The 44,555-nt window shown below is 34.3% G+C and carries 38 protein-coding genes, 1 tRNA gene and 1 pseudogene; 19 read left to right on the top strand and 21 right to left on the bottom strand.

Annotation, left to right across the window (positions count from 1 at the left end; genetic code table 11):
• Window positions 1-262: 262 nt before the first annotated feature.
• The gene (locus ACFSSE_RS11610) at window positions 263-508 is read left to right on the top strand and encodes a hypothetical protein (protein ID WP_379042549.1); all 246 of its coding nucleotides are present in this window, start codon (window positions 263-265) and stop codon (window positions 506-508) included.
• A gap of 208 nt (window positions 509-716) precedes the next feature.
• Window positions 717-1,640, top strand: a complete 924-nt coding sequence (locus ACFSSE_RS11615; RefSeq protein WP_379042546.1) for a hypothetical protein — start codon at window positions 717-719, stop codon at window positions 1,638-1,640.
• A 92-nt stretch (window positions 1,641-1,732) separates the two neighbouring features.
• Here ACFSSE_RS11615 and ACFSSE_RS11620 read toward each other — a convergent pair whose 3' ends face one another.
• The 11 genes from ACFSSE_RS11620 to ACFSSE_RS11675 all read right to left on the bottom strand — a co-directional run bounded on the left by ACFSSE_RS11620 (window position 1,733) and on the right by ACFSSE_RS11675 (window position 8,280).
• On the bottom strand, window positions 1,733-2,059 hold the full coding sequence (locus ACFSSE_RS11620) for a Rieske (2Fe-2S) protein (RefSeq protein WP_379042543.1): 327 nt from the start codon (window positions 2,057-2,059) through the stop codon (window positions 1,733-1,735).
• 3 nt (window positions 2,060-2,062) lie between these two features.
• On the bottom strand, window positions 2,063-2,572 hold the full coding sequence (locus ACFSSE_RS11625; protein WP_379042540.1) for a YdeI/OmpD-associated family protein: 510 nt from the start codon (window positions 2,570-2,572) through the stop codon (window positions 2,063-2,065).
• Window positions 2,573-2,696: 124 nt separating this feature from the next.
• Complete coding sequence (gene rplT, locus ACFSSE_RS11630; RefSeq protein ID WP_379042537.1) at window positions 2,697-3,041, bottom strand: 50S ribosomal protein L20; 345 nt, start codon at window positions 3,039-3,041, stop codon at window positions 2,697-2,699.
• A gap of 77 nt (window positions 3,042-3,118) precedes the next feature.
• A complete protein-coding gene (rpmI, locus tag ACFSSE_RS11635; RefSeq protein WP_379042534.1) occupies window positions 3,119-3,319 on the bottom strand; it encodes a 50S ribosomal protein L35 in 201 nt (66 codons plus the stop codon).
• A gap of 30 nt (window positions 3,320-3,349) precedes the next feature.
• Entirely contained in the window at window positions 3,350-3,892 is a 543-nt protein-coding gene (infC, locus tag ACFSSE_RS11640; RefSeq protein ID WP_379042555.1) for a translation initiation factor IF-3, read from the bottom strand.
• Between the two features lie 33 nt (window positions 3,893-3,925).
• Window positions 3,926-5,851 carry a threonine--tRNA ligase gene (thrS, locus tag ACFSSE_RS11645; protein ID WP_379042531.1) on the bottom strand — a complete coding sequence of 642 codons (1,926 nt, stop codon included), beginning with the start codon at window positions 5,849-5,851 and terminating at the stop codon, window positions 3,926-3,928.
• A 346-nt stretch (window positions 5,852-6,197) separates the two neighbouring features.
• Window positions 6,198-6,434: a hypothetical protein gene (locus tag ACFSSE_RS11650; protein WP_379042528.1), complete on the bottom strand. Its 237-nt coding sequence runs from the start codon at window positions 6,432-6,434 to the stop codon at window positions 6,198-6,200.
• Window positions 6,418-6,696 carry a hypothetical protein gene (locus ACFSSE_RS11655; RefSeq protein ID WP_379042525.1) on the bottom strand — a complete coding sequence of 93 codons (279 nt, stop codon included), beginning with the start codon at window positions 6,694-6,696 and terminating at the stop codon, window positions 6,418-6,420. Before ACFSSE_RS11655 ends, ACFSSE_RS11650 begins: the two co-directional genes overlap by 17 nt.
• Window positions 6,686-7,165 carry a DUF5675 family protein gene (locus ACFSSE_RS11660; RefSeq protein WP_379042522.1) on the bottom strand — a complete coding sequence of 160 codons (480 nt, stop codon included), beginning with the start codon at window positions 7,163-7,165 and terminating at the stop codon, window positions 6,686-6,688. Before ACFSSE_RS11660 ends, ACFSSE_RS11655 begins: the two co-directional genes overlap by 11 nt.
• 21 nt (window positions 7,166-7,186) lie before the next feature.
• Window positions 7,187-7,759, bottom strand: coding sequence for a hypothetical protein (locus ACFSSE_RS11665; RefSeq protein WP_379042519.1), 573 nt, complete (start codon window positions 7,757-7,759; stop codon window positions 7,187-7,189).
• A 347-nt stretch (window positions 7,760-8,106) separates the two neighbouring features.
• On the bottom strand, window positions 8,107-8,280 hold the full coding sequence (locus ACFSSE_RS11675) for a hypothetical protein (protein ID WP_379100918.1): 174 nt from the start codon (window positions 8,278-8,280) through the stop codon (window positions 8,107-8,109).
• A 143-nt stretch (window positions 8,281-8,423) separates the two neighbouring features.
• On the opposite strand from ACFSSE_RS11675, the gene ACFSSE_RS11680 reads away from it, so the two are divergent.
• Both ACFSSE_RS11680 and ACFSSE_RS11685 read left to right on the top strand, forming a co-directional pair.
• Window positions 8,424-8,723: a helix-turn-helix domain-containing protein gene (locus ACFSSE_RS11680; protein ID WP_379042513.1), complete on the top strand. Its 300-nt coding sequence runs from the start codon at window positions 8,424-8,426 to the stop codon at window positions 8,721-8,723.
• A gap of 471 nt (window positions 8,724-9,194) precedes the next feature.
• Window positions 9,195-10,349, top strand: coding sequence for an App1 family protein (locus ACFSSE_RS11685; protein ID WP_379042510.1), 1,155 nt, complete (start codon window positions 9,195-9,197; stop codon window positions 10,347-10,349).
• A 22-nt stretch (window positions 10,350-10,371) separates the two neighbouring features.
• Here the strand turns inward: ACFSSE_RS11685 and ACFSSE_RS11690 are convergent, their stop codons facing one another.
• Window positions 10,372-11,100 (bottom strand): (Fe-S)-binding protein, encoded by a 729-nt coding sequence (locus ACFSSE_RS11690; protein ID WP_379042507.1) that lies wholly within the window; start codon window positions 11,098-11,100, stop codon window positions 10,372-10,374.
• Between the two features lie 249 nt (window positions 11,101-11,349).
• On the opposite strand from ACFSSE_RS11690, the gene ACFSSE_RS11695 reads away from it, so the two are divergent.
• From ACFSSE_RS11695 to ACFSSE_RS11755, 13 genes are all read left to right on the top strand, one after another.
• Window positions 11,350-11,423: transfer RNA gene (locus ACFSSE_RS11695), tRNA-Pro, on the top strand.
• Window positions 11,424-11,710: 287 nt separating this feature from the next.
• Complete coding sequence (locus tag ACFSSE_RS11700) at window positions 11,711-12,808, top strand: Fic family protein (protein ID WP_379042504.1); 1,098 nt, start codon at window positions 11,711-11,713, stop codon at window positions 12,806-12,808.
• 50 nt (window positions 12,809-12,858) lie between these two features.
• Window positions 12,859-13,308: a helix-turn-helix transcriptional regulator gene (locus tag ACFSSE_RS11705; protein WP_379100921.1), complete on the top strand. Its 450-nt coding sequence runs from the start codon at window positions 12,859-12,861 to the stop codon at window positions 13,306-13,308.
• Between the two features lie 822 nt (window positions 13,309-14,130).
• Entirely contained in the window at window positions 14,131-14,565 is a 435-nt protein-coding gene (locus ACFSSE_RS11710; RefSeq protein WP_379042492.1) for a hypothetical protein, read from the top strand.
• A gap of 30 nt (window positions 14,566-14,595) precedes the next feature.
• Window positions 14,596-16,194, top strand: a complete 1,599-nt coding sequence (locus ACFSSE_RS11715) for a L,D-transpeptidase family protein (protein ID WP_379100924.1) — start codon at window positions 14,596-14,598, stop codon at window positions 16,192-16,194.
• Between the two features lie 33 nt (window positions 16,195-16,227).
• Window positions 16,228-18,720, top strand: a complete 2,493-nt coding sequence (locus ACFSSE_RS11720) for a cation-translocating P-type ATPase (protein WP_379042486.1) — start codon at window positions 16,228-16,230, stop codon at window positions 18,718-18,720.
• 188 nt (window positions 18,721-18,908) lie between these two features.
• Window positions 18,909-19,955, top strand: a complete 1,047-nt coding sequence (locus tag ACFSSE_RS11725) for a glycoside hydrolase family 130 protein (protein WP_379042483.1) — start codon at window positions 18,909-18,911, stop codon at window positions 19,953-19,955.
• Complete coding sequence (locus tag ACFSSE_RS11730) at window positions 19,945-22,260, top strand: glycosyltransferase (RefSeq protein WP_379042480.1); 2,316 nt, start codon at window positions 19,945-19,947, stop codon at window positions 22,258-22,260. The genes ACFSSE_RS11725 and ACFSSE_RS11730 overlap by 11 nt, the downstream gene beginning before the upstream one ends.
• Window positions 22,261-23,114: 854 nt before the next feature.
• Window positions 23,115-23,675: a helix-turn-helix domain-containing protein gene (locus tag ACFSSE_RS11735; protein ID WP_379042477.1), complete on the top strand. Its 561-nt coding sequence runs from the start codon at window positions 23,115-23,117 to the stop codon at window positions 23,673-23,675.
• Between the two features lie 151 nt (window positions 23,676-23,826).
• Window positions 23,827-24,066 (top strand): ABC transporter permease, encoded by a 240-nt coding sequence (locus tag ACFSSE_RS11740; RefSeq protein WP_379042474.1) that lies wholly within the window; start codon window positions 23,827-23,829, stop codon window positions 24,064-24,066.
• 10 nt (window positions 24,067-24,076) lie between these two features.
• Window positions 24,077-24,598 carry an MlaE family ABC transporter permease gene (locus ACFSSE_RS11745; RefSeq protein WP_379042471.1) on the top strand — a complete coding sequence of 174 codons (522 nt, stop codon included), beginning with the start codon at window positions 24,077-24,079 and terminating at the stop codon, window positions 24,596-24,598.
• Window positions 24,599-24,603: 5 nt separating this feature from the next.
• Window positions 24,604-25,377 (top strand): ABC transporter ATP-binding protein, encoded by a 774-nt coding sequence (locus ACFSSE_RS11750; RefSeq protein WP_379042469.1) that lies wholly within the window; start codon window positions 24,604-24,606, stop codon window positions 25,375-25,377.
• A gap of 5 nt (window positions 25,378-25,382) precedes the next feature.
• Window positions 25,383-26,369, top strand: coding sequence for an MlaD family protein (locus ACFSSE_RS11755; protein WP_379042467.1), 987 nt, complete (start codon window positions 25,383-25,385; stop codon window positions 26,367-26,369).
• A 44-nt stretch (window positions 26,370-26,413) separates the two neighbouring features.
• Here the strand turns inward: ACFSSE_RS11755 and ACFSSE_RS11760 are convergent, their stop codons facing one another.
• The 6 genes and pseudogenes from ACFSSE_RS11760 to ACFSSE_RS11785 form a co-directional block, all read right to left on the bottom strand.
• Window positions 26,414-27,109, bottom strand: coding sequence for an ABC transporter ATP-binding protein (locus tag ACFSSE_RS11760; RefSeq protein ID WP_379042464.1), 696 nt, complete (start codon window positions 27,107-27,109; stop codon window positions 26,414-26,416).
• Between the two features lie 2 nt (window positions 27,110-27,111).
• Window positions 27,112-27,630 carry an ABC transporter permease gene (locus ACFSSE_RS11765; protein ID WP_379042552.1) on the bottom strand — a complete coding sequence of 173 codons (519 nt, stop codon included), beginning with the start codon at window positions 27,628-27,630 and terminating at the stop codon, window positions 27,112-27,114.
• Window positions 27,616-28,023: pseudogene (locus tag ACFSSE_RS11770) on the bottom strand (ABC transporter permease); the annotation flags it as partial. The gene ACFSSE_RS11765 and the pseudogene ACFSSE_RS11770, both read right to left, overlap by 15 nt.
• 21 nt (window positions 28,024-28,044) lie before the next feature.
• Complete coding sequence (locus ACFSSE_RS11775; RefSeq protein ID WP_379042461.1) at window positions 28,045-28,371, bottom strand: hypothetical protein; 327 nt, start codon at window positions 28,369-28,371, stop codon at window positions 28,045-28,047.
• Complete coding sequence (locus ACFSSE_RS11780; protein ID WP_379042458.1) at window positions 28,368-29,534, bottom strand: efflux RND transporter periplasmic adaptor subunit; 1,167 nt, start codon at window positions 29,532-29,534, stop codon at window positions 28,368-28,370. Before ACFSSE_RS11780 ends, ACFSSE_RS11775 begins: the two co-directional genes overlap by 4 nt.
• A 711-nt stretch (window positions 29,535-30,245) precedes the next feature.
• Window positions 30,246-32,927: a cation-translocating P-type ATPase gene (locus ACFSSE_RS11785; protein WP_379042455.1), complete on the bottom strand. Its 2,682-nt coding sequence runs from the start codon at window positions 32,925-32,927 to the stop codon at window positions 30,246-30,248.
• A 580-nt stretch (window positions 32,928-33,507) separates the two neighbouring features.
• On the opposite strand from ACFSSE_RS11785, the gene ACFSSE_RS11790 reads away from it, so the two are divergent.
• A complete protein-coding gene (locus ACFSSE_RS11790) occupies window positions 33,508-34,071 on the top strand; it encodes a helix-turn-helix domain-containing protein (RefSeq protein WP_379042452.1) in 564 nt (187 codons plus the stop codon).
• A gap of 153 nt (window positions 34,072-34,224) precedes the next feature.
• Here ACFSSE_RS11790 and ACFSSE_RS11795 read toward each other — a convergent pair whose 3' ends face one another.
• Together ACFSSE_RS11795 and ACFSSE_RS11800 are read right to left on the bottom strand one after the other, a co-directional pair.
• Window positions 34,225-37,407 (bottom strand): chemotaxis protein CheB, encoded by a 3,183-nt coding sequence (locus ACFSSE_RS11795; protein ID WP_379042449.1) that lies wholly within the window; start codon window positions 37,405-37,407, stop codon window positions 34,225-34,227.
• A gap of 115 nt (window positions 37,408-37,522) precedes the next feature.
• Window positions 37,523-38,671, bottom strand: a complete 1,149-nt coding sequence (locus tag ACFSSE_RS11800; RefSeq protein WP_379042446.1) for a GAF domain-containing protein — start codon at window positions 38,669-38,671, stop codon at window positions 37,523-37,525.
• A gap of 727 nt (window positions 38,672-39,398) precedes the next feature.
• Here ACFSSE_RS11800 and purL point away from each other — a divergent pair.
• On the top strand, window positions 39,399-43,088 hold the full coding sequence (gene purL, locus ACFSSE_RS11805) for a phosphoribosylformylglycinamidine synthase (protein ID WP_379042443.1): 3,690 nt from the start codon (window positions 39,399-39,401) through the stop codon (window positions 43,086-43,088).
• Between the two features lie 102 nt (window positions 43,089-43,190).
• Here the strand turns inward: purL and ACFSSE_RS11810 are convergent, their stop codons facing one another.
• Window positions 43,191-44,408, bottom strand: coding sequence for a DEAD/DEAH box helicase (locus ACFSSE_RS11810; RefSeq protein ID WP_379042440.1), 1,218 nt, complete (start codon window positions 44,406-44,408; stop codon window positions 43,191-43,193).
• Window positions 44,409-44,555: the final 147 nt, after the last annotated feature.

The following is a 44,555-nucleotide window of genomic DNA, read 5'->3' on the forward strand; positions in this document are numbered from 1 at the left end:
TTTCGCAACTCAAAATTAGAATTATACAGGCCTTTTTTGTATATTATTTGTTCGGACAGTTATGAATTTATATAGGTTTCAATCTTCAAAAACACAAGCAAAACCTATACAAGCTTCAAAAGACAAATTTCTTCGCAACAGAATTTATCGAAAATTACGACCAAATAATATTGACTCTTGATAAAGGTCTTAAAATTGGTAAATACGATCAATGGTTAATTGGAGATTTGCCAACATTTATTTTCGCAAATGTCGTTGACCCTTGGACTATGTTCAAGATGTTCCTTACGACAATCCTAACCCTTACAACTTTATTGAAATAGATATTGTGAACAATGAAAATGGAGAAGTAACTTGGAAATGGGGTAAGCTTGAACCTAACATGGACGCCAGCTGGAAAGAATTTTCCTATAAATGCAGAGTAAAAAAAGAGAACGACCTATGGAGAATTTCTTATCTACAAGGTTTCGACTTTGAAGAAAGCACCAGAAAAGATGGGAAATTTTAACCTTAAACCATGCTTTTAAAAATGGCACTATAAAAACTAATAGCACAACATAAATTTCTTGAAGCACTAAACAATATTTATCCAAGTATTTTTATCATGAGGTGATATAAACTATTTTTCAGATTTACAATTTGAAAAAAATATGATTAAACAGTCAAACTTTTATAATTGTTATTTGTAGTAATAAAAACACATTAAAATTAGTTCTATGAAACAACTATTAAAAGCATTTTGCTTGCTCATCTCCATCCCACTTCTAGCCTGCCAACAAAATAAAAATAAATCTATCAACCAAACAGCTCCAATAAATCAGAAAGAGGCAGCGGCAACAACAAAACAGTTTAGTGATTATTGGTATAACGGTAAAGCTGAGTTAAATAGTTACGAATTAAAACAATCTCGCTACGGAGAAATGCGTGATGGAGAAGTGGTATTGGTTTTTGTAACAGAACCTTTTTCAATCAGCAAACAAGTTAAATTAGACAACCCTGATGATGCCGGAAAAGACAATATTTCTGTAATGAAATTGAACAACATCAGAAAATTCAATACAGGCATCTATGATTATTCTGTTTTAAGTTCAACTTTTACACCTATAGATTTTTACAATTATCCAAATACATTAAAATCTAATATGAGCATACAAGAGTGGTGCGGACAAACTTATACTCAACTCAATCTAAAAGGAAAAAATTACCAATATCAACAGTTTTCTTATTTTGAATCTGAAGGTGATATTGAAAAAAATATCCCTAAAGCCATGTTAGAAGATGAGTTGATGACACGCATCCGTATTAATAACGGGCAGTTGCCATTGGGGGAAATTGATATTATTTTTTCTACGCTTTATAGTCGTTTGGCCCACAAAGAATTAAAAGTGAACAAAGCTAAAATCAGCAAAACAGAATCAGAAACAGTAATAAATTACACTATTAATTACCCAAGTATAGAAAGAAAAATCACTATTGATGTTGAAAAAGCTTTCCCTTACAAAATACTTTCTTTTACAGAAGATGACGGAAGCGGATTAATTACAGAAGCTAAATTAAAAAAGACTTTAATAGAACCTTATTGGAATCAGAATAGCGTAGTTGATGAAGCTAAAAGGAAAGAGCTACAATTGATGAAATAATCATAATAAAATTATAGCACTATATTCTTTAAATTGCTTATGGTGCTAATTTTTGGTATCTAAACAAAATTATTTAACCTAGAGGATTTAGATCACCAAAACTTAAACCAGCTTTTTTTTATCCCAATTATTAAAAAATCACCCTCATCTTTTACAGGATATACAGGCAAATAATCGCCTTGCCCTTCTGCCCCTCTCCCATTTTCTAAACGGTATTGAAACCTGTGAATGGGGCAAACCAAATACCCCTTTTCGCACCAACCTTTAGATAAATCTGCACCAGCGTGAGGGCATTTTGTTGCGGTAGCATAATAACAATCATCTGTTTTAATCAAACACAGCTTTTTACTAGCAATCTCGATCAATTGAATTTCTACATCCAACAAATCACCTTTAGCAATAGATAACCATTCTAACATCCCCTATTTATTAACTTTATGGTATCTAATCATTTCTCCATAATCCATCTTTTTCGCCATCGCATCCACAGTCTGGGTCAACCTTTTTACTCGGGTAACTTCAGTTTTAGCTTCATTAATCCACCTTATAAAATAATTCTGATGAGATTTTGCCATACTGTAAAATTGGTTAATGGTTCCTTCAACATCATGTAACCAATTTTCTAAGTCATCTGGAATTTCATATTTAAAGTCTTTGTCTTCTTCTATCGTTAAACTTACTATAGCACCTTTTCTTTTACCTATTTTCTGTTGAATTTCCTTTTTTAAGGGCAAAATAAAATCACCCTCACTCATTGGGCATAAAGCTATGCCGCTAAACTCCACAGCGTCAATTTTACCTTTTACCCTAAAGCCAACTTTACAATCTGGTTTCAATTCATGAGCAACATCTGCAACAAGTGCTAAGTAAGTCCAACCCGTTTTTTCTCCCTTCTGGTCAAATTGCTCAATCATTAAATTCAATTGCATCATACTTTAAATATAAATGATAAATTTTTAAATACAGAAATCATCATTAGAAAATCCAAAAACTACTAAACAAAAAAGGAGCCTATAAATAAGCTCCTTTTTAATTCTAAAACGGTGTTTTGTTTACTTACTTAACTGCATCAACAATAGCTGCAAAAGCTTGTGGATCGTTCATTGCTAAATCAGCTAAAACTTTTCTGTTTAAACCAATATTTTTAGCAGCTACTTTTCCAATAAATTGAGAGTAAGACATTCCATGCTCACGCGTTGCAGCGTTAATACGTTGTATCCATAATCCTCTAAATTCTCTTTTCTTTACTTTTCTATCTCTGAAAGCGTATTGTAAACCCTTTTCAACAGTATTTTTCGCAACGGTATAAACCTTGCTTCTTGAACCCCAATAGCCTTTGGCTAGGTTCATGATTTTTTTTCTTCTTCTTCTCGACGCTACTGCGTTAACCGAACGTGGCATAATTTAATTGTTTTTGGTAAGAGGTGAATCCGCTACCTTGCGGAAAACTTAAACCCAATCCCTGGTTAATAATTTAGTTATTTACCGATGCAAAGCATACGTTTAACGTTTCCAGTATCACCATCAGATACATAGCTGGTTTGCGTTAAGTTACGTTTTTGCTTAGTCGATTTTTTTGTTAAGATGTGACTTTTATAAGCACCCTTCTTTTTGATTTTACCTGTTCCAGTAAGCGAAAAACGCTTTTTTGCACTAGAATTGGTTTTCATTTTTGGCATAATAATGCTTTTTAATTTAACCTGTGTATATTAATTTTTTCCCGTTTTAGGCGCTACTGTTAAGAACATACGTTTACCTTCTAATTTAGGTAATAGTTCTACTTTTCCTACGTCTTCTAAAGCTTGGGCAAATTTTAATAATAAAATTTCTCCTTGCTCCTTATAAACGATAGCTCTTCCTTTAAAGTGAACGTAAGCTCTTACTTTCTCTCCGTTCTCTAAAAAAGAAACCGCATGTTTCAATTTGAATTGAAAATCGTGATCATTGGTATTAGGACCAAACCTAATTTCCTTTATTACCGTTTGTTTCGCATTAGCTTTAATTTCTTTAAGCTTTTTCTTTTGCTCGTAAACAAACTTGTTGTAATCAACAATTTTACAAACCGGTGGATTAGCATTTGGTGAAATCTCAACTAAGTCAAGATCCATCTCTTCTGCCATTGCCAACGCTTTTTCTATTGGGTAAACTCCTTGCTCAATATCCTCGCCTACTACCCTAACTTCCCTAGCTCTAATACGTTTATTAATATTATGCGCTGGTTCTGTTATTCTTCTGCTCCTATTTGGATTTATTTTAGGTCTAATGATTGTCCTCCATTTTTAAATTTAAACTAAAATTTGTTTTTGAAGATGACTGCTAAACTCTTCAATACTCATACTCCCTTGGTCACCTTCCCCATGTTTTCTTACAGAAACCGTACCATCTTCCATCTCTTTCTCTCCAATAATCAACATAAAAGGAATCTTTTTAACTTCAGCATCCCTAATTTTACGCCCAATTTTCTCGTCGCGAAAGTCAATCAGACCGCGAATATCGGAATTATTAAGTGATTCTAAAACTTTTTTTCCATATTCTTCATATTTTTCAGAAATAGGCAAAACTATAAACTGTTCTGGGGTTAACCATAAAGGAAAATTACCTGCACAATGTTCTATCAATACCGCTACAAAACGCTCTAAAGAACCAAATGGAGCTCTATGAATCATTACTGGACGGTGTTTTTGATTATCACTTCCTGTATATTCTAATTCAAATCTTTCTGGTAAATTATAATCAACTTGGATGGTTCCTAATTGCCATTTTCTACCTAAAGCATCTTTTACCATAAAGTCTAACTTAGGACCATAAAAAGCAGCTTCTCCAGTTTCAACTACAGTAGTTAAATTTTTCTCGGCAGCAGCTTCAATAATGGCAGATTCTGCCAAATCCCAATTTTCATCAGAACCTATGTATTTTGATTTATTATCTGAATCTCTTAATGAAACTTGAGCAGTATAGTTTTCAAAACCTAAAGCCTTAAAAACATACAATACCAAATCAATTACTTTTTTAAACTCTTCTTTAACTTGGTCTGGCCTACAAAACAAATGCGCATCATCTTGCGTAAATCCTCTTACTCTGGTTAAACCATGCAACTCGCCACTTTGCTCATATCTGTAAACAGTTCCAAACTCGGCTAACCTAATAGGTAAATCTTTGTAAGAACGTGGTTTAAATTTATAAATCTCGCAATGGTGAGGGCAATTCATGGGTTTTAAGAAAAACTCCTCACCTTCATGTGGTGTTTTTATAGGCTGAAAAGAATCTGCTCCATATTTATCATAATGCCCAGAGGTAACATACAAGTCTTTATGTCCAATATGCGGAGTAATCACTTGCTCGTATCCAGCTTTTTGTTGTGCTTTAGCCAAAAAACTAACCAATCTTTCTCTCAAAGCTGTTCCCTTTGGCAACCATAACGGCAAACCCATCCCCACTTTTTCAGAAAAAGTAAAAAGTTCTAACTCCTTACCTAGTTTACGGTGATCACGTTTTTTAGCTTCCTCAATCATGTGAAGGTACTCTGTCAACTCACTTTGTTTTGGAAAAGTTACTCCATAAATACGAGTTAATTGTTTTCTGCTTTCATCACCCCTCCAATAAGCACCAGCAACATTCATCAGCTTAATGGCTTTTATAAAACTGGTGTTTGGTATATGTGGCCCACGACATAAATCAGTAAATTTACCTTGGGTATAAAACGTAATTTTACCATCTTCTAAATCTTTAATTAAATCTAATTTATACTCGTCGCCTTTTTCTTCAAAGTATTTTATAGCATCCGCCTTTGAAATAGCTTCTTTTTTAAATTCTGCTTTTGTACGGGCAAGCTCTAAAAATTTATCTTCAATTTTCTTAAAATCATCAGAAGAAAACTCCCTATCGCCAAAGTCAACATCGTAATAAAAACCAGTTTCTATGGCTGGGCCAATTCCAAATTTTGTACCTGGGTATAAAGCTTCTAAAGCTTCTGCCAGCAAATGGGCAGATGAATGCCAAAAAGTTGATTTGCCATCAACATCATTCCATGTTAATAATTTAACACTAGCATCAGCATCAATAGCCATACAAGAATCTACTACTTTGCCATCCACTACTGCTGCTAAAACATTTCTTGCTAAACCTTCCGAAATTGAAAGTGCAATTTGATGGGCATTAACCCCTTTTTCATATTCCCTAGTTGAACCATTGGGAAGTGTAATTTTAATCATCTACAATATGATTTATAGGTTGTAAAATTTTGTTAATAATACACTCATACAAATGAGTGTTTTTGTGAGGTGCAAAGGTAAAAGAAATTTGATAGAAAATGTTAAAAATTGTTCTATTCAATACAAGCATTAAGAACGGCTAAAAGTTCTATTGATAAAGGTTAAATTATAATAATTAACAAATTCTGGGCATTTTAACACGCTTTCCGCTATATCTTTTTGGCTGTCATCCTGAGCGGAGTCGAAGGAAAGCCAAAAAGGATGCCGCTGCAATCGTTAATGCAAATAATCCCACAAAAAAAGGCTGCTTTTTATCAAAACAGCCTCTACATATAAAATCAATAAATTACTTCACCGCCTTTTCTTCTATCGTAACTGCAGCAACTGCACTGGCAACCAAACCAGCGGTAGCCAAATACCCAGCAATGGAAGTGATTAATGCAGGCAAAACAATAGGGCTCGCCAACAAGGCTGTACCAATACCTCCTAATAATAACCCAGCTATTTTAATGCGTTCAAAAAAATTAGGTGATGGCGAGCTTAAACGCTTTCTAACACTCAGGCTTTTAACTGTTGTTTTCATTTTTTTCTTGTTTAGTCAGACTATTTTTAGGGCTTCCGTATCCTTCCATTCGCCATTCTAAAAAGCTAATTTTTAATTTAATCAACTCATTAGCCGATTTTGATTCTGCTTGTATCAAATGAGCAGTATGACTTAAAGAACTCACCTCTTTCTGCATACACTTAAAATCATGGTGCAGCTGCCTAATAAACCAAGCAATAACAGATAACATGATAGACAACAAACTTCCTATCAAAAGAGTAATATTGACACTAAATTCCATAATACCCTCCTTTTAAATCAGTTTCGTCAATCACCTCTATTTTTGTTCTTCCTTGTTTCAAAAGCAAAGTGCTCAAAGCCAAATAAGCATACTCGTATGCCAAAGTTGATTGGTGTACTTGATACTCTTTTGCAGTTAAAGCCCAATAATGTCCCGTCAATGGGCACCCTTTAGTGTCTTTTATCGTATTGCCAATATGGAAAAATACACTCTTAAAATTAGGAATACCAGAAATCTCAATCATGCCTTGATGTGTTTTTGGAAATCGTGGTCTATACAACGCATTCATCGAAGCGGTAACATTAAATTGAAGTTCATAAACACCAGATGGTATGCAGGTCAATCCTGCCTCCTTAACTTTACTAATTTTATCCTCCAACAAATAGCATATAAAACGGTTTTCAATATATAAATGGCTCAAGGTGCTGTTTAAGCCAGATGACACCCTGATATTCCTAACTTTTTTCATAATCTTAAATTTTAAAATAAATTAGTTTATTACTGTTTCCAAAACGGTTTCGTTACCAGGCAAATCATAAGCTTTGAAAATGATTTTAGTCCCAGTGACTTGGGAATTTGCAATTGAAGTAGTGTAATTCCATTTCACTTGGTCCGCACTTAATATCGCGTTCCCTTCTTCTATTAAATCTCCGTTGTCCGCTTCAATCACTACTTTAACTTCTACAACCCTAAAATCATCTATTACTTTTGCACTCACAACATCCCCTACTACACCTAAATAACCATTTGTGGTTGCTTGCCCTATAAATTCCGGTGCCGCCTGTGCGTCCATAAATGCCCTATTAAATGCAGATTGATTTCCCGTTGCTGATAATTCATAATCAGCTTTCAACACCGGGTCTATAATTGCACCCTTGGCATAAATTATAGCCAATTTAAACTTTTCTTGAATTGCTAATTGTGCTGCTGTAGCAATTCTATTCTTATCCAAACTCGGTCTACTAGAAACAAAGGTTCTATCACCCCTTCTTTTAAAAACCAACATTTTTCCTACTAAGCCCCTTAATCCATAAGTGACTACATTGTCTTTTGATTCTGCCATTTTTTATATTTTTTAAAGATTAAAAATTGAAGCTCCACTGCCGGCAGGCTTGCTTTGTCAATTCAAATGTATGCAGCAAACCAATCAAAAAACAACCTTTAAAACCCTCTGAAACAACTTGAAACACTTTGAACTAAATTAACCCCAATTGAACCAACCAACCAACCAACCAACCAACCAACCAACCAACCAACCAACCAACCAACCAACCAACCAACCAACCAACCAACCAACCAACCAACCAACCACAGCAGAGCCACCCAGCCAGTCCGGCCTCAGAAGGTTTGTTAATTGCACTTATAATAAGATAGCTGGCTTTCACCAGCTATCTATAACCTGGCAAAAAATTAAATATCCCACCATGCTAAACATTCTGGCCCTGTAGCTGCAATAAGCCCTCCTGCAACCGATCCAATTCCACCAAATAATCCACCAAATAATGCTCCCAAAGCAACAGCTTTGCCACATTGGCCTTTTCCAACAAAAATCTTCTCCATTTGTTCGTTTTCTAATTTTTCCATATCCTTACAGTTTAGCTCTTCAACATTAAAGAGGATATAAAGAGAAAAATTATGCATTGAAACTTCTATTCGATAAATGAATAAAAAATTATTTGCTTAGTTAACAAAAAATTAATATTTTGTTAACATTAAACTATCTACTTATGACTGGTGAAAAAATCAGAATTCAACGCGTCATCAAAGGTTACAGTCAAGAATACATGGCGTTTATGCTCAGTATCTCCCAAAGCACTTACTCTAAAATGGAAAGTGAACAGGTAGAAATAACCGTTCAAAGACTTTTTGAAGTCGCAGAAATTTTAAAGGTGGAAATTACCGCCTTACTTCCCGAATCAAAACAAGGAAACATAGTTAACCTCAATATTTTAGCTAAACTTTTTTCCTTAGTTAAAATCAAATTCCGAAAGTATATGGCAAAATCAAAATTTTCAAATGCAGCATAATTGATGAGTATAGGATAAGTATAAGATAAGTATAAGATGAGTATAGGATAATTTTGTCTTCAAATATCCCTTAACTTTATTAATACATCATATTTTATAGTTTAAACCATACTATCCGGCTGTTCGCCATGTTAGCGGAGCGCATGTCGAATTTAAAAATAAAAAGGATTTCTATTCCGCCCGCATTTATTTGTAAAATACTTTTGGAGCGGTAAATCAGCGCTCCTTCTTTTTTGATGTGCCACGCCCTTTGGAAAAGCACCTGTGCAACAAAAAAATGGTTTGGTTCTTTCCATTATGAAAGAACAGAAGAAAACAGATTTTCATTAGATAGAACCTATTTATTATTCCAATTAAGGTAATTAGATATACCAAGGCATTGTTTTTGCATTTCGTAAAATGAACACGGTAAGTAAATACTGATATGAAGTAGCTCTTCATTTTTTTTAGAAAAAGCTTTAAACTTAGCTTATGAATTGGAAAAAATTACTAATAGAAAGCACAATAGGTATAGAAAAATTTGTAGATGATTTAACATTTAAAATCCGCAAAAAATTAAAATGGAACTCTCCTGTAATCATAATGCCTTACAGAAGCTATGGCAGAAAAGATTACCTATACATTATAGGTAGAGTGTTAGAAAACAAATTGATAAAACCAGCCGAAAGCAAAGAAAGCTTAATAACAAATTTAGCCAATATGTATAAACGGTTTCAGAGTGATGAAGTGCCTGGCGTAACCATTCAAATTGATTATCACGGAGAAAAACATCAGGTTATTAGTGATGATGAAGGATACTTTAAACTTGTTTTTAAGCCTAAACATATTCCAACAGAAACAAAGCTTTATCATTTAGTTTCTTTAAAAATCATAGAAGCTCCTATTCCTTTTACGAAAGATAATTTTATTGCAGAAGTAATGGTTCCGCCTGTTGATGCAGAATTTGGCGTAATTAGCGACATTGATGATACGGTGATAAAAACATCAGCGACAAAAATTTTGGCGATGGCAAAAACAGTTTTCCTAAACAATGCGCATTCTCGCCTGCCTTTTGCAGGTGTTGCTGCATTTTACCAAGCTTTAATGTTAGGCAAAAAAGGCAAACAAAACAATCCATTCTTTTACGTTTCAAGCAGTCCATGGAATACTTACGATTTATTAAAAGAATTTTTAGACCTAAATAAAATACCCGAAGGCCCTTTACTACTCCGCGACTTTGGTTTGCAAGACAATAAGTTTTTTAGCAGTGGCCACATGGAGCATAAAACCAAAGAAATTGTTAATATATTAGAAACATACCCCAACCTAAATTTCATTTTAATTGGCGATAGCGGCCAACAAGATATTTATATCTATACAGAAATTGCGCTTAAATTTCCTGAAAGAATTTTAGCCATCTACATAAGAGATCTGGAGTTAAAGAAAACCGAGGAAAAGGTTTTAAATCAAACTGCAAAAGCTGCGGAATTAGGTATTGAAATTATTTTATCTAAAGATGCACAATTGGCATCAATACACGCTGCCAAAAAAGGTTTTATATTTTCCGAAGCAATTGAAGCCGTTAATGAAGATAAAAAACAAGATACCGGAGAATTGCCCGGAAAGGTAGAAGATGAGATGATATGATGTTGAAAATTTATATTAATATTTATACATTCCCCCAACCTGTAGCTAAAACATCTGCTAAGTGCATAGTTTTAACAGGTAATTTTTGTTCATTTATATAACTTTGTAATTGTAATAAGCAAGAAGCATCTGTAGAAATTATATATTCAGCACCAGTATCAATTGCATTCATCACTTTCTGTTCGGCCATCGCTGCAGAAATTCCATCAAACTTAACAGCAAATGTCCCTCCAAATCCACAACAAACTTCATTATCTTTCATCTCTACAAGTTCTAAACCTAAAACTTTAGAAAGCAACAACCTAGGTTCTTCTTTAATTTTACATTCTCTTAAAGCACTGCAAGAGTCATGGTAAACAGCCTTACCTAAAAGTTCAGCACCAAAATAATCCTTCTTTGCAACATGAACTAAAAACTCCGAAAGCTCATAAATATGCCCCTGTATATTTCTACATTTATTATGAATTGCGGTATTAAAAAACAAATCGTTATACGAATTCTTTACCATCCCAGTACAAGAAGCTGAAGGAGAAACGATGTAATTCTGCTCTGAAAAATCGTTCAAAAATTTAGTTCCTACTTCTTTTGCTTCATCCCAAAAACCTGCATTGTAAGCAGGTTGCCCACAACAAGTTTGTTCTGCATTATAAATCACCTTACATCCTGCCTTCTCTAATACTTTTAAGGTGTTTTTTGCTGTTTCCGGATAAAGTTGATCAACAAAACAAGGAATAAACAATTCTACATTCATATAACTATATTGAGCGGATAAAAACCAAAAGTAAAAAAATGTTAGTTTAAAATCTTATAAAAACCGATGCTATTTCATATTAATCCCATTTATTAATTTAAAGTTTGATTTTTAAAAAATAATATAAAATTTAAAAAGCTTTAAATCAGAATTTTAAAACCACTATCAACTTTGAAGGCACTTTTTTGTAAAAATAAATTTGGAGCTATTAATAAAAAGGCTACATTTGCACTCCCAACATCGAATAATCGGGATGTAGCGTAGCCCGGTATCGCGCCTGCTTTGGGAGCAGGAGGCCGCAGGTTCGAATCCTGCCATCCCGACTGAGACTCAGTCTAAATGAATGCAAAACCCTCTAAATGTCATAATTTAGAGGGTTTTTTATTTCTAATCATATCAATCAAATATTGAATCAAGCGGTAATTCAGGTGGATGTAAATTTTGAAGAGTCTGAATAAGAAGAACTCCATATATAATATTTACTGTATTGGTGTTCAAAACCCTATGATGAAGTCTTTTTAAAAAAGATAATTTATGAGCCGATTAATTCTTCTAATCGGCTCAATAAGTTTATTATATTTGAGCCAATTACTAAATTAATCGGCTCAATATGTATAACTGGCAATTCAAAAACTGGCCTCATTTCAGTTACTCGAAAGAGAAGCTACAGGAAATCTCCGTGGCTTTTGCTCAGGAATATGGGGCGGTAAACGGATTGATGACCGGTTTGGATGAAGAACTCAAACAGGAAACCTTATTGGAAATGCTGATTGAAGAGGCCATAAAAACCTCCGAAATCGAAGGCGAATACATGAGCAGAGAAGATGTGATGTCGTCCATTAAAAACAATCTTGGTATCCATAAAAATGCAGCTGTTAAAGATAAGCGGGCATCGGGTGTCGCAAAGTTAATGGTGGAGATAAACCAAAAAACAGCCGTTCCATTGACGTTGGATTTATTATGTCACTGGCACCAGATCCTGATGGAACATAACCAGAAAGTGAATCCCGGTTTGTGGCGACGTGGAGAAGAACCGATGCAGATTGTTTCTGGAGCATACGGAAGAGAGGTGGTGAATTATGAAGCACCTCCATCGGCTATTGTTCCTGCGGAGATGGAGAAGTTTATTGTATGGTATAAAAATCCTGAAATGCCTGTTAAGGACAACGTTTCTAATGCATTATTAAAATCTGCAATTGCGCACTTCCATTTTGAATCTATACATCCATTTGAAGATGGAAACGGACGGATTGGAAGAGCTTTGGCAGAATTCGCACTCAGTCAAACGTTAGGTGCGCCTGTTTTGCTTTCTTTGTCAAAAACGATTGAAAAGGACAGAAAACGCTATTATGAGGAACTGAAAACTGCGCAAAGAAGTTTGGAAATCACAGAATGGGTTAATTATTTCTCCCAAGTCATTTTAGAAGCTCAAAGGGATGCCAAAGAACTCGTCCAGTTTACCTTGAAAAAAGCGAAGTTCTTTGACCGTTACAAGAACCAGCTTAATGAGCGCCAACTAAAAGTAATCAATAGAATGCTAGAAGAAGGTATAGCAGGCTTTTTAGGTGGAATGACGGCGAAAAAATATATAGCAATCACCAAAACCTCCAAGGCAACTGCAACAAGAGATTTACAGCAACTTAATGAACTGGGTGTTTTTACTTTGGAAGGCGCTGGACGTTCTGTAAGGTATCAATTGGCTTTGTAAGTCAAATTTGTAACTCTATTAAATCTAAACAAATTTGTTTATTTTTAGATGTGCAAATCTCAATTGATAAATATAAAGGCATACACCCGGGGTTGGTATTAGAAAGAGAGCTGAAGAAAAGAAAGCTTAAAAAAGCGCCGTTTGCACTCTCTTTAAAAGAATACCCACAGACCTTAAATGAAATCACAAAAGGAAGACGTGGTATTACGCCAGCCTTGTCTCTAAAAATAGATAGAGCGCTGGAACTCGAAGAAGGAACCATGCTTGTTTTGCAGGCTTATTATGAGATAGAGAAAGAAAAATTAAAGCTAGAGAACGAAGCTAGACCAAATCTCTCCCTACTTAGAAGCGCTCTTTTTTGGGATACTGACATCGAGAAAATAAATTGGAGTAAGCAATTTAGAGCCGTTATAAAAAGAGTGTTTGAGCGAGGAAATGAAGACGAAAAAAACGAGATGATTAGATTTTACGGTATAGAAAAAGTGGAAGAGGTAATCTAAATAGATGATCCTGAAATGCTTTTGAAGAACAAAGATCAATCTTTATTGAAAATGCAATTGGAAAATCTAATGCTAATTAAAATTGCATCTTCAAAATACAATCACTAAATTTGAATCAATAGATACTAAACTTAATGTGAGTAAAACAGTGAGTAGTTATCGTAATACTCATTTAACTTATTGATATATAAATATTTGCGGAAGGATTTAAACGTCCTGCCATCCCGACTGAGACTCAGTCTAAATGAATGCAAAACCCTCTAAATGTCATAATTTAGAGGGTTTTCTTTTTTTTAACAGTCTATCTTAGTAAATCATAATCTACGGCTCAAAAGTATATATCTCTAATCAATAGAGCCCAATCCCATTTGTTATCTCCATATCCTAAAACACATTAATTAAAAAAAATATTTACGAGAAAGCGCATAAAAAGCTGTGACCTTCGTCATTCTTTATCTTTTGCATTTCACCTAAATTTATATACGTGGGAAAATCTTATAAATCTTAATATATCCAATTCACCATTCCGTTTAAGGAAAAATTAAACTAAGAAACAAAGCAACAAAACCGGTTAAACCTTCAAATTTATAAGTGATTTAATATGAAGGTGTAAATAAAATCAAAAGAATTGGCTAAGGTGACTGGTATGCCGCTTTAGAATGGGACGATGATAAGCTGTTATTTTTATCAAAAAGAATTTCAAAATTATTGATAAGTAAATCACTCAATCTTAAGGAAATTGAATGCTAATAGAAAAAAAAGAGGGCTTAAAATCTATCAGCTGCCCATTTAAATCACTTAATAAACAATTAAATAAAAATTATGGAAACTACAGAACAAAAACAATTATCTGCTGAATTGCAGGAACTTTACCTTGAAAACAAGGAGTGGTTTTCTGAAATTTTATTTCTGGAAGACGAAATGCGCTTTTTTAGGAAATTGTTTGATAAGGTGATTACTTTGTCTGTCCAAGAAAACAAGATTGGAGAACTTCATCCCGTTAATAAAAGTCTAACCGAACTCAATGAAAAAAGACAAGCACTTAAAACGCTCATTATTAAACATCAACACGATTTAGAATCATTAATTAAAGATGAGTTAAAAACAAATGGGATAGATTTATTGAATGATAATGCGCAAATTATCAAAACTATAAAAGCCTTATTTGCAGAAGAGAAAGTAGTGCGTAAAAACTTATATGTTTTAACCGAAAAAGTATTTGAAGATGAGCATAAAGGCCATTTGCTTAGCAACTAATTTCTGATGAGGAATCCAAGAATATGCTATATGCTTACTCTTTTGTTAAGCAGTTTTACATTAATTGGTTGCGGACAGCCTGTGGTAAAAGAAAAATCAGGATATGATGTGCAGGAAAATTGGGATCAGAGTATAAAAGGGAGTTTTAGCAAACAAACAGAACTTGCATTTGATAGTCTAGAAATTGAACATTTTTTTAACATTTATCCTCAAATTAATGAGGTAAAAAAGGATGTTTATACATTTTATAGCGGTAGAGCGTATAATTATGCATGGTTTGAAAACGGAAAAACAATAGAACAAGCCGGCAACTTATATAATAGAATCATCAATTTAGAAGAGGAAGGGATTTATGAAACTATTCCTTATCGCAAGGATTTAGATTCCTTATTTTATTCGGTAACTGAATATCAGAAGAAGCCAAACATTTTACTGGAGCTGATGCTCACTGCTCAATATTTCGCATTTTCTAAACTTAGTTGGGAAGGAATGGATCAATCTGTGAGCGAATCTTTGAAATGGCATCTCCCACGTAAAAAAGTAAATTATGAGTATTATTTGGATAGTCTCTTAAAATACAAAGACTTAAACACTAAGGAACCGGTTTATAGGCAATACGCTTTATTGAAAGATTATCTGAAAAAATATAAAGCCTTAGATCGCTTATCTAATTGGAATACCATTAAAGTTTCTGCGACACTAAATCAAGGAGATACTTCCAAAACAATTACTGAAATTAAAGGCAGACTTTATTTATTAGAAGATTATAAAGGAGATACTACCAATGCAGTTTTTGATGAAGGGCTTTTTAAAGCTATTAAAGGTTTTCAAAAGAGAAATGGTTTAAGTATTGATGGTAAAATAGGCCCCGAAACTATACATACACTAAACATTCCTTTAAGAAGTAGGATTAGGCAAATTATTGTAAATATGGAAAGAAACAGGTGGTTGCCTGTTGCTGCCTTTAAAGATGTGCTTGCTGTTAATATTCCAGATTTTAAGTTACATGTTTTTCATGCCGATACCCTTTTATGGAGTTGTAATGTGGTGGTTGGGCAAAGCAGCCATCCCACTACGGTGTTTTATGGTGAAGTAAAATATGTGGTTTTTAGACCTTATTGGAATATCCCCGAAAGTATTGTGAGAAATGAAATACTTCAAAATATCAGAAGCAATTCTGATTATATAGCTACCCATGATATGGAAATTACTGGTTATAAAAATGGTTTACCCATTATACGACAAAAACCTGGTGCCAATAATTCTTTAGGGTTGGTGAAATTTCTTTTTCCAAATAGCTATAACACTTACCTACACGATACTCCAGCTAAATCATTGTTTGGAGAAACTTCCAGAGCTTTTAGCCATGGTTGCATCCGAGTGGAAGAACCCATAAAACTCGCTAATTTCCTACTCCGTAATGATGCCGCTTGGACACCTGAAAAAATAAATTCGGCCATGAAAAGCGGAGGTGAAACTTATGTAACTTTAAAGAATAAAGTACCTGTGTTTATTGCTTATTTTACTGCATTTGTTGGGCAAGATGAAAAGTTGAATTTCAGAAAAGATATTTATGATTTGGATGAAAATTTAGCGGATATGCTTTTAGAAGATTCAAAGAAAGACTAAAAATAGCTTTACCCATATTAATTGATAAGCCAAATGGAACTAAACAATTTTGACGTACAAGGACTAAATAACGAAGCCGTAAATGAGTCTAGGTTAAAACATGGCGCCAACAGTTTATCGTTTAAAAAGGAAAACGGATTTATTGATGCCTTAAAAGGATTGGCAAAAGAACCCATGGTGATTTTGTTGCTGGTTACCTCTGGTATTTACTTTATTAGTGGGCAACCTGGCGATGGTATTTTTTTGGCCGCAGCAATTGTATTAGTAGCAGGAATTTCGCTATACCAAGACTCCAGAAGCCGAAATGCGCTCGAAAAACTGAAAGACTATTCGCAACCGAAATGTAAAGTAATTAGAAACGGAAAAATTATAGAAATAAAAAGTGAAGACTTAGTAGTTGGTGATAGCCTAATGGTTGAGGAAGGAACGTCCATCACAGCAGATGGCATCATTGTTCATTCTAACGATTTTTCAGTAAACGAAAGTATTCTTACCGGCGAATCTTTATCGGTTTACAAAGATAAATCCTCAACAGATCATTTAATTTTTCATGGTACAACAGTTGCCAGTGGTTTGGCCATTGCTACCATTACAGCAATTGGCAACCAAACTAGGTTAGGAAAAATCGGCGAAAGCTTGGATAAAATAACCGAAGAGAAAACACCTTTAGAACTACAAATAAACAATTTTGTTAAAAAAATGGTGATTGTTGGCGCCATCGTTTTCTTAGTTGTTTGGGGAATTAATTACTTCAATTCTAAAAATATCTTAGACAGCTTACTCAAAGCATTAACGTTGGCCATGAGCATTCTGCCAGAAGAAATCCCGGTAGCTTTCACCACTTTTATGGCTTTAGGTTCTTGGCGATTAATGAAATTGGGAATTGTGGTTAAGCAGATGAAAACCGTTGAAACGTTGGGTAGCGCTTCGGTAATTTGTACGGATAAAACTGGAACCATCACTCAAAACAAAATGGCTTTGGCTAAGCTTTTTGTGTTGGAGACCAATCAAATTAAAAATACAGATGAATTAGAACAGCCTGATAAAGCATTGATAAGAATGGCGATGTGGGCAAGCGAACCTATTCCATTTGACCCGATGGAGATTGCTTTGCACACAGCTTATTCGCAATCTGCGGAAAATGAAGAAAGGAAGTCATATAAAATGATTCATGAGTATCCCCTATCTGGAAAGCCGCCTATGATGACCCATTTATTTGAAAATGAAAATGGAGAAAGAATTATTGCAACAAAGGGTGCTCCAGAAGCTATCATCGCCGTAAGTACACTAAATGAAGATGAAAAAAAACAAATTAACGATGCCATCAAACAGTTAGCTAAAGAAGGATACAGAGTGCTTGGCGTAGCCGAATCTTTATTTAAAGGTATCGATTTTCCTGCCACCCAACAGGAGTTCAAATTCGCATTTAAAGGTTTAGTTGCTTTTTACGATCCTCCTAAAGAAAACATCAATAAAGTATTACAAGACTTTTATCAAGCCGGCATTGCAGTGAAAATTGTTACCGGAGATAATGAACTAACCACTGCTGCCATCGCTCATCAAATTGGTTTTAAAAATGCAGATAAATGTATTAACGGCGAAGACCTGATGAAAATGGATGAAGCAGCATTGAATAAATGCGTGAAAGAAACCAGCATTTTTACCCGTATGTTTCCCGAAGCCAAATTAAAAATCATCAATGCATTGAAGGCCCAACAAGAAATAGTAGCCATGACAGGCGATGGCGTTAACGACGGCCCTGCACTTAAGGCGGCACATATTGGTGTTGCAATGGGTAAAAAAGGAACGGAATTAGCTAAACAAGCTGCATCTTTAATTTTATTGGAGGATGACTTATCAAAAATGGTTGATGCAGTTGCCATGGGCAGGCGCATTTATACTAATTTGAAAAAAGCCATACAATACATTATTTCCATCCACATCCCTATTGTATTAACCGTATCTATCCCCTTAGCTTTAGGATGGATTTATCCTAATATATTTTCACCAGTACATATCATCTTTTTGGAACTGATTATGGGACCAACCTGTTCTATCATTTATGAAAATGAACCCATGGAAAAAAATACCATGCTGCAAAAACCCCGACCTTTTAGCACCACTTTTTTCAATTGGAAAGAATTAGCAATCAGTATCATCCAAGGTATAGCAATTACAGCAGGAACTTTATTTATTTACCAATATTCTGTTTATCAATTGTTTAATGAAGCACAAACAAGAACCATGGTATTTACTGTTTTAATAGCAGCAAATATTTTTTTAACGCTTGTAAACCGATCTTTTTATTATTCGATATTTACCACCATTCATTATAAAAATAACCTGCTCTTATTTATTATTGCGCTTACTGTGGGCATAACAGCAGCATTACTATTCTTCCCGCCTTTTACAAGGTTCTTTGAATTTCAAACGCTTCATCTCTCACAGTTACTTTACTGTATAGGCGTAGGTTTTATATCTGTTATTTGGTTCGAACTCTTAAAAATTAAACCTTTGAAAAGATAAACCTTTGAAAGAAATAGCGGCTAAATGCAAAGAAATAACCTATTTAATTTAACATTGCTAAGGTGTGAATAATGTAACTTATTCCTAATGTTGTGTAATACTAACCACTTATAATAGCTCAACTTTACTATCTATTGATAAACTGATATAATTGCTATTAAAGTGATGATTATCAAAATCCGAATTCAATGATGATAGAAGTTAAAAAGCATGGCGTCTTGCTTAGTAAAAGAAACATTGGTTTTGAGTGTGATGGCGTATTAAATCCTGCTGTTATAAAACACAATGAGCATATCTATTTATTTTATAGGGCTGTAGGTAAAAACAATTATTCTACCATAGGCTATTGCAAATTAAAAGACCCTTTAAATATTGAAGAGCAATATGACATGCCTATCTTATTTCCTCAGTTCGATTATGAATCGCATGGTATTGAGGATCCTAGGATTGTAAAAATAGATGATTTGTTCTACCTCACTTATACGGCTTATGATGGTAAAAATGCTTTGGGTGCACTTGCCGTTTCTAAAGATTTAAAACATTTTGAGAAACTAGGAATAATAGTTCCACAGATAGCTTATGAGGAGTTTAAGCACCTTACAGAAGCTAAAGGAGTGCTCAACGCAAAATACCTTCGTTACAATAATCAAACATATCATGTGGCAGGAAAAGGGCGAAAAGCATTGATATGGGATAAAAATCTAGTATTTTTTCCGAGAAAGATTAATGGCAAATTATTTTTTCTGCATCGTATTAAACCCGATATTCAATTAGCTTCTTTTACTAGTTTAGATGAACTTACGCCCTCTTTCTGGCAGCATTACTTTCTTCATTTAGAAGAACATATTGTGCTTTCACCAAGTTGCAAGCATGAGATAAGTTATATAGGAGGAGGTTGCCCGCCAATAGAAACAAAACAGGGCTGGCTGCTTATTTACCATGCCGTGTATGACACCGTTAACGGTTATGTATATACTGCAGCAGCAGCATTACTTGATTTAAACAACCCTTTGATAGAAATTGCCCGCTTGCCTTATCCACTTTTTAAACCTGATTTAGAATGGGAAATGAATGGTGAAGTAAACAACGTTTGCTTCCCAACGGGTACGGTAGTAATTGATGATACCATTTATATTTACTACGGTGCTGCTGATGAGCAAATTGCTTGTGCATCAGTAAAAATTTCAGCATTGGTAGAAGAACTAATGCTTAACAAAAAACATTATGACAACTAACACCTTACCAGAAATTTTGGTCTTAACAACATTTCCACCAAGAGAATGTGGTATCGCAACTTATTCGCAAGATTTAGTAAAAGCCTTAAACAATAAGTTTGAGAAATCATTTAGGTTGCAAATTTGTGCGCTAGAATCTGATCATGAAAAACATTCTTATTCTGATGAGGTAAAATATACTTTAAATACAGATAAAGCGGAAGCCTACGGAAAATTAGCTAAAGAAATACAACAAAATGATGCTGTAAAAATAGTTTTAATACAGCATGAATTTGGGCTTTTTGAAAAAACAGAAAGCAATTTTATAGCGTTTTTGGAGGCTGTAAAAAAACCTATTATACTTGTTTTTCATACTGTACTTCCGCAGCCCAATGCAAGTTTTAAGCTAAGAGTAAAACAATTAGCAAGCGCATCCCAAAGCATAGTGGTGATGACTAATACATCAGCATCTATTCTTATTAAAGATTACGGAATTCCTAAAAACAAAATCAACGTTATTGCTCATGGCACACACTTGGTACCGCACTCAAAAAAGCAGTCTTTAAAAGAAAACTATAAGTACAGTGGTAAAATGGTGTTGTCCACTTTCGGGCTATTAAGCTCTGGTAAAAACATTGAAACTACTTTAAAGGCCTTACCACAAATCATCAAGAAATATCCAAATGTTTTATTCTTAATTATTGGTAAAACCCACCCATTGGTAAAAAAAGTAGAAGGTGAAAAATACAGAAATTCTTTAGAGACCATTGTAGATGAACTTAAGCTTAAAAACCATGTAGAATTTATTAATTACTTTTTACCACTACCCATTTTATTGGAGTATTTACAACTTACAGATGTTTATTTATTTACCTCAAAAGACCCTAACCAGGCAGTAAGTGGAACATTTTCTTATGCAATTAGCTGCGGTTGCCCAGTAGTTTCAACACCTATTCCACATGCCATTGAGGTATTAGAAGATGACGCAGGAATCATCATTGAATTTGAAAATGCAGATATGTTAAGTAATGCGGTCATTAGCTTATTAGATGATGAAAACTTAAGGTTAGAAATAGGATCTAAAGGTTTACACCTAATGGCATCTACCGCTTGGGAAAACTCGGCAATTGCGCATGCGCTATTATTTGAGCAAATAGAAAACGGAAAACTGTCACTTCATTACAAGATTCCGGATATTAATTTAGATCATATCCAGAAGTTAACTACTCCTTTCGGTATGATACAGTTTTCTAAAATTAACCAACCAGATATTAAAACGGGCTATACTTTAGATGATAATGCCCGGGCAATGGTTGCTATGTGTCAACATTTTGAGTTGAGCCATGATGAGGCCGATCTAAAGTACATTCGTATCTATTTTAACTTTATAAAATACTGCCAGCAAGCTGAAGGAGATTTCCTTAACTATATAGATGAAGAAACAAAATTTACCTCGCAAAATGAGGAGGTAAATTTAGAAGATTCAAACGGAAGAGCAATTTGGGCATTAGGACACCTCATCTCTATTGGAGATTTGTTACCAGAAGACTTGAGAAAGGATGCCGATATGGTTTTACAAAAATCAATGTCGGGGGTAAATAAAATTCACTCTACCAGAGCTATGGCATTTATTATTAAGGGCTTATATTATGCCTACGGCAAAAACCAATTGGCGCTGCATATTTACGTTATTAAAGAATTTGCCGATAGGTTGGTACAAATGTATAGGCATGAAGATAAAGAAAATTGGCATTGGTACGAAAGATACCTTACCTATGGTAATAGCATTATCCCTGAGGCCATGTTATGTGCTTGGTTAGTGGTGGGCGACCCAGTTTACAAAAATATTGCAAAAAAATCTTTCGACTTTTTGATTTCCAAAACATTTACTAAAAGCAGAATTAAAGTAATTTCTAACCAAGGCTGGTTATATAAAGACAGTAGCCAAATAAACCGCAAAGTAGGTGGCGAACAGCCTATAGATATTGCTTACACAATTATGGCATTAAAAAAGTTTTACCAAGAGTTTAATGATGAGGATTATAGAAAGAAAATTACACTTTCTTTTGATTGGTTTTTAGGCAACAATCATTTAAACCAAATTATATATAACCCTTGTACTGGAGGTTGTTATGATGGTTTGGAAGAACATAATGTAAACCTTAATCAAGGGGCAGAGTCAACTGTGAGTTACTTAATGGCTAGGTTAACTTTAGAGAAGTTAAGGTTAGCAGAAAAAAAGGTGAGGTTATTTGATCATCAAGAATTTGGGTTAAGTGATAAAGATGTTATTGAAACATATAACGAATCCCTTTATAGCATTTAGATATAAGGAAAATCTAAAAAAAAATCGTTGATTTAATCATAATCAACGATTTTATTAATCGGAAACTAAGCCAAAATTAAAAACAATAAATCACGCACATTTCTCTCTCATAAATTCTACGAAATGCTTTTCCAATAATTGTAAGTTATCTTTTATGTCTTCCTCATTTGTTTGGTTTAATGCCCAAAGTTACAGTGTGGTTATTATCTCCAAGAGAGGCTCTACTGCTGCTTCATATTATGCAATATAAAGATGTCGCCATTGCCTTCATAGCTTTCACCATATACTTCATCTTTTGCACTTTCTAGCTTTCAGTTGAGGTTTTCTAAAGTATCTATTGTTATATGTTTGACCCAAAGCCAAAAAGATTTTTTGCATGGCGATGATTTATCTGAGTAACAATTTCACTTTGTAGTGAAGCCTTTCTCTAAATCAAACAAAGCCACCTAATAAATGGCTTTGTTGTTGTTTTTAGTGGGTAATTAAGTTACCGTAATAGTTTTGAAGATTAGCTTTATAGCTTTCGCTCACATCTTTATCCGGATTATAGTCTGGGCTGTTTTTACTTGCGCTTCCGCAGCCTTAACCAATACTGAAGAATCATTCCATGCTACCTCTTTTATCAAATATGGCGCTATCAGCAATTTTTTCCTGAGAACCAATTACCAGTATCTACCAATATATAATCAATTCCCAGTTGTTATCGTTAAACTCTTAAACCTAATTAAAGTATATGTGATTGTTGTCACTATTTTAACTTATGGCTATGTTATTGATTCATTTGATCAAATCACCAGAGAATTTATTTTTTCTAATCATCAACATTAATCCATACAAAAAGCAGTCAACCCATTATGAAGTTATACATCAGAAATATGGTATGCATCCGGTGCAAAATGATTGTGGAACAAGAGCTTAAACGGCTTTTTTTGCATGGCATTATTGTAGAACTTGGCGAAATAGAAATATTAGAGAATGCCACAGCGGTTCAGTTAGATGAATTGAATACTGCTTTACTTAAGTACGGTTTAGAATTAATGGATTGCAGGAAAAGCATCCTGATAGAAAAAATAAAAAAAGTTATCGTAGAAATGGTACATTACATTGATGATCCAGAAAAAATCAACTTTTCAAATTACCTCAGTAAAAAACTAAACCATAACTATACTTATTTGGCTAACTTGTTTTCTGAAACCGTTGGAGTCACAATAGAGCAATATATCATTAGCCACAAAATTGAGCGTGTTAAAGAGCTGTTAGTTTACAATGAACTTTCGCTTACCGAAATTTCTTACAAAATGCATTACAGTAGCGTAGCTCATTTATCAAATCAATTCAAAAAAACCACAGGTTTAACACCTTCTTACTTCAAAAAGTTGGGTACACACAGATTTGAAGGAATTGTAAATCCTTAGGTGAAAATTCCAAATAACCTGCCCCGTATAAGGTATGAATTTTGTAAGTTATCGATAGAATTTTGTAACGGTTTAAACTAGAGAATTGGGATTTTTGTAATTACATAAAGGAGTAACATCATCTAAGAAATTATCATTAAGCCCATTAAAAATGTCCATCATTTCAAGTGTACGCGACTTCCTAGACGAAACTGGTCAAATATCCAGATTTGCTGGTCGCTTTTTTTCTCATGGTCTTAAGCCGAAGTTTGAGATTAAAGAGCTTTTGGCGCAATGTTACGTCATTGGATATAAGTCTTTCCCTTTAGTTGGACTTACAGGTTTTATAATGGGGCTAGTGCTTACCATGCAACTTCGACCTTCTTTGGTAAAATTATGGTGTACAATCTGAGTTACCGGTTATGGTTGGCATAGCTATCGTAAGAGAAATAGGTCCAATTATTACAGCGCTCATATTTGCAGGCAAAATAGCGAGTAGCATAGGTGCCGAACTGGGATCAATGAAAGTGACAGAACAAATTGATTCCATGGAAGTAAGCGGAACCAACCCGTTTAAATATTTGGTTGCTACCCGTGTAATTGCTACAAGTTTAATGCTTCCGTTGCTTACGCTTCTTGCAGATGCCATTGCTCTATTTGGTGCTTACGTTGGTGTAAATATTAAATCGGTAACCAATATTAAATTCTTTTTTATACAAGTTTTTGAAAGTTTAAGCTATAGTGATATTGTACCAGCAGTAATTAAAACCATATTTTTTGGCTTTGCAGTTGGCATTATTGGCTGTTATAAGGGTTTCAATTCTACCAAGGGCACTCAAGGCGTTGGTAAATCGGCAAATTCTGCAGTTGTACTTTCATCTGTACTCATTTTTGTTTTGGATTTATTAACCGTTCAACTCACCAATTTACTCGGTTTTAACTAAAAGCGATGGAAACGAAACCGAACACAAATGAAATAATCGAACCTGCAAAAGACAAGTCGGTTATTGTAATGAAAAATCTTTATAAAGCCTTTGGTGAGAACAAGATTTTAGAAGATTTTTCGCTAAGCGTTCAAAAAGAAGAAAGTGTGGTGGTATTGGGAAAATCTGGTGCAGGAAAATCAGTACTGATTAAATGCATTATTGGGCTTTTAAAACCAGACAGTGGAAGCATAGAAGTGCTTGGCAAAGAAGTTACAGGATTAGATGAAGACGGATTAGCAGAGGCTCGAAAAAAAATTGGTTTTCTGTTTCAGGCTAACGCAATCTATGATTCTATGACGATTAGAGAGAATTTAGAATTTCCACTGCGCAGACATTGGACAGATTTGGACGAGCCGAAAGTACTAAAAATGGTAGAGGAAGCACTCGAAAGTGTGGGGCTTGAGCATACCTTGGATATGATGCCAGCAGAACTATCTGGCGGAATGTTAAAACGGGTGGCATTAGCTAGAACGCTAATTTTGAAGCCCGAAATTATACTTTATGACGAACCAACAACGGGTCTAGATCCAATTACTTCCAAAGAAATTGATCAGCTCATACTTACCCTACAGAAGAAGCTAAAAACATCGTCCATCATCATTTCTCACGATATGAGCTGTGTAAAAACAATTGCTGACCGTGTAGTTATTTTACTAGATGGTAAGTGCTATGCAGAAGGCACTTATGAAGAATTAGAAAGTTCGGAAGATCCGAAAATCAATCAATTTTTTCAATAATTATTATGGCAAAAACAGAAAGAAACAACATTAAACTAGGCCTATTCGTATTCGCTGGGTTGCTAGTGCTGGTTATCGCATTTTATATGATTGGAAATGGAAGTAATATACTTGGAAGAGACTTTGAAGTAAAAGCTCGTTTTAACAACCTAAGTGGTTTAATGGAGGGCAATAATGTGCTTTTTTCGGGGATTCACGCAGGTACAGTAAAAAAGATTGATATGGTTGCCGATACAATTATTGAAGTAACTATGCAGATAGATAAAAAGGTGCAACCTTTTATCAATAAAAATGCGCTGGCTACAATTGGCACCGAAGGTTTAATGGGTAATAAAGTGATTAACATTGAACCATTACCGCAACCTAGCGCAAAAATAGCCAACGGAGATATGCTGCAAAGTAGTAAACTGGTAAGTACAGAAGAAATGATGAAGACCTTATCTAAAACTAATGATGATGTTGCCGCAATTGCCAAGGCCTTAAAAGGAACAGTTCTTAGTTTAGATACAAGTGAGCTATTTAGCTTACTTAACGATCCTGAAATTAGCAGAAGTTTAAAATCATCACTTAGTGATATTAATAAAACTACCAAAAATGCCAACAACATGAGCTCTGTACTAAACACCATTGTAGAAAATATGAAAAAAGGTAAAGGAGCTGCAGGGATGTTTTTGACGGATCCAGTTCTTGCCTCAAACCTAAAAAATGCAGTTGAGGATTTAAGGCAAACTAGTGGAAATGCAAAAAAGATGACGGCAAAACTTGCTAGTACCGTTGACGGATTAGATTACGATTTAAACAACGGTAAAGGACCAATACCTGCGTTGCTACGTGATTCTAACATGACTCAAAATCTAATTAAAGGTCTTTATAATCTTCAAAAAGGAACGGATGGTTTCAGTGATATTATGGAGGCAACAAAACATAGTTTTCTTTTTAGAGGATATTTTAAGAGACAGGAAAAAGAAGACGCGAAAACCTTTAAGGAATAAAACCCAATTGAGAGGTATTATTGTATTTCTAGCGTCCTCATATTTTAAGATTGAAGCAAACCATGACTAAATATTTTGCCATCCTCCATAGTAATAGTTCTGTGGGTTTTGGCAGCAAAGTCTAAATCGTGGGTAACAATCAGTAATGATTGATGATACTCTTCTGCCAGTTCTTTAAAAATATTAAACACTATATCGCTGTTCTTTTTATCCAGATTACCTGTGGGTTCATCGCCCATAATAATCAGTGGTTCATTAATCAATGCTCTTGCAATAGCGACCCGCTGTTTTTGCCCGCCACTTAATTGGTTAGGATATTTAAGAGCTTCCTTTTGAATACCCAATATTTTTAATTTTTCGTATGCATAATGTTCAACTTCTTTAGGCGAAAGCTTTGACAATTTTAGTCCCGGCAACATTACATTTTGCAGGTTGTTAAATTCGTTTAACAAGTAATGAAACTGAAATACGAAACCAATTTTCTCATTTCGCACTTGTGCTAATTCTTTATCTTTCTTATTTTTCATCGAGATGCCGTCTAACAAAAGTTCGCCTTCATGGTTGGTATCCATGGTTGATAAAATGTAGAGCAAGGTGGATTTACCACAACCAGATTTTCCAACCACAGAAACAAACTCGCCAGCGTTGATAGAAAAACTTATATCCGTGAGCACTTTTACCGTTATCGGATCATGAAATGATTTGCTAATGCCGATGGCTTCAATAACTTTCTTCTCCATAGTTATTTTCCTCTTATAATATCTACAGGGTCAATTTTACTTGCTTTTCTGGAAGGGAAATATCCCGCTAAATACGTTGTGATGATAGAAAACACCGCACCAATTAAATAGAATTTGGGATTATTGTTGATAGGGTAAGTGTTTACTGTTGGCAAAGAAGCCGTATTAAACGGAATTTGACCAATTATAACAGAAAGCCCGAACCCAAAAACTAGGCCGAGTGCGCCACCAACCAAACCAATGGTTAGGGCAATGGTAATAAATATCGCATTTACATCTTTACCCGAAAAACCCGATGCTTTTAAAATGGCTATGGAATCCATTTTTTCATAAATCATCATGTTCAAAATGTTGTAAATCCCAAAACCAGCTACAATTAGTAAGGTAATTCCAACAGCGTAAGAAATCAGCGTTCTTATAGAACTTCCAGTCTCAAACTGTGAATTTGCCGTTTGAATATCCACCGCATCTGTTCCAAATAATTTTCCGTACTTTTTGGCAAGCGCTGGTGCCAAAGTCATGTCGTATAATTTAATCTGAATATCGGTGACGTAATTTGCAGGTTTCCCCAATATTTTTTGCGTGGTAGCAAGCGTAACATAGCCTTGTATTTTGTCCATCTCATCCATTCCTGATTGAAAAAAGCCGACAATTTTTAATGGAAACTGTGTTCCCTTGCTAGTAGTAATTTGAATATTATCTCCTACTTGAACCAACATTTTTTTAGCAACACCAATACCCAAAATGATGCTATTGGGCGTGTTTTTCAAATCCATAGTTTTACCTTCTACCACATAATCCTGAAAAGTAAAAAGTTTATTTTCTGCATCAACATCAATTCCGTCAATAACACCGGTTAAATTAATAGCACCCACATTGTAGAAAATAGGAACCGTATTTTTTGGTGCAACGCCTTTAACATTTCGATCGTTTTTTTACGCTTTGATAATGGCTTCACTGTTCCTGATTTCTAATAGGTCGTTTTTGGGTTTAATATGATTGACAAAGTGGTAAGCGCCTGCGTAAGCCTTGGATTTTGCAATGGGCTGAATTGAGGAAGCAGAAATTTCATTGAATAGCTTGATATGCGGGGTGCGGTTTAAAATCAAATTATCCAACAGATCATTTAAACCACCCATAAAACTGAGCAAAGTGATAAACATGGTAATGCTGAAGGTAACCCCAAAAGCAGCAACCATGGTTTGCTTTAGCCTCGCCCTTAATAAAGCGAGTGAAATTTCTGCAATTAGTTTAAACTTCATTGCTTGGGCAAAACTAACTCGTCGTTTGCAGTAATTCCAGATAGAATTTCCACCATTTGGTAATCCTTCAAGCCCGTTTTTACACTCACTTGCTTCCCAGTTTTATTAACTACTATAGAATCATTCAGCAGGTAATTTCTTGGAATAAGCAGCGCATTATTTTTTGTTTTGATGACTACGTTTGCTTCAAAAGATATGTTTGGATACAAAGTAACTGGTGCTTTTATAAATTCTGCCTCAATGGTAAAAGTTTTACTTTGCACATTCATAATCGGGTTTATTTTGGTAACCACAGCATTAAAAACCGAATCTTTATAGCTATTTAAAACCACCAAAACCGGCATCCCTAACTTTATAGATACGATATCGTATTCGTCAATCTGCATTTCTAATAGGTATTTGGTATCATGCCCCACAGTTGCAATAGCTATTTGAGGACTAACAATTTCTCCTTTTGCAAGGTTCATCTTATAAACCTTTCCTCTCACCTTACTTTTAACCAAGTAATCTCCAGTGTTTTTATTGCTAATAGATAAGTTATTTTGTGCTTGCTTTGCTTGATACGCAACTTGCTTTTGCAGTTCTGCCAGTTTTTCTTTTGCAGAGGTGTAATTGTTTTTTGCATTTTGGTAGGCCAATTCCCGCTGTTCTACTTGAACCAGTGTGCCCACGTTTTGCGCCCATAAGTTATTTTGTCTTTTAAGCATCGAAGCTTCATTGTCTTGTTGGATCTTTGCCAAATTAACCAGCGCCTTTGCTTCAACTATTTTGCCACTATTAAAGTTTTCAGAATTGAATTCAGCGGATAATTTAGCATTTTCTGATTGTAATTTTTGCGCATCATTTACAATGGAAAGTATAGGCGAACCAATTTCTAAAGAAGTGCCTTCATCTGCAAAAATTTCATCTACAATCCCACTTACAGTTGCATAAACTTGATATTGATTTTCGCTCTTTATAAAGCCAGAAGCATAAACGGATTCTGTAATAGATTGCTTTACAGGCTTTATGGCATCTTGTTTTTGCTGGCAAGAAATAAATAGAATTAATAGAAATAGCAAAGCATTTAGCTGATATTTTAAAATGATATTATTGCTTTTTGTCATTTCTTTTGTGTTGTTTGGATTGGTTTGCCCAGCTATTTTGTTCGTAAATTTGAGCATAAAATTAACTTCTAAACTGTGCTAAAAATTTTCTTTTTAATCAACTCAACTTAATCCAAATGTATTGCTTTTCAGGTTGATATGAAGCTTTTGAAATGGGTTTCGGTTAAAATGTGACGAATATCATAATGTGAAGGTGTATGATTTTTAGCTAAGTGGAGCTAAGACGTTATTACATTTTATTGAACAACTTTTGCTTGAGATATTGGTATTACAAGGCCTAATTACCTATTAATTTTCTGAATCTAGAAAGGTTCTGCGTTAGGGATAAAAGTAAAAATCCTTTTTTCCTTCGACTCCGGTAAGGATAAAAAAAGATTGTAACGGATAGCCCGCCCGAATGCCCAAATAATAAATATTAAAAATTTCAGTCTAAGTTTTTTAAGCGTCTAGTTTATTTACCAAAGGTTTTTATCCGAGCATTACAATTAAACTGTTGATACTTTGCTCTTTTCCTTTAATCTTAAATAATAGTACAACGGTTTCCTTGGCCCACATTTGGCTAATTAAATCAAACTTTAAACCCGAATTGGCTATTACATTTTCCAAGTTGTTTAAAACTTCATCGCTATTGTAAAATGATAGACAGGTTAACTTTTCATTAAACAAGACCAACCTCCCTCTTTAAGTCTCCCTTCTGCCAGCTAGCGGAGAGACAGGTTATGCAAATCTTTTAAGCTAATTTTTTAGCACAAACTAAACCCTCGACATTTACCCCTTACCCCTTTTTACCAATTTATAAACTTGTACACAAAACAAAGGAAGCATACTTGCCAATAACGCAATTAACCATGCTTTTATTGGGATAAATTCTAAATTAAGTGCAGTGCGGCTTGCCGGGAAAACGTAAACAATGAAAACAAGAGAAAAACAAAGTAGCAGGGCAATCCATACTAATTTATTTTTAGTGACTTCGTTTTTGAGCATACCAGAGTGTATAGATGACATATTGAAAACGTGGAAAAGCTGCGCAAAAGCTAACGTAATAAACGCAACGTTGTTGATGATGATTGCATCAGCAGCTACATAAACTCGGCAAAGAAATATGGAAAACACAACAGAACCAGTCATCAGTGCGGCGTAGGTGATAATGACCAGCCAGTTTCTGTTAGAGACGATATCTAGTTTTGGATCTCTTGGAGGTCTTTGCATTACGGTTTTGTCGCCTTTGCCAACACCCAAAGCCAGTGCTGGAAAAACATCGGTAACCATATTTAGGAATAAAATCTGTAGAGGCAAAAGCATGGCTGCGGGTGCTAAAAAACCTAAAAGAGTGACAATAAAAATCTCGCTGAGGTTACAGGAAACCAGGTAAATCACAAAGCGTTGAATGTTCTGAAAAATTTCTCGTCCATGTTCCACCGCCTGCGAAATGGAAGTAAAAGAATCATCTTTAAGTACAATGCTTGCGGTTTCTTTTGCTACTTGTGTTCCTCTTAGTCCCATTGCAATGCCTACATCTGCCTTTTTAAGTGCTGGCGCATCATTAACGCCATCGCCGGTCATCGCTACAATGTAACCCGCTTTTTGATAAACAGCAACAATCTCCAATTTTTGTTTGGGCGTGGTTCTAGCAAATACAGCAGTGTTTAAAATCCTTTTCGTCAAATCTTCTTTTAACAAATCCGATTCGGGTAGGTCAATTCCTGATATCACATTGTTATCTTCTGGTTCTGTTATTCCCACTTGTTTAGCGATATTCAAAGCCGTCATCGGATGGTCGCCAGTGATCATCACAATTTTTATCCCTGCTGATCTGCAGTCACTTATTGCATCTTTAATGTCCGCTCGGGGCGGATCTAAAAAGCCTATCAATCCAACGTAGGTGAGGTTTTTAAGATAATCTTCTTCAGGTTTTTCAGAAGATTTAAGGTAAGCAAAAGCGAGCACTCTTAAGCCTGATGCAGAAAGCTTTTCGGCACTCTCAAGAATTTTTTTCCTTTGCTCTTCGGTCAAGTCCATTACAGCGTCTCCCAATTGAATGCTGGTGCAAACAGCTAATAGATTTTCTACAGCGCCTTTGGCTGATACGTTAAAATCACTTCCTTTTTTGTGAAGCGTAGCCATCATCTTGCTCTTAGAGCTGAAAGGGATTTCGGAAATCCTTATAAAATCAATAACCGCTTCTTTTGCGGAAAACCCTGCAGCATCCGCCAAAAGCAAAAGTGAAATTTCAACAGGGTCACCATAAACTTTTTTGTCTTTTGTTGATGGATTTAAAGGTGCGTTATTGCAAAGGCTACCAATTCTCACCAACAGTTCTAAGTCCAATTGACTTTTTTCAACTCTGGCATCCTTAAACTCAAGCGTTCCGTTTTTTATAGAAACCCTGATTTCTTCTGTAGGAAAAGAAAGTACCTCCACATAAATCTTATTTTCCGTTAGTGTTCCCGTTTTATCCGTCAGAATCACATTTACCGAACCCAGCGTTTCTACCGAAGAGAGCTTTTTTACGATGGAATGCTTTTTAGCCATCAGCAACATTCCATAAGCCAGCGCTACCGTAACCACAATGGGAAGCCCCTCCGGAAACGCAGCAACAGCTAATGCAATAGAAGTTTTTAAAATTTGCAACCATGGTTGGCCTTTAATAAAGCCAGAAACTGCAAATAAAGTGGTCATCACTAAAGTAATCCAAATCAGTTTTTTGGTGAGTCTGCTAATTTTAAGGTCGAGTGGTGTTTTCTTAGAAACTGAACTGCCCACCAGTTCGCTAATTTTTCCGAGCGCTGTTTCTTCTGCAATACCGGTAACAATTGCTTTGGCGTTTCCATTGAGTACAGCCGTCCCTTTGTAAACCATATTTTGGGCATGGGCAGATTCTGTTTTTTCGGTCGGGATTTCTAGAGATTTGAAAACCGGAAACGACTCTCCCGTTAGCGAAGATTCATCTACCTGAAAAGCATTTAAAAACACAATTCGTCCATCGCCAGAAACCATATCACCAGCTTCCAGCAAAAGCAAATCACCAGGAATAAGATTTTCGGAAGGAATTTCAATGGTTTTGCCGTTTCTAATAACTTTGGAATAGCTGATATCCATTTCGCGTAACGCCTTCATCGAACTCCTGGCTTGCAACTCCATAAAAAAACCGATGATGGCATTAATCAGAATCACGATAAATATGGCAACGGCTTCGATGTTATTTTTAAAATATAAAGACGCGAATGCGGCCACAAAAAGAAGATAAACGATGGGACTTTTGAATTGCTCCAAAACCATGCGCCACAGGCTTTTTTGTTTTTGACTTTTATAGCTGTTGAGGCCGAAATGTTTGCCACGCTTTAATGCCTCAGCATCAGAAACGCCTTCCGTTTGCGAAGTTGATAAGTTTTTTTCTAACGATTCAGCAGTTAAGGAATAAGCGTTTTTTATAGGATATTCAATTTCCATTTTTTGTTTTTTTTATTGAAACCCGGTTTTCAGTTCGTTAAATTTGCGAATAATTTTGTCTCAAATTCAACCAACTCCAATACGGTTAAGCGGAAGCCAGTTTAATTTTAGATGATGAAACACCTGCTCAGCAATTTCTTCATCCATATTTTCTTTAACGGAAGTGGTTTTCACTGTAATATGTTCTATCAATAATTTCTACAATGATGTGAGATTTTGCTTTTTCAAGTTTTTTAGCATTTAATTCCTGTTTTATTTGTTTTTTGCGCATCATCAATCATTTAAAATATTATTATAACAGTAATGTCTATTATTTAAACCATAAACTTAACCAACTTGGTAAAAGTGAGCTTCTATAAATGATATCAGTTACATAACTTGGTGTTTTTGTTACATTATTCACACCTCAAAAGCGGCTTTTTATAGCAGTTTAGTTAAAGCATTTACGGTTATAGCGTAAACAAACAATTACTTTTTAAAGCTTTGGCGCTATAATTGGGCTAATGGTTTAAACTACAAAAGTTCCCTTCAAACACATCAATATTTAATTCCGTTTTTTACAATAATTTAAAGCAAAACAATGAAGCTTCACATTAGAAATATGGTTTGCATTAGGTGTAAAATGATTGTTAAACAAGAATTGAAGAAGCTTTCTTTACATTATTTAATTGTAGAATTTGGAGAAGTAGAGATATTAGAAACCATTAATACCACGCAGTTAAATGAACTAAATACTGCTCTTTTAAAATATGGTTTAGAGTTAATGGATAGCAAAAAAAGTATCCTGATAGAAAAAATAAAAAAGATTATAGTAGAATTAATCCATTACTCTGATGAACCAGAAAAAATTAATTTTTCTAATTACCTCAGCGAAAAATTAAATCATAATTACACTTACTTAGCCAACTTGTTTTCAGAAACTGTTGGGATAAATATTGAGCATTACATTATTACCCATAAAATAGAAAGGGTAAAAGAGTTGTTGGTTTATGATGAGCTTTCCCTTACAGAGATTTCATATCAACTACATTATAGTAGTGTAGCACATTTATCTAACCAGTTTAAAAAGATTACTGGCTTAACACCTTCGCACTTTAAGAAACTAAAGTTAAACAGGTGTATGGGAATTGTTAATCCGGTTTAATAACTTAATCTCATTCTGTATAATATATCTTCTGCAAAGATGAAACCGTAGATAACAGAATCAAAATTCTATGATATTTGCTTTTCTTTTAAATATATCCAAGATTTAAATAACCTAAAAGAAATTTAATACTTTAGTTCAAAACACAGTAAATTAAAGCTGCTCATTTTTTAAATAAATAGTAAAGGTACTCCCACTATTTACCGTACTTTCTACCTCAATTTTACCGCCTGCAGCATTTACTATTTTTTTTGCCAAGTATAAACCTATCCCACTTCCTTCTATGTTTTGGTTCAATCTTCCATACATCTCAAAAATTTTATCCTTTTCATTTTCATTCATTCCTCTTCCGTTGTCTTTTACAGATAAAATAATTTCATCTTTATTTTTAACAGTTTGGATATAAATTTCAGGGCTATTTTCGCCCTTAAATTTTATAGAATTTGATATAAGGTTAAATAAAATACTTCTTATATTTTTTTTGGAGAACCAAATTTTGTCTATTTCAATATTTCTATGAATAGTTGCTTTCGAAAATTCTATTTTATCTTTTAGGCTCCACACAATGTTATCTAACTGTTCATTTATATCAACAGATTCCATCTTTATCATGTCGCCTTCAATTTTTGCTATTACAGAAATATCAGTAATTAGTAAACGAAAAGTCTTTACAGACATGTTTATGATATCTAATATGTCTGCCAATTTTTCATCAGATAAAGCAATTTTATTCATTACATTAATGCTGGTTTCTATATTACCCAATGGCGCTAAAAGATCATGAGATGCTGCGTGGATGAAATGATCTAAATCTGTGTTTATTCTTGTTAAACTTTTGTTTTTTAAAGCTAGTTCTGTTTGCGCCTCCTTTAATGCTGTTACATCATTAAAGGTGATAATAGCACCATTTATTTTATTATCAGCAAGTTTTAGGTAAGGCATTATCATCATCTGATACCATTTTCCGTTGATGGTTTCAATTTCTTTTGAAATTAGACTGCCTTTTTCAAGCACTTCTTTAACATCATTAATAATGTTTTCAAATTTAATGTTAGTAGAAATATGGTTAATTGGTCTGCCTATATCCGATTCCATTAAATTGATTTGCTGAACCGCTCCAGGTGAAAACTTCATCAATTCTAACTCATTATTTATAAATAGCTGTCCGTTTATATTGCTTCTAAAATAATTATTTAAATCATCGTTCATGTCTAACAACTCTTTGTTCTTGAGTTGATAATCGGTATTTATTGTATGCAACTCTTCATTAACAGATTGCATCTCCTCATTAGTACTTTGCATTTCTTCATTAGCAGAAATCAATTCCTCATTAAAAGATTGCATATTTTCATTAGAAGCGTCTAATTGTTGATAAGCAATTTGTAATTTGTCTTTTATTTCCTTTAATTCCTCCTCCAAATTCTCAGTATATTTATCGTAGTAAACCTTTTCATCAAAAAGAAGAAACTTGTTTGTTGATGCTGCTTCCAGATCAGATGTAAAAATCACCATCAACACTTTTGAAGTTGCTCTTTTGTCTATTAAAGGAATAATGGTCATCGTCACATTTAAAAACTTATCTCCTTCTTTAACCATAATTCCGCTTACACACTCTCTCATATTTGATTTTCTAGCACTAGTGCTTAGATTATTGAATGCGATAGCTATTGAGCCTACTAACAATTCGGCTAAATTTGAATTAAAATTTTCTTGGATAAGGTATCGTTTAGTATCGCCAAAAGATTTAATTACCTGATTGTTTTCATCTATACAAATGGTCAAATAATTCAATTCTTTAGCTAATTCTATATTCATAATTTCTGATTGTGTATTACCCATCATCTTAGTAGGCTCATTTCTTAACAAAATAGGCAGGTGTTTTTGTTCAAGAAATTCAGGTATAGAGAAGTTGTCGAAACTTAAAATTCTTTTTGTTTTTATATTTTTATAGATCTTCCACTTTTTATTAACCACTTCTAAACTAGAGATAATAGGCATTGGATTTTCACTTGATCCTAGGAATAAGTAGCCGTCCATACGCAAACCAAAGAGCAACATGGAGAATATTTTTTTCTGCAATACAGGTGTTAAGTATATTAGAATATTTCTGCAACTTATAAGGTGCATATTACAATAAGGCGGGTTTTTAACCAAATCATGATGGGCAAATATGACCATCTTTCTGATAATTGGGTTTATTTTATACCGTTCTCCTTCTTTTAAGAAATTTTTACTTAACAATGCTGCGGGGATATTTTTAATAGCAGCTAGGGGGTAAATACCTTTACTAGCAAAATCCATCGCAACGGAATCAATATCTGTAGCAAATATTTTAACTATAATGTCTTTAAATTCGCCCGTTAGTTGTTCTGCAATAAGAATTGCAAGCGTATAAACCTCTTCTCCTGTAGCGCAACCTGCCACCCAAATTTTAAGTTCTTCCTCAGGCTGAAGTTTCTTTAACAGGTTAGGAATAATATTTTCTTTAATAATATTAAAAGCATCAGGGTCTCTAAAAAAGGAGGTTACGCTTATTAAAAATTCTTTTGATAGCTCGGTAATTTCTTCGGGAGTTTCTTTTAAATATTCTAAATAAGTGTTCAAACTGGTAAAATTTCCGTTTGTAGCCCTTCTTTTTGTTCTTCTAAGAATGGTAGTGTTTTTATACTCTGAAAAATCAAGCGGTGTTTTTTGTTTAATAAGCTCAATAATAGTTGCTAATGCTTTCTCATCATCATCATCGTCACTATTATTTAAAGTTTCATTTCCATTTTTCACAAAATCTTCAATTGCCATAGGCATCAATTCTGGTTCCAAAATAAAATCAACAAGACCAGTATGGATAGCTTGTGTAGGCATACTTGGATATGGGGAGGTTTCTGGGTTTCTTACCATAATCATTCCCCCACTTTTTTTAATTGACTTTATTCCTTCGGTACCATCGGCACCTAAGCCAGAAAACACAATGGCAATAGCTTTACGGCCACAGTCCATAGCAAGAGAATTAAAAAAAAGATTGATACTCAGGTGTGGGCCTTGTTTATTTTTTTCGGTTAACAATAATCGACCGTGTTTAATGGTCATGTACTTATCGTTTGGTATTAAATAAACATGATTAGTGTGTACCTCTTCGTTCTTTTCGGCTTCTTTTATCTCTAGTTTGCTGTGGCGAGCTAATAGTTCAACCATTCTACTTTTAAAATCTGCCGATAAATGTTGAATAATCACATAGGCCACACCATCTAATGGCGTGTGATCAAAAAAGGAATTTATTTCTTCCATACCCCCTGCGGAAGCACCAATTGCAATAATATATTTTGGTTCTTTTGATTTCATGAAAGTATTAAAAAAAATATGGTAAACTTGCTTGGTAGAGTTGACTTTCTGATACAATGTATTGTTTAAATATCACTATAACTAATTAGTAATCATATATTTCAGAATCAATCAATTATAAATCGTTATTGTTTACTAAATTAACTACCTCATTAATTTTTTCTTCTAATTTTTTTGTTGCGGTATGTAACATCATCAAATATTCTTTTGAAGCCACATAATTTTCACTCTCTATTAAAATCATCATTCCTAATATGCTTGAAACAGGACCTCTATAATCGTGAGACTGGATTTGGGCTATTCTCATTAATAATTTTTTTTGATTCAATATTTTCAACTCATGCAACTTTCTTTCGTTGATATCTTTTGCGGTATAAGAAACTCCAATTATTTCGTCACTATCGTTAATTACGGGTTCAAACCTACACTCCCACCATAATTTATCGTTAGTAATAAATCCTTCTAATTTTTCTAGGTTTGAAGCATTTCCTTTTAATGCATCGTCAAAATGGTATAAAAAGGTTTCCTTAAACTCGGGATTTAAAAAACCATTTATTGTTCTCCCAAGTGACAATTTGGTTAGGTAGTTATTTTGGATTTGACGATATGCTATTTTATTAAAATCTAAAACTTCACCATGTTTACCTAACAAAAAATAAGCATCAGGTAAACTTTCAAACATCGCCCGAAGCTTTATTTCGTTATAAGACTTATTTTTTTGAATCACTTTAAGATTCGTTAAACTATAATTTAATTGCTCAATCGTTAATTTTAGTTCCATTATATTAGATACACTTAGTGCTAAAGATTTTAACGACATTTTTTGTTCTGTAGTAGGGATATGTGTTTTTTTATCCATCACACACAGTGCCCCTATGCAATGCCCTGCTTGGGTAATTAAGGGATAACCTGCATAAAATCTAATTTTAGGATGATTAACAACAAAAGGGTGTTCTGAAAATCGAGGATCATTAAGCGTATCTTTAACAACATGAATACTTTTACGTTTTACAGTATAAATACAAAAAGATAAATTGCGGGGTGTTTTATCAAAATGTAACCCTTTGCTTATTTTTATCCATTGTGTTTCATCATCAATTAAAGTAACACATGCTATAGGTGCGTTAAATACTTTAGCAACAACAGTAATAATATGCTTTAATTGTTGATTGTATTTTAGATTAAGTGATACAAACTGTTTTACAACTCTTATACGCTTTGGTTCATTAATAACCAATAAATTCTTAGAGCCCGCTTTAAACATGAATTTTAGGTTTTAGATAAGTAAACTTTGATTTTTATAGTAGCTTTTGCATTAGCAATGTAAGCAAACATATTAGGTTTGTAGTTTATTTGATATTTATAGCTAACAATTGTGAAATAGTTGATCTTTAAACACCATTTACACTAATGATTTTGATGAAGTTATTTAATAGTTTTTAAAGAAACACTTTCTAAATGTTTTCTAAAAAACACAAAAATTTCATACAAACTATAAAATGAATAGTTAGTCTATATTATAATTATTAGATACATAAGAGCCCGTTAAAATTTGTATTGTAAAAATGTTTATAGCTTATTTTTGAGCGAAATGAGGCAAATTTTGCAGAGATAGCCGGAAGCTATCTCAATAAGCTTAAAAAATTGTAGCCAAAAAGAAGTATAAACAAATTATTAGATAAATCAAAACAGGCTCTAAATATTTAGAGTAAAATAAAAGCATCTTACACATACAACTAGATACCAGTCTTAAAGGATAAAAAACCTACAATTCTTAAAATTTAGTCTTTTTTTCTTCTTACGTATGCTTTCTAATAGTTAGTTCGCAACTACATCAGCTATTTATCAATTTATTTTACCAGGCTTAAAAGCATCATTTAAAACTTTACAACCTTCATTAACTGCCTGCAATAGAAATCACAAAAACTAGGTGAAAATTGACTGAATTCCATGAGTAAATACGATTGAAACCTCACCAAAAAAACCTATTTTTGCGCTTTCAAAAAAAAACAAGCATGATTTATTTCTTCATCAATCAATCGCAAGCCATTTTTGTTTTACAAACTAACCAGGTGCTTGCTTCACAAGATATTGTTAAACTCGAATGGTTATTTGGCGATGCTAAAATATCATCCGAAAAAGAATTAGCAGGTTTTTTTATCGGCCCAAGAGCTGCAATGATTACGCCTTGGAGTACCAATGCGGTGGAGATTACTCAAAACATGGACGTTCATGGCATTATAAGAATTGAAGAATTTAAAAAAGTTGAGTCAGATTTTGCTGATTTCGACTCCATGCTTTCTCAAAAGTACAATAATTTAGGTCAGGATGTTTTCAGCATCAACATCAAACCAGAACCTATTTTATCAATTACAGATATTGCAGCTTACAACATTCAAGAGGGCTTATCTTTAAGTGATGAAGAAGTTAAATACTTAGAAAATCTTGCTAAAAAACTGGAAAGACCTTTAACAGATTCTGAAGTATTTGGCTTTTCGCAAGTAAACTCAGAACATTGTCGTCATAAAATTTTTAACGGAACATTTGTCATTGACGGTGTTGAACAACCAACATCGCTGTTTAAGTTAATTAGAAAAACTTCTTCAGAAAATCCGAATGACATTGTTTCTGCTTACAAGGACAATGTAGCGTTTATAAAAGGTCCTAAAATACAACAGTTTGCACCAAAAAGAGCCGATGTACCAGAATACTATACAACAAGTGATTTTGAATCGGTGATTTCTATCAAAGCCGAAACACATAATTTTCCAACAACTGTAGAGCCATTTAACGGAGCCGCAACAGGTTCTGGTGGCGAGATTAGAGATAGATTAGCGGGTGGACAAGGTTCTTTACCTTTGGCAGGAACCGCTGTTTATATGACTGCACTTTCTCGTTTGGCAGATGACCGCCCTTGGGAAAAAGGAGTAAAAGAAAGAAATTGGTTGTACCAAACACCAATGGATATTTTAATTAAAGCTTCTAACGGAGCAACAGATTTTGGAAATAAATTTGGGCAACCTTTAATTACAGGTTCTGTTTTAACTTTTGAACATGAAGAGGGCAACAGAACATTAGGCTTTGACAAAGTGATTATGCTTGCAGGTGGTATTGGTTATGGAAAAGCAAGTCAGGCACAAAAGAAAAAACCACAAGAAGGTGATAACATTGTTATTTTAGGTGGAGAAAATTATAGAATTGGAATGGGTGGCGCAGCGGTTTCATCTGCTGATACTGGCCAACATGGTAGTGGTATTGAGTTAAACGCAATACAACGTTCAAACCCCGAGATGCAAAAAAGAGCAGCAAATGCTGTCCGCGGCATGGTAGAAAGCGAAGAAAATTTTATTGTTTCTATTCACGATCATGGCGCTGGTGGTCACTTAAATTGCCTTTCAGAATTAGTAGAAGATACTGGTGGTTTAATTAATTTAGACAAATTACCTGTTGGTGATCCAACTTTATCAGCAAAAGAAATCATCGGAAACGAATCTCAGGAACGTATGGGATTAGTAATTAGCGATCAGCATATTGAAACTTTACAAAAAATTGCAGATAGAGAGCGTTCTCCAATGTACACTGTAGGTAAAGTTACTGGCGATCATCGTTTTACTTTTAAATCAGAGAAAACTGGCGCTAAACCAATGGATTTAGAATTGGCAGCCATGTTTGGTAGCTCGCCAAAAATTGTAATGGATGATAAAACCATCGATTACAAATACGAAAGTATCACTTACGATAAATCACAACTTAATACTTATTTAGAGCAGGTTTTACAATTAGAGGCTGTTGCCTGCAAAGATTGGTTAACCAATAAAGTTGACCGTTGTGTTGGTGGCCGAGTAGCTAAACAACAATGTGCTGGTCCGTTGCAGTTACCTTTAAACAACTGTGGCGTTATGGCTTTAGATTTTCAAGGTAAAGAAGGAATTGCAACTTCAATTGGTCACTCCCCTTTAACGGCCTTAATTGATGCTGCGGCTGGTAGCAGAAATGCGATTGCAGAATCTCTTTCTAATTTAGTTTGGGCTCCACTTAAAGACTGTATAAAAAGTGTTTCCTTATCTGCAAACTGGATGTGGGCTTGTAAAAACGAAGGTGAAGATGCTCGTTTATATGCTGCAGTAAAAGCTTGTTCAGATTTTGCGATTGATTTAGGAATCAATATCCCAACAGGAAAAGATTCTTTATCAATGAAACAGAAGTACAAAGATGGTAATGTAATTGCACCAGGAACAGTTATTATTTCTGCGGGGGGCAATTGTAATGATGTGACTAAGGTAGTTGAGCCAGTTTTGCAAAAAGATGGTGGCGCCATTTACTATATCAACTTATCTAATGATGTTTATAAATTAGGCGGTTCTTCCTTCGCTCAGATTTTAAATAAAATTGGCAACGAAACGCCAGATGTAAAGGACGCGGCCTCGTTAAAAAACACTTTTAACGTAATTCAGGAACTAATAAAAGAAGGTAGAATTGAAGCAGGACATGACATTGGCAGTGGCGGTTTAATCACCACGCTATTAGAAATGTGTTTTGCTGATGTGAATTTAGGTGCAAAAATAGATTTATCTGCATTAACAGAAAATGACAGCGTTAAGTTATTATTCTCAGAAAATATCGGTTTGGTTTTCCAAGCGGATAGTTCGGTTGAAGCGACTTTAAAAACCGCTGAGGTTAATTTCTTTAAAATTGGAGAAGCCACATCATCTGCAACTTTAGAAATCACTAACGCTAATGAAAACTTTAGTTTCGATATTGCGCACTTACGTGATGTTTGGTTTAAAACTTCGTATTTATTGGATAATAAACAAACCGGAAACGGATTAGCTAAAGAACGTTACGATAACTATAAAAACCAACCACTAACTTATAAATTCCCTGCTCATTTTAACGGTAAAAAACCGGTTATTGATGCTTCTAAACCTCGCCCTAAGGCAGCAATCATTCGTGAAAAAGGAAGTAATTCTGAACGTGAGGTTGCTAATGCCATGTATTTGGCAGGTTTTGATGTAAAAGATGTGCACATGACGGATTTAATTTCGGGCAGAGAAACATTAGAAGACATCCAATTTATTGGTGCTGTTGGTGGTTTTTCTAATTCTGATGTTTTAGGTTCGGCTAAAGGTTGGGCAGGTGCATTTATGTATAATGAAAAAGCCAGAGTTGCCTTAGAAAAATTCTTCGCCAGAGAAGATACGCTTTCTGTAGGTATTTGTAATGGTTGTCAGTTATTTATAGAGCTAGGTTTAATTAACAAAAACCACGAAGAAAAACCTAAAATGTTGCATAACAAAAGTGGTAAACACGAAAGTATTTTCACTTCATTAACTTTACAAGAAAATAATTCGGTGATGCTATCTAGCCTTGCTGGTAGCACTTTGGGCGTTTGGGTATCACACGGAGAAGGTAGATTTTCACTTCCTTACGCAGAAGATAAATATCAAATTGTAGCAAAATACGGTTACGAGCAATATCCTGCTAATCCGAACGGGTCTGATTTTAATACCGCTATGTTATGCGATGAAACTGGACGCCATTTAGTGATGATGCCACACATTGAACGCTCTTTATTTCAATGGAACTGGGCAAACTATCCAAAAGGTCGTAAAGACGAAGTTTCACCTTGGATGGAAGCTTTTGTAAACGCAAGAAAATGGGTTGAAGAGAAACAGAAATAAATTAATAATGAAATGATAAAGCCTTAAAACACCAGAATTAATCTGGTGTTTTAAGGCTTTTTTTATGTGCTTCAATTTCAAGCACAAATCAGCAAAATCCTCTTAAGAATTAGGCTTTTTAAAAGGCTTCTTTTTTTTCCAATTTTGGTTAAAATTTTTCTTTATTTTTACTGAAGGCTTATATTCTGGACCAGCAGTAAAACCTTCTGGTAAGGCAATTTTCGGAACCTCTTTACCAATCAATTCTTCAATTCTTCCAAATTTATATTGGTCTTTATCGTTTATAAAAGTGATAGCTGTACCGGTAGTTTCTGCCCTTGCAGTTCTCCCAATACGGTGTATATAATCTTCAGGGTCTGGTGGTACATCATAGTTTACAACCAAACTAATTCCAACCACATCAATGCCTCTTGATATTACATCGGTACCAATTAAAATAGATAAACTTTTACCTCTAAAACGCACCATAATATCTTCTCTGGCATCTTGGTCTAAATCAGAATGGAATGCTTCTGATTTTATTCCCTTACGGTTTAAAGAAGAATTTAGCTTTTTAACTATTTCTTTACGCGATGCAAAAATAATAGCACTTTTATATGCTGCATTACTTAAAATGGAAATCAGTAAATCTATTTTCTGTTCATCAAAAGCTAAATAAGCTTGTTGCAAAATTCCTTCCGATGGTTTTGAAATTGCAATGTTAACTTCTACTGGGTCAATTAATATCTTTTTTGATAATGACCTTATTTTTGGCGGCATTGTGGCCGAAAACAATAAATTCTGCCTTTTTTCTGGCAAATAGCTAATTATTCTTACAATATCTTCGTAAAAACCCATGTCCATCATTCTATCAGCCTCATCTAAAACTAAGTGTTTTAAATGCTTAAGTTCAATAGTACCTGATGTTAAGTGCGCAATTAACCTACCTGGTGTAGCAACAATAATATTCACACCATCTGTTAAAGAACGTTTTTGTTGTTCATAACTAAAACCATCACCACCCCCATAAACTGCTATAGAAGTACAGCCTGTAAAGTATGCTAAACCCATTATTTGTTGGTCTATTTGTAAAGCCAACTCTCTTGTAGGAGATAATATTAAAGTATCAATTACACTTTTATCCTCTTCTTCTATTTTATGTAGCAGGGGCAAAAGGTAAGACGCTGTTTTACCTGTACCTGTTTGCGCACAAGCAATAATATCTTTACCGGCAAGAATATGTGGAATAGCTTCTTGTTGTATTGGAGTAGGTTTCGTAAAACCCATTGTATCAAGTCCTTCTTGTAAAGAAGGAACAAAGTTAAAATCTTCGAATTTCAAAAATTGTATTTTATATTATGTATTTCACAAATATAAACTAATTAATTAAACAGCATAAAATCAATAAGGTTATTACCAGGGTCAACGCATTTAAATTTGATTAAAGATTTTTATTAGATAGTCGTTATCCCATCCTGCCTTAAGTCT

This window comes from Pedobacter alpinus (assembly GCF_042684645.1).
GTDB classification, from domain to species: domain Bacteria; phylum Bacteroidota; class Bacteroidia; order Sphingobacteriales; family Sphingobacteriaceae; genus Pseudopedobacter; species Pseudopedobacter alpinus.

Excerpts from the sequence above, each read along its gene's own strand:
- ACFSSE_RS11615 (WP_379042546.1), top strand. The coding sequence starts at position 717 with ATGAAACAACTATTAAAAGCATTTTGCTTGCTCATCTCCATCCCACTT.
- ACFSSE_RS11620 (WP_379042543.1), bottom strand. The coding sequence starts at position 2,059 with ATGTTAGAATGGTTATCTATTGCTAAAGGTGATTTGTTGGATGTAGAA.
- ACFSSE_RS11625 (WP_379042540.1), bottom strand. The coding sequence starts at position 2,572 with ATGATGCAATTGAATTTAATGATTGAGCAATTTGACCAGAAGGGAGAA.
- rplT (WP_379042537.1), bottom strand. The coding sequence starts at position 3,041 with ATGCCACGTTCGGTTAACGCAGTAGCGTCGAGAAGAAGAAGAAAAAAA.
- rpmI (WP_379042534.1), bottom strand. The coding sequence starts at position 3,319 with ATGCCAAAAATGAAAACCAATTCTAGTGCAAAAAAGCGTTTTTCGCTT.
- thrS (WP_379042531.1), bottom strand. The coding sequence starts at position 5,851 with ATGATTAAAATTACACTTCCCAATGGTTCAACTAGGGAATATGAAAAA.
- ACFSSE_RS11650 (WP_379042528.1), bottom strand. The coding sequence starts at position 6,434 with ATGAAAACAACAGTTAAAAGCCTGAGTGTTAGAAAGCGTTTAAGCTCG.
- ACFSSE_RS11655 (WP_379042525.1), bottom strand. The coding sequence starts at position 6,696 with ATGGAATTTAGTGTCAATATTACTCTTTTGATAGGAAGTTTGTTGTCT.
- ACFSSE_RS11660 (WP_379042522.1), bottom strand. The coding sequence starts at position 7,165 with ATGAAAAAAGTTAGGAATATCAGGGTGTCATCTGGCTTAAACAGCACC.
- ACFSSE_RS11665 (WP_379042519.1), bottom strand. The coding sequence starts at position 7,759 with ATGGCAGAATCAAAAGACAATGTAGTCACTTATGGATTAAGGGGCTTA.
- ACFSSE_RS11675 (WP_379100918.1), bottom strand. The coding sequence starts at position 8,280 with ATGGAAAAATTAGAAAACGAACAAATGGAGAAGATTTTTGTTGGAAAA.
- ACFSSE_RS11680 (WP_379042513.1), top strand. The coding sequence starts at position 8,424 with ATGACTGGTGAAAAAATCAGAATTCAACGCGTCATCAAAGGTTACAGT.
- ACFSSE_RS11685 (WP_379042510.1), top strand. The coding sequence starts at position 9,195 with ATGAATTGGAAAAAATTACTAATAGAAAGCACAATAGGTATAGAAAAA.
- ACFSSE_RS11690 (WP_379042507.1), bottom strand. The coding sequence starts at position 11,100 with ATGAATGTAGAATTGTTTATTCCTTGTTTTGTTGATCAACTTTATCCG.
- ACFSSE_RS11700 (WP_379042504.1), top strand. The coding sequence starts at position 11,711 with ATGTATAACTGGCAATTCAAAAACTGGCCTCATTTCAGTTACTCGAAA.
- ACFSSE_RS11710 (WP_379042492.1), top strand. The coding sequence starts at position 14,131 with ATGGAAACTACAGAACAAAAACAATTATCTGCTGAATTGCAGGAACTT.
- ACFSSE_RS11715 (WP_379100924.1), top strand. The coding sequence starts at position 14,596 with ATGCTTACTCTTTTGTTAAGCAGTTTTACATTAATTGGTTGCGGACAG.
- ACFSSE_RS11720 (WP_379042486.1), top strand. The coding sequence starts at position 16,228 with ATGGAACTAAACAATTTTGACGTACAAGGACTAAATAACGAAGCCGTA.
- ACFSSE_RS11725 (WP_379042483.1), top strand. The coding sequence starts at position 18,909 with ATGATGATAGAAGTTAAAAAGCATGGCGTCTTGCTTAGTAAAAGAAAC.
- ACFSSE_RS11730 (WP_379042480.1), top strand. The coding sequence starts at position 19,945 with ATGACAACTAACACCTTACCAGAAATTTTGGTCTTAACAACATTTCCA.
- ACFSSE_RS11735 (WP_379042477.1), top strand. The coding sequence starts at position 23,115 with ATGAAGTTATACATCAGAAATATGGTATGCATCCGGTGCAAAATGATT.
- ACFSSE_RS11740 (WP_379042474.1), top strand. The coding sequence starts at position 23,827 with ATGTCCATCATTTCAAGTGTACGCGACTTCCTAGACGAAACTGGTCAA.
- ACFSSE_RS11745 (WP_379042471.1), top strand. The coding sequence starts at position 24,077 with ATGGTTGGCATAGCTATCGTAAGAGAAATAGGTCCAATTATTACAGCG.
- ACFSSE_RS11750 (WP_379042469.1), top strand. The coding sequence starts at position 24,604 with ATGGAAACGAAACCGAACACAAATGAAATAATCGAACCTGCAAAAGAC.
- ACFSSE_RS11755 (WP_379042467.1), top strand. The coding sequence starts at position 25,383 with ATGGCAAAAACAGAAAGAAACAACATTAAACTAGGCCTATTCGTATTC.
- ACFSSE_RS11760 (WP_379042464.1), bottom strand. The coding sequence starts at position 27,109 with ATGGAGAAGAAAGTTATTGAAGCCATCGGCATTAGCAAATCATTTCAT.
- ACFSSE_RS11765 (WP_379042552.1), bottom strand. The coding sequence starts at position 27,630 with ATGACTTTGGCACCAGCGCTTGCCAAAAAGTACGGAAAATTATTTGGA.
- ACFSSE_RS11775 (WP_379042461.1), bottom strand. The coding sequence starts at position 28,371 with ATGAAGTTTAAACTAATTGCAGAAATTTCACTCGCTTTATTAAGGGCG.
- ACFSSE_RS11780 (WP_379042458.1), bottom strand. The coding sequence starts at position 29,534 with ATGCTCAAATTTACGAACAAAATAGCTGGGCAAACCAATCCAAACAAC.
- ACFSSE_RS11785 (WP_379042455.1), bottom strand. The coding sequence starts at position 32,927 with ATGGAAATTGAATATCCTATAAAAAACGCTTATTCCTTAACTGCTGAA.
- ACFSSE_RS11790 (WP_379042452.1), top strand. The coding sequence starts at position 33,508 with ATGAAGCTTCACATTAGAAATATGGTTTGCATTAGGTGTAAAATGATT.
- ACFSSE_RS11795 (WP_379042449.1), bottom strand. The coding sequence starts at position 37,407 with ATGAAATCAAAAGAACCAAAATATATTATTGCAATTGGTGCTTCCGCA.
- ACFSSE_RS11800 (WP_379042446.1), bottom strand. The coding sequence starts at position 38,671 with ATGTTTAAAGCGGGCTCTAAGAATTTATTGGTTATTAATGAACCAAAG.